Origin of the sequence: Actinokineospora sp. NBRC 105648 (genome assembly GCF_030269645.1) — a bacterium.
GTDB lineage: Bacteria > Actinomycetota > Actinomycetes > Mycobacteriales > Pseudonocardiaceae > Actinokineospora.
The window spans coordinates 56,312-112,378 of sequence record NZ_BSTR01000012.1 but is presented as its reverse complement, the minus strand read 5'-3'; the positions used below and the strand labels follow the sequence as shown (position 1 = coordinate 112,378).

The 56,067-nt window shown below is 71.4% G+C and carries 57 protein-coding genes (2 of these 57 only partly in view); 21 read left to right on the top strand and 36 right to left on the bottom strand.

The window, feature by feature from the left end:
- Together QSK30_RS13975 and QSK30_RS13970 are read left to right on the top strand one after the other, a co-directional pair.
- Positions 1–1,280, top strand: the 3' portion of a protein-coding gene (locus QSK30_RS13975) for an MFS transporter (protein ID WP_285502949.1). Its footprint begins 79 nt before the window's first position; the window shows 1,280 of its 1,359 coding nt (coding positions 80–1,359); its start codon lies off the left edge, out of view; its stop codon occupies positions 1,278–1,280.
- A 14-nt stretch (positions 1,281–1,294) separates the two neighbouring features.
- Positions 1,295–2,077 carry a helix-turn-helix domain-containing protein gene (locus QSK30_RS13970; RefSeq protein WP_285502921.1) on the top strand — a complete coding sequence of 261 codons (783 nt, stop codon included), beginning with the start codon at positions 1,295–1,297 and terminating at the stop codon, positions 2,075–2,077.
- Between the two features lie 1,576 nt (positions 2,078–3,653).
- On the opposite strand, the gene QSK30_RS13965 is transcribed toward QSK30_RS13970, so the two are convergent.
- Together QSK30_RS13965 and QSK30_RS13960 are read right to left on the bottom strand one after the other, a co-directional pair.
- On the bottom strand, positions 3,654–5,945 hold the full coding sequence (locus QSK30_RS13965) for an FG-GAP-like repeat-containing protein (RefSeq protein WP_285502919.1): 2,292 nt from the start codon (positions 5,943–5,945) through the stop codon (positions 3,654–3,656).
- Between the two features lie 214 nt (positions 5,946–6,159).
- A complete protein-coding gene (locus QSK30_RS13960) occupies positions 6,160–6,915 on the bottom strand; it encodes a lysophospholipid acyltransferase family protein (RefSeq protein WP_285502917.1) in 756 nt (251 codons plus the stop codon).
- A 228-nt stretch (positions 6,916–7,143) separates the two neighbouring features.
- Between QSK30_RS13960 and QSK30_RS13955 the strand changes: the two genes are divergently transcribed.
- The gene (locus QSK30_RS13955) at positions 7,144–7,914 is read left to right on the top strand and encodes an alpha/beta hydrolase (RefSeq protein WP_285502916.1); all 771 of its coding nucleotides are present in this window, start codon (positions 7,144–7,146) and stop codon (positions 7,912–7,914) included.
- Complete coding sequence (locus tag QSK30_RS13950) at positions 7,911–8,387, top strand: hypothetical protein (RefSeq protein ID WP_285502914.1); 477 nt, start codon at positions 7,911–7,913, stop codon at positions 8,385–8,387. Before QSK30_RS13955 ends, QSK30_RS13950 begins: the two co-directional genes overlap by 4 nt.
- A 91-nt stretch (positions 8,388–8,478) precedes the next feature.
- Here the strand turns inward: QSK30_RS13950 and QSK30_RS13945 are convergent, their stop codons facing one another.
- From QSK30_RS13945 to QSK30_RS13910, 8 genes are all read right to left on the bottom strand, one after another.
- Positions 8,479–9,852: an FG-GAP repeat domain-containing protein gene (locus QSK30_RS13945; protein ID WP_285502912.1), complete on the bottom strand. Its 1,374-nt coding sequence runs from the start codon at positions 9,850–9,852 to the stop codon at positions 8,479–8,481.
- A 28-nt stretch (positions 9,853–9,880) separates the two neighbouring features.
- The gene (locus tag QSK30_RS13940; RefSeq protein ID WP_285502911.1) at positions 9,881–11,227 is read right to left on the bottom strand and encodes a C40 family peptidase; all 1,347 of its coding nucleotides are present in this window, start codon (positions 11,225–11,227) and stop codon (positions 9,881–9,883) included.
- A gap of 122 nt (positions 11,228–11,349) precedes the next feature.
- Positions 11,350–12,288, bottom strand: coding sequence for an ROK family protein (locus QSK30_RS13935; RefSeq protein ID WP_285502910.1), 939 nt, complete (start codon positions 12,286–12,288; stop codon positions 11,350–11,352).
- Positions 12,285–12,638 (bottom strand): hypothetical protein, encoded by a 354-nt coding sequence (locus tag QSK30_RS13930; RefSeq protein WP_285502908.1) that lies wholly within the window; start codon positions 12,636–12,638, stop codon positions 12,285–12,287. The genes QSK30_RS13935 and QSK30_RS13930 overlap by 4 nt, the downstream gene beginning before the upstream one ends.
- Positions 12,639–13,781, bottom strand: a complete 1,143-nt coding sequence (locus QSK30_RS13925) for an ArsA family ATPase (RefSeq protein WP_285502907.1) — start codon at positions 13,779–13,781, stop codon at positions 12,639–12,641.
- Positions 13,782–13,788: 7 nt separating this feature from the next.
- Positions 13,789–14,226 carry an SRPBCC family protein gene (locus QSK30_RS13920; RefSeq protein ID WP_285502906.1) on the bottom strand — a complete coding sequence of 146 codons (438 nt, stop codon included), beginning with the start codon at positions 14,224–14,226 and terminating at the stop codon, positions 13,789–13,791.
- Positions 14,227–14,243: 17 nt separating this feature from the next.
- Positions 14,244–15,032: a metallophosphoesterase family protein gene (locus QSK30_RS13915; RefSeq protein ID WP_285502904.1), complete on the bottom strand. Its 789-nt coding sequence runs from the start codon at positions 15,030–15,032 to the stop codon at positions 14,244–14,246.
- A gap of 10 nt (positions 15,033–15,042) precedes the next feature.
- Complete coding sequence (locus QSK30_RS13910; RefSeq protein ID WP_285502903.1) at positions 15,043–15,423, bottom strand: polyketide cyclase / dehydrase and lipid transport; 381 nt, start codon at positions 15,421–15,423, stop codon at positions 15,043–15,045.
- A gap of 97 nt (positions 15,424–15,520) precedes the next feature.
- On the opposite strand from QSK30_RS13910, the gene QSK30_RS13905 reads away from it, so the two are divergent.
- Positions 15,521–17,287, top strand: a complete 1,767-nt coding sequence (locus tag QSK30_RS13905; protein ID WP_285502901.1) for an AMP-dependent synthetase/ligase — start codon at positions 15,521–15,523, stop codon at positions 17,285–17,287.
- On the opposite strand, the gene QSK30_RS13900 is transcribed toward QSK30_RS13905, so the two are convergent.
- The gene (locus QSK30_RS13900; RefSeq protein ID WP_285502899.1) at positions 17,284–18,471 is read right to left on the bottom strand and encodes an SEFIR domain-containing protein; all 1,188 of its coding nucleotides are present in this window, start codon (positions 18,469–18,471) and stop codon (positions 17,284–17,286) included. The genes QSK30_RS13905 and QSK30_RS13900 overlap by 4 nt on opposite strands.
- A gap of 210 nt (positions 18,472–18,681) precedes the next feature.
- Between QSK30_RS13900 and QSK30_RS13895 the strand changes: the two genes are divergently transcribed.
- Genes QSK30_RS13895 through QSK30_RS13880 form a run of 4 tightly spaced genes read left to right on the top strand, consistent with a single transcriptional unit; the run spans position 18,682 to position 20,760 of the window.
- Positions 18,682–19,095 (top strand): WXG100 family type VII secretion target, encoded by a 414-nt coding sequence (locus QSK30_RS13895; RefSeq protein ID WP_285502897.1) that lies wholly within the window; start codon positions 18,682–18,684, stop codon positions 19,093–19,095.
- A gap of 8 nt (positions 19,096–19,103) precedes the next feature.
- Positions 19,104–20,138, top strand: a complete 1,035-nt coding sequence (locus QSK30_RS13890; RefSeq protein ID WP_285503086.1) for a C40 family peptidase — start codon at positions 19,104–19,106, stop codon at positions 20,136–20,138.
- Positions 20,135–20,392, top strand: a complete 258-nt coding sequence (locus QSK30_RS13885; RefSeq protein ID WP_285502895.1) for a YbaB/EbfC family DNA-binding protein — start codon at positions 20,135–20,137, stop codon at positions 20,390–20,392. Before QSK30_RS13890 ends, QSK30_RS13885 begins: the two co-directional genes overlap by 4 nt.
- Positions 20,389–20,760 carry a hypothetical protein gene (locus tag QSK30_RS13880; RefSeq protein WP_285502894.1) on the top strand — a complete coding sequence of 124 codons (372 nt, stop codon included), beginning with the start codon at positions 20,389–20,391 and terminating at the stop codon, positions 20,758–20,760. The genes QSK30_RS13885 and QSK30_RS13880 overlap by 4 nt, the downstream gene beginning before the upstream one ends.
- Before the next feature lie 2 nt (positions 20,761–20,762).
- Here QSK30_RS13880 and QSK30_RS13875 read toward each other — a convergent pair whose 3' ends face one another.
- The 6 genes from QSK30_RS13875 to QSK30_RS13850 form a co-directional block, all read right to left on the bottom strand.
- Positions 20,763–21,914, bottom strand: a complete 1,152-nt coding sequence (locus tag QSK30_RS13875) for a glycosyltransferase family 4 protein (RefSeq protein WP_285502893.1) — start codon at positions 21,912–21,914, stop codon at positions 20,763–20,765.
- Positions 21,915–22,280: 366 nt separating this feature from the next.
- The gene (locus QSK30_RS13870; protein WP_285502892.1) at positions 22,281–23,630 is read right to left on the bottom strand and encodes a gluzincin family metallopeptidase; all 1,350 of its coding nucleotides are present in this window, start codon (positions 23,628–23,630) and stop codon (positions 22,281–22,283) included.
- A 144-nt stretch (positions 23,631–23,774) separates the two neighbouring features.
- Positions 23,775–24,788, bottom strand: a complete 1,014-nt coding sequence (locus QSK30_RS13865; RefSeq protein WP_285502890.1) for a C40 family peptidase — start codon at positions 24,786–24,788, stop codon at positions 23,775–23,777.
- 484 nt (positions 24,789–25,272) lie between these two features.
- The gene (locus QSK30_RS13860; RefSeq protein WP_285502888.1) at positions 25,273–25,458 is read right to left on the bottom strand and encodes a hypothetical protein; all 186 of its coding nucleotides are present in this window, start codon (positions 25,456–25,458) and stop codon (positions 25,273–25,275) included.
- Between the two features lie 102 nt (positions 25,459–25,560).
- Positions 25,561–27,357, bottom strand: a complete 1,797-nt coding sequence (locus tag QSK30_RS13855; RefSeq protein WP_285502887.1) for a D-alanyl-D-alanine carboxypeptidase family protein — start codon at positions 27,355–27,357, stop codon at positions 25,561–25,563.
- 10 nt (positions 27,358–27,367) lie between these two features.
- Positions 27,368–28,720 carry an NYN domain-containing protein gene (locus QSK30_RS13850; RefSeq protein WP_285502886.1) on the bottom strand — a complete coding sequence of 451 codons (1,353 nt, stop codon included), beginning with the start codon at positions 28,718–28,720 and terminating at the stop codon, positions 27,368–27,370.
- Positions 28,721–28,792: 72 nt separating this feature from the next.
- Between QSK30_RS13850 and QSK30_RS13845 the strand changes: the two genes are divergently transcribed.
- Positions 28,793–30,514, top strand: a complete 1,722-nt coding sequence (locus tag QSK30_RS13845) for a DEDD exonuclease domain-containing protein (RefSeq protein ID WP_285502884.1) — start codon at positions 28,793–28,795, stop codon at positions 30,512–30,514.
- A 428-nt stretch (positions 30,515–30,942) separates the two neighbouring features.
- Here QSK30_RS13845 and QSK30_RS13840 read toward each other — a convergent pair whose 3' ends face one another.
- Positions 30,943–31,377, bottom strand: coding sequence for a YbaB/EbfC family nucleoid-associated protein (locus QSK30_RS13840; protein ID WP_285502883.1), 435 nt, complete (start codon positions 31,375–31,377; stop codon positions 30,943–30,945).
- Positions 31,378–31,477: 100 nt separating this feature from the next.
- Here QSK30_RS13840 and QSK30_RS13835 point away from each other — a divergent pair, with 100 nt between their 5' ends.
- Complete coding sequence (locus QSK30_RS13835) at positions 31,478–31,756, top strand: Lrp/AsnC family transcriptional regulator (RefSeq protein WP_285502881.1); 279 nt, start codon at positions 31,478–31,480, stop codon at positions 31,754–31,756.
- Positions 31,757–31,775: 19 nt separating this feature from the next.
- On the opposite strand, the gene QSK30_RS13830 is transcribed toward QSK30_RS13835, so the two are convergent.
- From QSK30_RS13830 to ctaE, 5 genes are all read right to left on the bottom strand, one after another.
- Entirely contained in the window at positions 31,776–32,771 is a 996-nt protein-coding gene (locus QSK30_RS13830; protein WP_285502879.1) for a serine hydrolase, read from the bottom strand.
- A gap of 103 nt (positions 32,772–32,874) precedes the next feature.
- Positions 32,875–34,557: a cytochrome bc1 complex cytochrome b subunit gene (gene qcrB / locus QSK30_RS13825; RefSeq protein WP_285502877.1), complete on the bottom strand. Its 1,683-nt coding sequence runs from the start codon at positions 34,555–34,557 to the stop codon at positions 32,875–32,877.
- Positions 34,554–35,687: a cytochrome bc1 complex Rieske iron-sulfur subunit gene (gene qcrA / locus QSK30_RS13820; RefSeq protein ID WP_285502875.1), complete on the bottom strand. Its 1,134-nt coding sequence runs from the start codon at positions 35,685–35,687 to the stop codon at positions 34,554–34,556. The genes qcrB and qcrA overlap by 4 nt, the downstream gene beginning before the upstream one ends.
- Positions 35,684–36,484 carry a cytochrome bc1 complex diheme cytochrome c subunit gene (gene qcrC / locus QSK30_RS13815; RefSeq protein WP_285502873.1) on the bottom strand — a complete coding sequence of 267 codons (801 nt, stop codon included), beginning with the start codon at positions 36,482–36,484 and terminating at the stop codon, positions 35,684–35,686. Before qcrC ends, qcrA begins: the two co-directional genes overlap by 4 nt.
- Before the next feature lie 58 nt (positions 36,485–36,542).
- Positions 36,543–37,187: an aa3-type cytochrome oxidase subunit III gene (ctaE, locus tag QSK30_RS13810; RefSeq protein ID WP_285502871.1), complete on the bottom strand. Its 645-nt coding sequence runs from the start codon at positions 37,185–37,187 to the stop codon at positions 36,543–36,545.
- A gap of 83 nt (positions 37,188–37,270) precedes the next feature.
- On the opposite strand from ctaE, the gene QSK30_RS13805 reads away from it, so the two are divergent.
- From QSK30_RS13805 to trpD, 3 genes are read left to right on the top strand one after another with little or no spacing between them, the layout of a single operon-like run.
- Positions 37,271–37,717 carry a hypothetical protein gene (locus tag QSK30_RS13805; protein ID WP_285502869.1) on the top strand — a complete coding sequence of 149 codons (447 nt, stop codon included), beginning with the start codon at positions 37,271–37,273 and terminating at the stop codon, positions 37,715–37,717.
- 14 nt (positions 37,718–37,731) lie between these two features.
- Complete coding sequence (locus QSK30_RS13800; protein ID WP_285502867.1) at positions 37,732–38,142, top strand: response regulator; 411 nt, start codon at positions 37,732–37,734, stop codon at positions 38,140–38,142.
- 7 nt (positions 38,143–38,149) lie between these two features.
- Positions 38,150–39,184, top strand: coding sequence for an anthranilate phosphoribosyltransferase (gene trpD / locus QSK30_RS13795; protein WP_285502865.1), 1,035 nt, complete (start codon positions 38,150–38,152; stop codon positions 39,182–39,184).
- A gap of 98 nt (positions 39,185–39,282) precedes the next feature.
- Here trpD and QSK30_RS13790 read toward each other — a convergent pair whose 3' ends face one another.
- Together QSK30_RS13790 and ctaC are read right to left on the bottom strand one after the other, a co-directional pair.
- A complete protein-coding gene (locus tag QSK30_RS13790; RefSeq protein WP_285502863.1) occupies positions 39,283–39,684 on the bottom strand; it encodes a cytochrome c oxidase subunit 4 in 402 nt (133 codons plus the stop codon).
- Positions 39,685–39,731: 47 nt separating this feature from the next.
- Positions 39,732–40,694, bottom strand: coding sequence for an aa3-type cytochrome oxidase subunit II (gene ctaC / locus QSK30_RS13785; protein ID WP_285502860.1), 963 nt, complete (start codon positions 40,692–40,694; stop codon positions 39,732–39,734).
- Between the two features lie 262 nt (positions 40,695–40,956).
- Here ctaC and asnB point away from each other — a divergent pair, with 262 nt between their 5' ends.
- Positions 40,957–42,885 (top strand): asparagine synthase (glutamine-hydrolyzing), encoded by a 1,929-nt coding sequence (gene asnB, locus QSK30_RS13780; RefSeq protein WP_285502859.1) that lies wholly within the window; start codon positions 40,957–40,959, stop codon positions 42,883–42,885.
- Positions 42,886–43,205: 320 nt separating this feature from the next.
- Here the strand turns inward: asnB and QSK30_RS13775 are convergent, their stop codons facing one another.
- Positions 43,206–43,472, bottom strand: a complete 267-nt coding sequence (locus tag QSK30_RS13775; RefSeq protein ID WP_285502857.1) for a helix-turn-helix domain-containing protein — start codon at positions 43,470–43,472, stop codon at positions 43,206–43,208.
- A gap of 47 nt (positions 43,473–43,519) precedes the next feature.
- Here QSK30_RS13775 and map point away from each other — a divergent pair, with 47 nt between their 5' ends.
- The gene (gene map, locus QSK30_RS13770; RefSeq protein ID WP_285502855.1) at positions 43,520–44,302 is read left to right on the top strand and encodes a type I methionyl aminopeptidase; all 783 of its coding nucleotides are present in this window, start codon (positions 43,520–43,522) and stop codon (positions 44,300–44,302) included.
- A 13-nt stretch (positions 44,303–44,315) separates the two neighbouring features.
- On the opposite strand, the gene QSK30_RS13765 is transcribed toward map, so the two are convergent.
- Positions 44,316–45,248 (bottom strand): carbohydrate kinase family protein, encoded by a 933-nt coding sequence (locus tag QSK30_RS13765; RefSeq protein WP_285503084.1) that lies wholly within the window; start codon positions 45,246–45,248, stop codon positions 44,316–44,318.
- Positions 45,249–45,443: 195 nt separating this feature from the next.
- Between QSK30_RS13765 and QSK30_RS13760 the strand changes: the two genes are divergently transcribed.
- Positions 45,444–45,614 (top strand): hypothetical protein, encoded by a 171-nt coding sequence (locus QSK30_RS13760; RefSeq protein ID WP_285502853.1) that lies wholly within the window; start codon positions 45,444–45,446, stop codon positions 45,612–45,614.
- 138 nt (positions 45,615–45,752) lie between these two features.
- On the opposite strand, the gene QSK30_RS13755 is transcribed toward QSK30_RS13760, so the two are convergent.
- Positions 45,753–46,115 (bottom strand): HesB/IscA family protein, encoded by a 363-nt coding sequence (locus QSK30_RS13755; RefSeq protein ID WP_285502852.1) that lies wholly within the window; start codon positions 46,113–46,115, stop codon positions 45,753–45,755.
- A gap of 160 nt (positions 46,116–46,275) precedes the next feature.
- Entirely contained in the window at positions 46,276–47,295 is a 1,020-nt protein-coding gene (locus QSK30_RS13750; RefSeq protein WP_285502850.1) for a glycerate kinase family protein, read from the bottom strand.
- Positions 47,296–47,338: 43 nt separating this feature from the next.
- Between QSK30_RS13750 and QSK30_RS13745 the strand changes: the two genes are divergently transcribed.
- The 4 genes from QSK30_RS13745 to QSK30_RS13730 all read left to right on the top strand — a co-directional run bounded on the left by QSK30_RS13745 (position 47,339) and on the right by QSK30_RS13730 (position 49,713).
- Positions 47,339–47,989, top strand: coding sequence for a DUF3043 domain-containing protein (locus tag QSK30_RS13745; protein WP_285502849.1), 651 nt, complete (start codon positions 47,339–47,341; stop codon positions 47,987–47,989).
- A gap of 82 nt (positions 47,990–48,071) precedes the next feature.
- Positions 48,072–49,061, top strand: a complete 990-nt coding sequence (locus QSK30_RS13740) for an aldo/keto reductase family protein (RefSeq protein ID WP_285502848.1) — start codon at positions 48,072–48,074, stop codon at positions 49,059–49,061.
- On the top strand, positions 49,058–49,441 hold the full coding sequence (locus QSK30_RS13735) for a GNAT family N-acetyltransferase (protein WP_285502846.1): 384 nt from the start codon (positions 49,058–49,060) through the stop codon (positions 49,439–49,441). The genes QSK30_RS13740 and QSK30_RS13735 overlap by 4 nt, the downstream gene beginning before the upstream one ends.
- A 65-nt stretch (positions 49,442–49,506) precedes the next feature.
- Entirely contained in the window at positions 49,507–49,713 is a 207-nt protein-coding gene (locus tag QSK30_RS13730; protein WP_285502845.1) for an FmdB family zinc ribbon protein, read from the top strand.
- 20 nt (positions 49,714–49,733) lie between these two features.
- Here QSK30_RS13730 and QSK30_RS13725 read toward each other — a convergent pair whose 3' ends face one another.
- From QSK30_RS13725 to QSK30_RS13695, 7 genes are all read right to left on the bottom strand, one after another.
- Complete coding sequence (locus QSK30_RS13725) at positions 49,734–51,518, bottom strand: 3-hydroxyacyl-CoA dehydrogenase family protein (protein ID WP_285502843.1); 1,785 nt, start codon at positions 51,516–51,518, stop codon at positions 49,734–49,736.
- A 213-nt stretch (positions 51,519–51,731) separates the two neighbouring features.
- Entirely contained in the window at positions 51,732–52,391 is a 660-nt protein-coding gene (dhaM, locus tag QSK30_RS13720) for a dihydroxyacetone kinase phosphoryl donor subunit DhaM (RefSeq protein ID WP_285502842.1), read from the bottom strand.
- Entirely contained in the window at positions 52,388–53,002 is a 615-nt protein-coding gene (dhaL, locus tag QSK30_RS13715; protein WP_285502840.1) for a dihydroxyacetone kinase subunit DhaL, read from the bottom strand. Before dhaL ends, dhaM begins: the two co-directional genes overlap by 4 nt.
- Positions 53,002–54,003, bottom strand: coding sequence for a dihydroxyacetone kinase subunit DhaK (gene dhaK / locus QSK30_RS13710; protein WP_285502838.1), 1,002 nt, complete (start codon positions 54,001–54,003; stop codon positions 53,002–53,004). The genes dhaL and dhaK overlap by 1 nt, the downstream gene beginning before the upstream one ends.
- A 55-nt stretch (positions 54,004–54,058) precedes the next feature.
- Positions 54,059–55,069, bottom strand: coding sequence for a DUF3558 family protein (locus QSK30_RS13705; protein ID WP_285502836.1), 1,011 nt, complete (start codon positions 55,067–55,069; stop codon positions 54,059–54,061).
- 58 nt (positions 55,070–55,127) lie between these two features.
- Positions 55,128–55,373 carry a hypothetical protein gene (locus QSK30_RS13700; RefSeq protein WP_285502834.1) on the bottom strand — a complete coding sequence of 82 codons (246 nt, stop codon included), beginning with the start codon at positions 55,371–55,373 and terminating at the stop codon, positions 55,128–55,130.
- 10 nt (positions 55,374–55,383) lie between these two features.
- A protein-coding gene (locus QSK30_RS13695) for a sodium:solute symporter family protein (protein WP_285502832.1) crosses the window boundary here: on the bottom strand, positions 55,384–56,067 show its 3' end. It continues 1,008 nt past the right edge of the window; the window shows 684 of its 1,692 coding nt (coding positions 1,009–1,692); the start codon falls outside the window, past its right edge; the stop codon is at positions 55,384–55,386.

Here is a 56,067-nt window from a genome sequence, read left to right as displayed (position 1 = left end):
GGCACCTCACCCTCGTCGTCGGCATCGGCCTGTTCTTCGACTTCTTCGACAGCAACCTCTCCGGCACCATCGCCAAGGTCATGCAGACCAGCTTCGGGTTCGGCACCACCGAGCTCAAGCTGGTCCTGGCCTCGGCGTTCGTCGGCCAGTTCGTCGGCTCGATCGTGCTGGGCCGGTTCGCCGACCGGTACGGGCGCCGGGCCGCGTTCATGCTCAACCTGGGCATCTACTCGTTCTTCACCCTGCTCGGCGCCTTCTCCCCCACCGCCATCTGGCTGATCGCCACCCGGTTCCTCGCCGGTGTCGGGATCGGTGCGGAGAACGCGCTCTCCGACTCCTACCTCGCCGAGATGCTGCCCGCCAAGAAGCGCGGCCGCTACATCGCCTGGGCCTACACCGTCGGGTTCTGCGGTGTCCCCGCGGTCGGGTTCGCCGCGCTCTGGCTGGCGCCGCAGACCGTGTTCGGGATCGCGGGCTGGCGGGTCCTGTTCGTCCTGGGCGCGCTCGGTTCCGCTGTCGTGTGGGTGTTGCGGCGCAAGCTGATCGAGTCGCCGCGGTGGCTGGCCGTGCAGGGCCGCGACGCCGAGGCCGACGTGCTGGTCCGGAAGATGGAGGCCGAGGCCGGGATCCCGAGCGCGGTGTCCGCGCCGACGCCGCCGCAGGGCAAGCGACCGGGGATCGGCGCGCTGCTGAGCCGGGAGTACCGCAAGCGGACCCTGGTGCTCTGGACGTTCAGCATCCTGTCGGTGACCGCGTACTACGGCTTCGGCACGCTCGCGCCGCAGGTCATGGCGGCCAAGGGGTTCGGCGTCGTGGCCAGCCTCGGGTACGTGGCGATCTCCTTCCTCGGCTACCCGATCGGCTCGCTGCTCTCGGTGCCGCTGATGGACCGGTTCGAGCGCAAGACGCTGCTGGCCGGGTCGGCGGTGGCGATGGCGGGCTTCGGGCTGGGCTTCGGCTACGCCGCGTCGGTGCCGATGCTGGTGGCCTGCGGGATCGGGTACACGCTGGTGAGCAACGTCTTCGCCAACGCCTCGCACGTCTTCCTCGGCGAGCAGTACCCCACCCAGATCCGCACCACGGCCGCGGGCATGGCGTACTCGTTCTCCCGGCTCAGCGCCGCCGCCATCCCGTTCGTGCTGTTCCCGGTCCTGCAGGCGAGCGGGCCGGGCGCGCTGTTCGGGGTGATCACCGGGTGCATCGCGCTGATGGTCGTGGTGCTGCTGGGCCTGGGCGACCGGACGACCGGTGTCGAGGTGGAGCAGTACGTCCGATCCTGAGGTAGCCTCCGGTCATGGGGTCGGAGGCGGGTGTGGGGCCGCTGCTGCGGCAGTGGCGGGAACGGCGGCGGATGAGCCAGCTGGAGCTGGCGCTGGCCGCCGACAGCTCCACCCGGCACCTGAGCTTCGTGGAGAACGGGCGCAGCAAGCCGAGCCAGTCGATGGTGCTCAAGCTGGCCGAGCACCTCGACGTCCCGGTCCGCGACCGCAACGCCCTGCTGCTGGCCGCGGGCTACGCCCCGCTGTACTCCCAACTCCCGCTCTCCTCACCGGAGATGACCACTGTGCGCGTAGGCATCGAGCGCTTGCTCGATGCCTACGCGCCGTTCCCGGCCCTGGTCTTCGACGGCACCTACGAGGTGGTCGCGGCCAACTCCGCGGTACAGCGGATCTTCCTCGACGGGGTGTCCCCCGCGGTGACAGCCAACGGCATCAACCTCCTGCGCGTCGGACTCCATCCAGACGGCCTGGCAAGACGGGTCGTCGACTTCCCGGCCTGGCGGGAACACCTGCTGGAACGGGTGGAGCGCAGCCTCACCGCACGCCCGTCCCCCACCCTGCAAGCGGTGTACGACGAAGTGACCGCCTACCCGATCGTCGACGGCCTACCCGGCACCGGCCCAGGACCAACGGTCGCGGTCGCCCTGCCCTTCCAACTGGCGGTGGACGACCGGGTGCTCTCCTTCATCACCACGGTGGCGACGTTCAACAGCCCACTGGATATCACTGTCTCGGAACTGGCCATCGAGACCTTCCTCCCGGCCGACCAGTCCACTGTGGACTACCTACGCGACTGAGAACGCCGGGACCAGGTACCACCGATTGGCCGGTTCCTCAGTAGCATCAAGACTCACCACGGCGGGCTCGACTCCGTCGATCACCGCGAGCTCCAACTCCCAGGCAGTGATCCGGTAGCCGGTGTAGGTGGGCTGAAAACCCCACGCCTGCCCAGCACCCCCATCACACGGACCAACCGAGGGCACCGGCGCCGATGTGAGGCACCAGGTACCGACGCTGATCGTCCAACCACCATCAGCGGGAGCGGGCGAGATCCGCCACTCAAGCCCATCCCCGGCACAGTCCCGCAGACTCGGCAGCTCGGTATCAGCGGCAAGACAGGTCCCGGTCAACGCGGAAACGACCTGGTAGTACTGCGCACCCCCAGCCGAGGCCGGAGTCGCGATACCCGCGACACCGATGACGGTGCAGGCCACCAGGACGGCCAGACGCAGGGCGGTCGGAGGTGAAGCAGAACTTGCGGTAGAACGTTCAGGGCTACTCATGGCCCAAGTGTCTACCCACCACACCAACGAAACGCCGAACCGAGCGCCCGGAACCCCTCAACCGAGTGAAATCCATCCCCACCAGCCCGGGACAACGTCCCAAAGCGCAGGAACTCCAAGCACCACCGCTCCCTTGCCCCAGACACACCCACCTCTTGCCGCCCTTGACTCCCATCCATCTCTTGTTGCCACCCTTGGCACCCACCTCTCACCTTCCACCCTTTGCCGCCCCACCCCATCCTTCTTTGCTCTTTCAATCTCTTCAATCTCTAAATGCCGAGCCTGCTGGTACGCAACACCCGTTACGTTTGTGCTCGATTGGGTGGACTGCCTTCGTGTGGGGGGAGGCGACCGCTAAACTTGACCTGGTAGTGGGGATGCCCTTCTCCCCACGCTTTTTCCCCACGCGGTCGCCTAGGGGCCCCACGCGAAGGCAGTCCAGCCAATCGAGCCTCCGCTTTACTCGGGCAGCTCGTGGGGTGTGCCGCACGCCGACCTACGGTCGACCTGCATGGTGGCTCATCGCTGGGGTTGCCCGAGTAAAAGCATGGGCTCGATCTAGTGAACTCGCTTCGCGCGGGGCCCCTAGAGCACCGCGGTGGAGAGAAAAGGGCAGGTAAGGGCATCCCCACCCACGGCAAGTTTAGCGGCACTCTCCCCCCACACGAAGCAAGTCCACCAGATCGAGCATCCGTAACGGGACTTGCGTACCAGCGGGGTCGGCCTCACCGCTGCGGTTTAGTGGGGGACGGGATTCTCTTGGTGCTGGTGGGGTCGGCCTATCCGCTGCCGTTTGATGGGTGGGGGCGGGATTCACTTCGGTGCAGCAGGGTCGGCTTATCCGCTGCGGTAACAGCGGGGGCGGGATCTTGTTACTTGCCAGCGGGGTCGGCCTATCCGCTGCGGTTTGCTGGGGGCGGATTCACTTCGGTGCAGCAGGGTCGGCTTGTCCGCTGCGGTACCGGCGGAGTCGGGATTCTCTCGGCCGGGTGGGTGTCGCCCAGGCCGGTGGGTCACACCGTGGCCGGGGACGCGAGCGGCCCGTGCGCGAGGTGCGCACGGGCCGCTCGATCACTCCTTCAGGTGCCTACTAGCTCAGTCGAGCCAGGCGCCAGTCCCACACGCCGGGGCCGCTGCGCCACTCCACGTACGGGAGCGGGGTGTGCCAGCCCGAGAAGACGAACAGGCCGGTGTCGAGGTTGAAGTAGTTGTAGAAGGCCAGCACGTCACCGTGGCCGTCACCGTTGAAGTCGCCCGCGGTGATCTTGGTCTTGCTCCAGTCCCAGGAATTGAAGCCGCTGTCCCAGAGGCTGAACGGCACCGTGGCCGAGGAGCCGCGCCCGGTGGTGCCGGGTGCGATGAACAGGGCGGTGCGGGCCTGGTTGTAGTTGTAGAGCAGGGCGACGTCGGCCTTGCGGTCGCCGTCCATGTCGGTGATCGAGACCTTCGCCTGGTTCCAGTCGAAGTTGCCGAAGCCGCTGGCCCAGGTCTGGTACGCGCCGGTGGCCGCCGGGCCGGAGGCCGCGGTGCCGGGCACGACGAACAGGCCGGTGTTCGCGCCGCCGTAGTTGTAGAGGGCGGTCACGTCGACCTTGCCGTCGCCGGTGAAGTCGCCGACGGCGTACTTGGCCTTGCTCGACTCCCAGTTGCCCACCCCGGTCTGCCACGCCGGGTACGGCGTGGTCACGTTGCCGGGGCCGGTGGCCGCGGTGCCGGGGAAGACGTAGAGGCCGGTGTTGGCGTTGCCGTAGTAGTAGATCGCGACGACGTCGCCCTTGCCGTCGCCGTTGAAGTCGCCGGCGTGGAACTTCGTCTTGCCCACGGCCCAGTCGCCCGCGCCGCTGGCCCACACCCGGTACGGCGTGGTGGTCTCCCCCGCGGTGCCCGGGAACACGAAGATCGCGGCGGTGTTGTTGCCGTAGTCGTACTGCGCGAGCACGTCGGTCTTGCCGTCGCCGTTGAAGTCGGCCGCGGCGATCTGGTTGACCCTGGACCAGTTCCACGCGCCGAAACCGCTGTCCCACACCCGGTACGGGTAGGTCGCGCGGCCATCGATGGCGGTGCCGGGGAAGACCCAGAGCCCGGTGCGCGCGTTGCCGTGGTCGTACATGGCGAGCACGTCGGCGCGGCCGTCACCGTTGAAGTCGCCGGTGATGGTGCCGCTCTCGTCGGTGCCGCCCACCGGGGCGGGCACGTCGGTGAGCAGGGTCAGGCCGTAGCGGGAGAGGATCTCGTTGACCGGCTGGAAGAACGTGGTGCCGCCGACGGAGCAGTTGCCGCTGCCGCCGGAGGTGACGCCCTGCGCCTGGTCGCCGCTGATGAACGAGCCGCCGGAGTCGCCCGGCTCGGCGCACACGTCGGTGCGGGTGAGGCCGTAGACGAGCTCGGGGGTGCCGACGCCGTAGTTGACGGTCTCGTTCTTGGACAGGATCTTGCCGCACCAGTAACCGGTGGTCTGGCCGGAGCGGCAGACCGCGGCACCGACCGGCGCCTCCTGCGAGCCGCGCACGGAGACGTACGGGCCGGTGTAGGGGTTGACGTCGGGGCGCGGGGTCCAGTCGCTGGTGGTCCGGACGAAGGAGAAGTCGTCGGTCGGGAACGCGGACTGCTCGATGGTGCCCTGAGCCACGCCGTTCCAGCCGGTGGTCGGCGTGCTGGCCGGACCGCAGTGGCCCGCGCTGACGTAGCCGCCCTGCACGGCGAAGCCCACCGAGCAGCCGCCCGCCGGGGTGGAGTACGGCTCGCCGCCGCGCAGGTCGGTGGCGTACTTGCGCGGCTTGTCGGCCGAGCGCACGACCTTGACCAGGGCGGACTCGCCCGCCGCGGCCGCGAAGCGCTTGACCTCGGCGGCCTCGGGGTCGGCGGCCAGGACCACGACGCTGTTGGACGCGAAGTCCACCCGCCAGCCGGGCACCGAGGCCGGGACCAGCTTGGCCGCGGCGTCGAGCTTGGCCTTGGCCGCGTCGAGCCGCGCCGCGCTGTTGCGCACGACCTGCGGGCGCGCCCCCGCGGCCCGCACCTTGACCGCCGCGGCGTCGTCGGTGACCGCGACGACGAGCTGGCTGGCGTCGTCGTTCAGCCAGGAGCCCGCGTACGCGCCGCCCAGCTGCTCGCGCAGTGCGCGCTCGACCTTGGTCGCGTCGCCCTCGCGGGCCAACCGCAGGGTGACCTGCTGGTCGTTGAGCTTGAGGTCGCGCTTGATCGCCTCAAGGGCGCTCTTGGTCTGCTCGGCCTTGCTCTTGGTCGACGGCTTGGCGGGCGTGGGCGCCTGCGGGACGGCCTGCGGGGCCGCGGGCGCGGCGGGCGCGGCCTGGGCCGCGACACCGGTCAGCGGCAGCAGTGCTGCCGCGAGCAAAACCGGGACGGCTCTGCGAGATCTCACCTGTGAATACCTCTCCCCAGTGGATGTGGCCACCCAGCGCGGTACGCCGATCGGAGCAACGTCTCCCCAACCCGTTCGGCGACCCGGCGAGCGGCCGGCAACGTGAATGCCGTCGCAGAGTATTCGGGCCCACCGACAATCCCGTCAACGGCATTGGGTGACCCGCACGAGAGCGGGAAACGGCCACCTGGCAAAGGAAGTGGCCTGCGCCCGGTCAGCCCGCCTCGGTCTCCGGGACCCGGTCGAACTCGCGGGCGGCGCGCTGCTGCTGCGCGGGCACCACCACCGCGGGCTCGGCCTGCAGCTCCTTGGCCTTCGCGGCGTACATGTCGACGTACTCCTGGCCGGAGAGCTCCATCAGCGCGTACATGATCTCGTCGGTGATCGAGCGCTCGACGAACCGGTCGCCCGCGAGCCCCTCGTACCGGGAGAAGTCCAGCGGCTTGCCGACCTTGATCCGGATCGGGTACGGCCGCCACATCTTGGAGCCGATCGGGTTGGCCTTGTCGGTGCCGAACATCGCCACCGGGACCACCGGAACCCCCGCCTCCAGCGCGATCCTGGCGACCCCGGTCTTGCCCTTGTAGAGCCGCCCGTCCGGCGAGCGGGTGCCCTCGGGGTAGATCCCCATCAGGTTCCCCTCGCGCAGCAGCCGCACGCCGGTGTCCAGCGCGGCCTGGGCGGCCGAGCCGCTGGAGCGGTCGATCGGGATCTGGCCGACGCCGGTGAAGAACCACTTCTTGAGCCTGCCCTTGACCCCGGGCGCGGTGAAGTACTCCAGCTTCGCCGGGAAGGTGACCCGCCTGCGGACCTTGAGCGGCAGGAAGAACGAGTCGGACACCGCCAGGTGGTTGCTGGCCAGCAGCGCGCCGCCCTCGGCCGGGATGTTCTCCAGCCCCTCGATCCGGGGCCGGAAGAACACGTGCAGGATCGGACCGAGCAGGACCCTCTTCATCAACCAGTACAGCACTCGACCAGCACTCCCGTCTCCACCGCGTCGCCACCGAGCCTACGAACCGCCACCACCTGGCACAACGCCGCGCCCGGCGGCGTAACACCGCGGCCACCGGAGGAGATGCCGCAGACAGGTGTGGGTCCAACGACGAGACCGGTGGGATCGATCCGGGCGCGACCGGCCGGGTTCGTGCGACGATGGCCACAGCCCAGGCTCACCGGTGATGATCATAGGAGGGGCGGGGTGCCAGCGATCTCAGGCGCGCAAGCCTACGCGCACGACGGCTCCACCGGGGTCGGCGTGCTGCTCAGCCACGGCTTCACCGGCTCACCGGTCAGCCTCCGGCCGTGGGCCGACCGGCTGGTCGCCGAGGGGCACAGCGTGCGGTTGCCGCTGCTGCCCGGGCACGGGACGAGCTGGCAGGAGATGAACGCGACGACCTGGCCGCAGTGGTACGGCGAGGTCGAGCGGGCCTTCGACGAGCTGCGGGCCTCGTGCGAGGTGGTGTTCGCCTTCGGCCTGTCCATGGGCGGGGCACTGTGCCTGCGGCTGGCCCAGGAGCGCGGCGCGCAGGTGGCGGGCCTGGTCCTGGTCAACCCGTCGGTGATGACGCTGCGCAAGCAGGCCCGGCTGCTGCCGGTGCTCTCGAGGGTGGTCGCGTCGGTGGCGCCGATCAGCAACGACATCGCCAAGCCCGGGGTCAGCGAGCACGCCTACCAGCGGACCCCGCTGCGCGCGCTGGCGAGCCTGGCGAAGCTGTGGGCGACCGTGCGCCGGGACCTGCCCAGGGTGGACCAGCCGGTGCTGGTGCTGCACTCGGCGGTGGACCACGTCGTGGAACCGGAGAACTCCGCGCTGGTGCTGGGCGGGGTCTCCAGCACCGATGTCACCGAGGTCGTGCTGGAGAACAGCTACCACGTGGCCACCCTGGACCACGACGCGCCGGTGATCTTCGACCGGAGCGTCGAGTTCGTCCGGCGGGTGCGTGCCGAGCGGGCAGGAGATCGGGTGTGAAAGGCCGCCCAGGCGACGGTCCCGAGGACGTGGACGCCGCCTTCGCCGAGATCGTCGCCGACCTGGAGCGCGAGGGCGTCGGCCGCGACGTCCCGTCGGAGGCCGAGCTGCGCCGCGAGCTGCGGGAGCAGGAGCCCGACCAGCCCGTCGACCCGCCGCGGCCGCCCGCGCCCGCCTCGTCCTGGCGCGCGCACGACACCGAGTTCGACTGGACCGACGAGAACGCCGACGAGCACTACGAGCCGCCGGAGCCACCCCCGCTGCCCCGGCTGCGCCCGGCCACCATCGTGGCGATCGTGCTGCTGGTCGCCGGGGTGCTGCTGCTGGTGCTGCCCAGCCTGATCGGCCTGGACGCCCGGATCGCCACCCCGATCGCCCTGGTCGCGCTGGCCTCCGGCATCGGGCTCCTGCTGCTGCGGGCCCGCAAGCACCCGCACGACTACCCCGACGGCGACGACGGCGCCCAGGTCTAGGAGTCCGGTACGACCGCCCGAACAGCGCCACTGCCCGGGACGACGGGGAGGTCGTCCCGGGCAGTGGCGCTGTTCGGGCGCGCCGAGCGACTCAGGTGATGGCCTTGTAGCCGGTCCACTCGCCGGTGCCCGGCCACATGCCGCCGCCCCAGCCCACGTGTCCGGCACCGTCACCGGGGAACAGAATCAGGTTCGAACCCGGGTCGATCGCCGCGATGTCCGTGCGCCCGTCGTTGTTGTAGTCAGCGGCGGTGAGCTTCTTGTACCCGGTCCACTCACCGGCACCCGGCCACATGGCACCGCCCCAGCTCACGTGCCCGGCACCGTCACCGGGGAAGAAAGTCAGGTTCGAATACGGGTCCCACGCCGCGACGTCGGTACGTCCGTCGCCGTTGAAATCGCCTGCCGTGAGTTCCTTGTAGCCGGTCCACTCACCAGCACCGGGCCACATCGCACCGCCCCAGCTCACGTGCCCCGCACCATCACCGGGGAACAGAGTGAGGTTCGAATACGGGTCCCACGCCGCGATGTCCGTACGTCCGTCGCCGTTGAAATCGCCTGCCGTGAGCTCCTTGTAGCCGGTCCACTCACCAGCACCCGGCCACATCGCACCACCCCATGACACGTGCCCCGCACCATCACCGGGGAAGAAGGTCAGGTTGGAATACGGGTCCAGCGCCACGATGTCCGCGCGTCCGTCGCTGTTGAAATCACCCGCGGTGAGCTCCTTGTAGCCGGTCCACTCACCAGCACCCGGCCACATCGCACCGCCCCAGCTCACATGCCCCGCACCATCGCCCGGGAACAGAGTGAGGTTCGAGTACGGGTCCCACGCCACGATGTCCGCACGGCCGTCGCCGTTGAAGTCGTGGCCTCCGGTGCCCCGCCACACCGCGTCGACGACCAGCGACGCCGCACCGACGTTGACCCGGTAGTTGGAGCCGTCCGGGAAGGCCGAGCGCTGCACCCGCTGGCAGATGTCGGCGATGTCCCCGCTGCCCCAAGAACCGTTGGGGTAGAACGACTGCATCGAGTTGAGGAACGCGTTGGTGGCGTAGACCGGGTCGACCAACTGGGCCGGGGTACCCCAGCCCTGGCTCGGGCGCTGTTGGAACAGCCCCAGGCTGTCGTGGTCGAGGGCGACGTTGTAGTTGTTGAGGTGGGTCTCGGTGATCACCGTGGTGATCGCGATGTCGGCGGCCCGCTCGGTGAGACCGCGGGCCCGGACCTGGTTGACCACCGCCCTGGCGCAGGAGACGTGCGTGGCGGTGAGCCAGGTCAGCTGGCCGTGCAGCTGGTTGGCGATGGCGGTGTCGGCGCCGGTGACGCCCGGGCCGCAGGGGGCGACGCTCGCGGTGAGCGCCCGGGCGTCGGTCGTCTCGACTGTCGCCGAGGCGGTCGCGGCGCTGGTGAGCAGGGCGAGGGACACCAGGGCGGTGGCGCTCGCGCAGGCGGTCTTCTTCATGATCAGCCTCTCGGGTCGGGGTGCGCTGCTACGCGATCGCCTTGTAACCGGTCCACTCGCCGGTGCCCGGCCACATGCCGCCGCCCCAACCGACGTGTCCGGCACCGTCACCGGGGAACAAGATCAGGTTCGAACCCGGGTCGATCGCCGCGATGTCCGTACGGCCATCGCCGTTGTAGTCACCTGCGGTGAGGGTCTTGTACCCGGTCCACTCACCGGCACCCGGCCACATCGCACCGCCCCATGACACGTGCCCGGCACCATCACCCGGGAAGAGAGTCAGGTTCGAGTACGGGTCCCACGCCGCGATGTCCGTACGGCCATCCCCATTGAAATCACCTGCGGTGAGCTCCTTGTACCCCGCCCACTCGCCAGCACCCGGCCACATCGCACCGCCCCAGCTCACATGCCCCGCACCATCACCGGGGAACAAGGTGAGGTTCGAATACGGGTCCCACGCCGCGATGTCCGTACGGCCATCCCCATTGAAATCACCCGCCGTGAGCTCCTTGTAGCCGGTCCACTCACCAGCACCCGGCCACATTGCGCCACCCCAGCTCACATGCCCCGCACCGTCACCCGGGAAGAAAGTCAGGTTCGAATACGGGTCCAGCGCCACGATGTCGGTGCGTCCGTCGCTGTTGAAATCACCCGCGGTGAGTTCCTTGTAGCCGGTCCACTCACCGGCACCCGGCCACATCGCACCGCCCCATGACACGTGCCCCGCACCATCACCGGGGAACAGAGTGAGGTTCGAATACGGGTCCCACGCCACGATGTCCGCACGGCCATCGCCGTTGAAGTCGTGGGTGTTCGCCTGCGCGGACTCGACGACGTTCTTGTACCGGCGCGGGGTGAACGTGTTCGCGTAGGAGGCCGACCACGAGCGCTCGACGGCGGGCTGCCCGGTGGTGTACTCCTCGCGGACGACCGGCGAGGTCTTACCCGCGTCGGCCCACCGCACGAAGAGGGCGACGTGCTGGATCGAGGCGTCGCGGCGCAGGAGGATGTCACCGGGGCGCAGGTCTGCGCGGGCGATGACGTTGGAGTAGTTGGGCAGCGTGTCGGTGGTCGCGGACGTGCCCAGCCCCCAGGCCATGGACACGAAGCCGGAGCAGTCTTGGCGCCAACTCCCGTTGGAGTTCGTATAGCAGGAAGCCTGGTCGTACATGACGTGCGCGTCGATCCACTGCTGCGATCTGACCAACATCTGCTGGCGGTTCATCGACGAGACCCCGGTGGTCGCGCAGTCGAAGAGCACCCGGTCCATCCCGGCCGGGCCGGGAGTCCCCTGGTCAGGAGCGGCGGAGGCGATACCCGCGGTGGTGAGCAGGGAAATGGCGACAGCACCGGTGAGAGCTATCTTCCGAAACATCTACAACCCCTTTGGCAAGTGATTCGAACTGTTTCCCTCGAACAGTTCAAACACTTCCAACAACGCCTAGAGGTCCCCTATAGAAGATCTGCACCGCATTCTTATAGCGGCTTATAGAATTCCTATAGCCCCGCCGCGAGGGTGGCCGCGCCCACCAGACCAGCGTCGTCGCCGCGGTGGGCGGTGCGCAGGCGGGCCAGCGGGCGGTGGCCCGCGCCGGTGATCAGGGTCTGGTAGTGGTCGCGGGCGGCGTCGAGGAACAGCGGCGCGGACTCCGAGACACCGCCGCCGATGACGATCAGCTCCGGGTCGTAGACGTCCGCCGCCAGGGCCAGGCCCTCGGCGAGCCACTTGGCCAGGTCCGCCACCGCCAGCGCGGCCACCGGGTCGCCCTCGCGGGCGGCGGCGGCCACCAACCGACCGGTCACCTTCCCCGGGTCGCGCTCGGCCTCCCGGGCCAGCACGGTCGAGCGGCCCGGGTGCCTGCCGAGCAGACCGAGCGCGGTGGCGGCCAGCGCGGTGCCGCTGCAGTAGCGCTCCCAGCAGCCCGACTTCCCGCACGGGCACGGCCGCCCGCCGGGCACGAGCCGCAGGTGCCCCAGCTCCGGGGCGACGCCGAACGCGCCCCGGTAGACCTCGCCGTCCACCAGCAGCGCCGCGCCGATCCCGGTGCCCAGCGCCACCAGCAGCCCCACCCGGGCGCCGCGCAGCGCGCCGAAGCGGTGCTCGGCGATCCCGGCGGCGTTGGCGTCGTGCTCGAGGACCACCGGGAGCCCGAGGCGCTCGGCGATCCGGTCGGCCACCGGGGCGGCGCGCCAGGGCAGGTGCGGGGCGAACAACACGGTCCGCCGGTCGGCCGCGACGAACCCAGCCACGGCGAGCCCGATCGCGCCGACGGTGTGCCGGGCGCGCAGTTCGCCGACCACCGCGCAGATCACGTCCTCCAACTCGCCTTCCCCAGGCGGCGTGGACCCGCGCGCGGTGTCCAGGACCGTGCCGTGCCGGTCGACCACGCCCGCGCGGACGCTGGTGCCGCCGACGTCGACGCCGATGGCGATCACCGGCGCCGCACCGGGATGCGCTGCACCCGCCCCGAGGGCGGCGGCTCGGGCCGGAAGCCGGGCATGTGCGGCTCGCCGGGCTGCCAGCGGTCGGCGAGCACCGCGCGCAGCAGGGCGACGACGTCGGCGAGCCGGTCGATGCTGCTGGCGGCCAACTCATTCGGCTCGCCGCGCACCAGCGCGATCAGCGCGCACACCACGCACGAGCCGCACGGCGACGGCGTCGGGCCGTGCTCGTCGTGGCTGCTCGCCGCGACCCGGTCCAGCCACGGCGCGGCGCGCTCGGCCACGGCGGCCAGCAGCAGCACCAGCTCGTCGGCCAGTCTGCTGCCCGGTTCGCGCTCGCTCACTCAGTCCTCCCGCCCGGGCGCGAGTCGCAGGTGGAGCCCCGCGTCGTCGGCCTCGGCGTCGGTGACGGTATAGCGGCGCAGCACAAGCGGCAGCGCGATGAGCCTGCGCACGCCGTCGACGGTGACAACCAGGTCGTCACCGACCCGGGCCAAGTCGAGATCACTACCCGCGCCCAGCGGCAGCGCGATGGCGAGCAGGTAGTCCGCGCCGTCCGCGGTTACCGACAGCAGCGGCGCGCCGGGCGCGCGGGCGGCTAGCGGATCCGTGTCGCCGTAGAGCTCCTGGGCCACCGCGCGCAACGCGACCGCCCCGACGGGTTCGTGCGCGCGGTGCTCCACCCGGTGCACGGGCAAGGCGGTGGAGGAGTCCAGTTCGGACAGCACGGCGTCCTGTTCGGACCGCCGGGTGCGCAGCCAGGCCGCGGCGGGGCCTTGCCAGCGACGAGCCCGGGGCACCAGCCGGTTGGCGATCAGCGCGTCGACGTGGACACCGCGCAGCGCGAGGGCGGAGAGCGTCCGACGGGTCTCGGCGACCACGAGCCGCTCCGGGGTGAGCACCAGGCGCACCCCCGTGGTCCCGGCATCGGTGAGCAGTGCGCGCAGACCGGACAGGTGGTCGGCCAGCGTGCTGACCGCGGCGGCGGTGGCGCGCAGGTCGGGGATCAGCCGGGTGCCGCGCACGCGGTCGAGGTAGCCCGCGACGGCCTCGGGCAGGGCGAGCAGCCGCAGCGTCTCCGCGGTCGGACCGCAGTCGACGACGAGCGCGTCCCACGTCCCGGACTCGGCGAACCGGGCCACCTCGGTGAGGGCGAGCAGCTCGTCCACGCCGGGCAGCACGGTCAGCTCCTCGGCGTCGAGCGCGTCGAGCCCGGCCCCGGCGGCCAGCCCGCGCAGGTGCGTGCGCAGCGTGGGCCAGTACCGGTCGACCAGCCCGCGCGCGTCGACGTGCGCGGCGTGCAGCGCGGTGTCCACTTCGGACGGGTCAGCGCCCAGCCGGACGCCGAACGCGTCGGCCAGCGAGTGCGCCGGGTCGGTGGAGACCACCAGCACCCTGCGCCCGGCCGCGGCCACCCGCGCGGCCGTCGCCGCGGCGAGGGTGGTCTTGCCCACCCCGCCCTTGCCGGTGAAGAGCAGGACGCGCAACCCGGGGTCAGCCCTTCTCGACCCGGCGCTTGAGCTCCTTGAGCGCGGTGTCCATGATCATCTTCTCGGCCTTGCGCCGGAACAGCCCGATCATCGGCACCGCCAGCTGCACCGAGAGGGTGTAGGTGACCGTGGTGCGCGCGCCGTCCGGGGCCAGCGCGTAGCGGCCGTTCTGCGAGCGCTGCATGGTCCCCTTCACCAGCGACCAGTCGACGGTCAGGCCGTCGTCGGCCCACTGGTAGGCCAGTGTGTAGGAGTCCTTGAACGGGCCGCTCTCGATGGTGAACGCAACCTGCTCGGCCTTGCCGTCGGCGGCCCGGGAGACCACCTCGGCCTGCTTGAACGCCGTCGCCCACTCGGGGTACGCCGGGAAGTCCGCGATCACCGCCATGATCCGCTCGGCGGGCGCGTCGACGACGATGGACTGGGTGGACTCGTCGGCCATGGTCGGCAGGCTACCCGTCACCAGCGCAGCACGTATGGGCGGCGGGTGCGCTGGAAGTGGCCCACGTTGGCGCACTCGGTCACCCCCACCCGCAGCCGCGCCGCCAGCGGCTGGTGCACGTGCCCGAACACCGCCCACCGCGGCCGGTGCGCGCGGATCGCCGAGAGCAGCGCGCCCGACCCGATCTCCGCGCGGCGGGCCAGCACGTCGTAGGTGAGCTCGGGCACGTCCGGCGGGACGTGGCTGCACAGCACGTCCACCGGCCCGAGCGCGGCCACGCCGGCGTCGAAGTCCTCGGTGGTGCGCAGGTACGGCCGGAACACCCCGCCCGCGCGCGGCCGGGCGTCCGGGGGCAGCAGCGCGCCGCCGACGAAGCCGAACCGCAGGCCGCCGATCTCGGTGGTCTCGCCGTCGAGCACGCGCACGCCCGCACCGGCGAACTCCGGCCACAGCGCGGGCTGGTCGACGTTGCCCGGGGTCGCGTAGGTGGGCGCGGTCATCGCCGCGAAGAGCTCCTTGTACTGCGCGCGCACGGCTTCGGTGACCACGTCGGCGGCGTCCTCGAGCTCGGTCCACAGCTCGCGGGCGTACGCCGCCGCCGCGCCGTGCTTGCGCTCGCGGCGCAGGCCCGCGAACACCCCGACCCGCTCCGGGCCGAAGACCGCGCCCATGATCCCGCCCGCGTGGTCGTGGTAGTCCACGAAGTCGATGAGGTCGCCGAGGACCACCAGGGCGTCGGCCCCCTCACCCGCGCGGGCCAGCGCCTCGGCGTTGCCATGCACATCGGAGACGACGTGGACCCGCACCCGTTCCACACTACGCGGGGGCCGGTCCCACTCCCGGGGCTCTCCCGTCCTCCAAGACGGTCTTGAGCCCGAGCGCGACCGCCTTGGCGGCGAGCTGGCGGCGGGTGCGCTCCCGGGCGGCGGCCTTGGCGTCCGGCGCGCCCGGCAGGTCGGCGCGCAGGAAGTAGTGCACGACGGTGCCGTCGAGCACGGCCTCCAGCCAGACCTCCATCGTGCCCACCAGCGCGCCGCGCACGGTCCACCGCAGGCCCTCGGCGCCGCGGTCGGCGTAGACCTCGAGCACCAGGTCGGGCCAGAACCGGCGCCAGGCGGCCGGATCGCCGAACGCGGTGGCCACCACCGCGGGCGGCACCACGATGAACGTCTCGTCCACGACGTCGACTTGCGCCATGCCCGGAGCATGTCACGGTGGTCCGGGGCCGTGCGCGCGCCGGGTCGGCGCAGGGCTAGTTTCGGAGCCGGACGCCGGTGGCGAGCGGGAGGTCGGAGTGCGGGAGTTCAGCGTGACCACGGGCGCGCCGGTTGCCGAGCAGGAGAGCCTCACCGACATGGTGTGGGCCAACGCCGAGCGGTTCGCCGACGCGATCGCCTTCCGCAGGCGGGTCGAGGGCAGCTGGCTGGACGTGACCACCGCGGACTTCGCCGCGCACGTGCTGGCCGTGGCCAAGGGCCTGGTCGCCAGCGGCCTGGAACCCGGCGACCGGGTGGCGCTGCTCTCGCGCACCCGCTACGAGTGGACGCTGTTCGACTTCGCCGTCTGGGCGGCGGGCGGGGTGACGGTGCCGGTGTACGAGACGTCCTCGGCCGAGCAGGTCGCCTGGGTGCTGGCCGACTCCGGGGCCCGGGCCGTGGTGGTCGAGACCGACGCGCACCGGCACACCGTGGAGAGCGTCGTCGACCGGCTCGGCGAGGTGGTGAAGGTGTGGCAGCTCGACGGCCCCGCCGTCGACGAGCTCACCGCGCTGGGCGCGGGCGTGCCGGACGCCACCGCCCACGAGCGCAGGCTGGCGGTGCGGTCCGCGGACGTGGCCACCCTGGTGTACACCTCCGGCACGACCGGCCGCCCCAAGGGCGTGGTGCTGACCCACCGCAACCTGCTCGCCGAGGTCCGCGCCGACCTCGCCGCCTTCCCGGAACTGATGCGCGCGGGCAACTCCATGCTGGTGTTCCTGCCGCTGGCGCACGTGTTCGCCCGCGCGATCTCGCTGTGCTGCGTGTACACGCGCACAACGCTGGGACACCTGCCGGACGTCAAGACCTTGCAATCGGACCTGGCCACCTACCGCCCGACGTTCGTGGTGGCGGTCCCGCGGGTGTTCGAGAAGGTCTACAACTCCGCGAAGCAGCGCGCCCACGCCTCCGGCAACGGCGGGATCTTCGACGCCGCCGAAGAGGTGGCGGTCGCCTACAGCCAGTCCCCCGGTTCCCTTGTCCTGCGCGCCAAGCACGCGGTGGCGAGCAGGCTCGTCTACGCCAAGCTCCGCGCGGCCCTGGGCGGCCGGTGCGTGGCCGCGATCTCCGGCAGCGCCCCCCTCGGCGAACACCTGGCCCACTTCTTCCGCGGCGTCGGGATCCCGGTGTACGAGGGCTACGGGCTGACCGAGACCTCAGCGGCGATCTGCGTGAACACCCAGGCCCACTTCCGGGTGGGCACGGTCGGCCGCCCGGTCGCGGGCGCGTCGGTGCGCGTAGCCGACGACGGCGAGATCGAACTCCACGGCGACATGGTGTTCACCGGCTACTGGAAGAACCCTGACGCCACCGCGGACGCACTGGTGGACGGCTGGCTGCGCACGGGTGACCTGGGCGAGCTCGACGAGGACGGCTACCTGCGGATCACCGGCCGCAAGAAGGAGATCATCGTGACGGCGGGGGGCAAGAACGTGGCCCCGGCGGTACTGGAGGACGCGGTCCGCAGACACCCCCTGGTCAGCCAGTGCCTGGTCATCGGCGACCGCCAACCCTTCATCGCCGCCCTGATCACCCTGGACGAGGACTTCCTGCCTGCCTGGACGGCCCGCCACGGCAAAGCGGGCAGTGAGGTGTTCGAAGACCCGGACCTGCGCGCGGAGATCCAGACGGCGGTGGACGAGGCGAACGAACAGGTGTCCCGGGCAGAGGCGATCCGCGAGTTCGTGGTGCTGCCCAGGGACTTCACCGAGGCAGCGGGCGAACTGACACCGAGCCTGAAACTCCGCCGCGACGCCATCCTCAAGACCCACGCCGCCGAAGTCGCCTCGATCTACGCGAACTAGAACGGCCGCGTGCCCCGGAGTGCCATCACCAGGCGGGCCGCCAGCTCATCGGCGATCTCACCACCGTGCCGCACGACGTCGGCGTAGGCGACCGAGTCCTCAGCCGGGAGCCGGATCTCCGGTAGTTGCGTGTAGGACATTGACCCCGAGTTGCTGGCCAGATCCGCCATGGTGCCCTCACGCAGCCCGCTGATCGGCTCGATCGCGACGGAGAGCGCGACGGCCGCGGGCTCGGGGAGTGCGATCGAGGTAAGCAGCGCGAGCGCGTCAGCGATCCGACGCACCAGGTCGTCGTACACGAGCACGGTCCCAACGGTCGCCTTCGGGAAGCCGGTCCAGCACGACCGCTGCCCATCGCGGAACACGGCCAGTCCGGTGACCGGTCCACCACGCACATCATCGGTGGCGGCCCAGGACGCTTGTTCCGTCGAGCCCACAGTGAGCCCCTGGACGGCGGAGAAGAGCCCCTCCTGCCTACCCAACACCGCCAACTCGTCCCCAAAGCGGTTCAACCGCCGCATCTGCAGCCGCTCGTAGCCCCCGACCGGGACAAGGTGGACCTCAACCGTCGGCGCGACCGCCCTGTGCCGCTGCCGTAGCAGCACTGCGCGGGACACGACCTCCAGCGGAGACTTCAAAGGCCGCCACTGCACCAAGTCAGGCGACACGACAGGAGCGACGTAGGCAGCGGGCGGCTCCGGGGGCAGCACCGGACGCGTACCCAGGTCGGGTCGAACCCGGGCAGGCTGTCCGGTGAGCACCCGCAGGAGATCCTCCGCTCCGCGGTCGTCGATCGAGGTCACGCGGTAGTGGGTCGCGTCCCGTGGCTGCAGGAACAGCGGAATCTCCTCGACATCGTGTCCAGGCAGGAGAACGGGCAACAGCTTGCTCAGCCAAGTCTGCCGGTCGCCGTGGAGAAGATCACGCAGGACGGCGGTCTCGGCCTGCACACCGCGGTTGGCCAGGGTCGGGCCGACGCCGTCACCGACGCGCTGGTAGTCGGGGGAGGCGACAACCAGGACGAAGTCCGCCTTCGACATGCCTTCGACGGCCCAGGAGCCCCAGTCGATCCGAGCCACGTCCGCCCATTGGTCCAGATCCACGTCCATGCCGCGCTGGACGAGGAACTCCGCGAGCGCCCGCACTGTGCGCTTGTGTTCGGGTGTGTCGTGTGCGTACGACACGAACACCCTGGGCGTCCCAGTGCGAACGACCTCATCTTGAACCAACATCGGAACCTCCAGGAAGTGATCCAACTACGGTAGACCCAGCCACCGACAACGGTTACGCATTAGCTCTGGTGTGCAGCGTGTGTGACCGCCCGTGTAGCGGTAGTGGTCGCGCACCACCCGTCCGCGTGATCGTTTCCCCGTACCGGGTGAGTGGAGGCGGGGATGGACGAGCGGGAGCTGGTCGACTTGATCAGCGCACGGCTGGGGACGAAGCCGGACGAGGGCAGGTCTCAGTCCGGTGGACGGTCCGAAGGGAGAAACCCCTCCGACAGGTCCTTCGGTGTGGATGTCGAAGCGCTCACCGGGTACGCCCGGGAGGTCGAGGGGATGGCCGACGAGCTGCGCACGGTCGGACGCAACGGTGTCGCCTCCGTTACCGGCGAGGGGTTTGGGTGGGTGGGGCGGGATTCCGGGTTCGCCAAGGCGCTCAAGGGGTTCGCCGACTCCCTCACCCGCCAGATCGTCGGTACCGCCGACAACGCCGACCGGTTGGGGCGGGCAGTCGGGCGCACCGCCGACGCGTATCGGCGTGAGGATGCCGAGATCGCCGCCGACCTGGGCAAGGTGCGTCCATAGTGGACACGATGCGGATCGCCCGGTTGTTCGCCGAGCAGATGGTCGAGCACCGCAACCGGCTGGCGGGCAAGGCCGAGGACGCCCGGGCCGCCCAGCACGCCTTCGCCGACGCGCACAAGAAGGTCCTCGAACACCGCGACGCTCACGAGAAGGCCACCAAGGCGACCACCGCGGAGTGGTCCGGCCGCAGTGCCGACGGGTTCGCCAGGCGGGCCAAGAAGGTCGACTCGGCGTTGAGCACGACCGCCGCCGCCGCTGCCAAGGGGGCGACGATCGTCAAGGGCACCGCGGAAACCCTCGACGGCGGCCACACCGCAGTCGTGAAGCTCATCGACGAGTACACCACCGCCGCCGCGAAGGTCCTGGACGCGGGGATCGCCGTGGGGCAGCGGGCGGCGCTCCTGCGTGCCGTTGGCCAGGTGGTGGAGCTGGTTCGCGACTACACCAACGAGACCGCCAAGCAGGTCGCCACTGTCCACACGCGACTCGAAGACGCCGCGAAGGAACTGCGCGCGCTGGAGAAGTCCGTCGAGCACGACGGTTACGCCGACCCCCGACGGCAGCACGCCGGCACCAAGCCCGCCGAGTCGCACAAGCCAAGCAAGCCCGACATGCCGAAACCCGGCAAGCACAAGGAGATCACCCAGATCGCGGCCACCCAACTGGGCTACCGCGAGGGCGCGAACAACGCCAACAAGTACGGCCCGCAGGCCGCCTGGTGCTCGTCGTTCGCCACCTGGGTCTGGCGCCGCGGCGGCGTCAACATCCCGCTCTACCCGTTCACCGGCGACGTCTTCACCTGGGGCCGCGGCAAGGGCCTCGCCTACACCAGCCTCAAGGCCGCCCGCCCCGGCGACGTCCTGCTGTTTGGCACCGGCCCGCAGAACACCCGGACTAGCACCCACATCGGCATCGTCGAGAAGGTCGACGGCGGCACCGTCACCCTCATCGAGGGCAACTCCGGCCCGCACACCGACTCCGTCGTCCGCCGCACGCATCCCTTGTCCAGCAGCATCTTCTACGGTGGTGTGCACCCCTCATGACCACCACCGCAACCGCCCGCGACGCCGGTGTCGAGGTCGAGGTCTTCGCCGGTGGCGCCTTGTCCGCGCTGCGCGTCAGCGAGTCCGCCACCCGGTCGCCCGCGCTCGCCGAGACGATCCTGCGGCTGGTCCGCGAGGCCACCGCCGAGGCGAACTCACGCGCCCACCACCTGCTCGCGGGCGTCGACCCGACCGCCCTCGGTCTGGGAGCCGCCGCCGACGAGACCACCCCGCGCACGTGGAGGCAGGAATGACCGAACTGTCCATGGCGGACCTGCTGGCCGCCGCCGACGACCTGGACGCGCGCAGCCGCGGCATCGTCGACCGGCTGGGCGCGGTCACCGCGTCGGCGCGCGGCAGGCACGGGATCACCGTGACGGTGAACCTGGAGGGGATGCTGACCGGTCTCGACCTCGGTCGGGCCGCCCGGTCGATGTCCGGCCACGCGCTCGCCGCCGAGATCCAGGCCTTGGTCCACCGCGCGTCCGTCGCGGCGCTCTCGGACGGCGTGGACATCCTGGCACCGTTCGCCGCCGCGGAACTCCTGGCCGAGACCCAAGACAGCACAGCCGAGGACCCCGAGGACGACTTCGCCACCCAGACCTGGCGGCTCGCCGACTGAGGTCAGTTGTTGCTGAACCGGTAGACCGTCTCGCCGTCGAGCAGGTGCCGCAGCCGGGCCGCGCGGTCGGACCACTGCCAGGCGGACTGCATCCACCGCCGCCCCAGGGCACCCATCGCGGCGGCGGCGTCCCGGTCGGACAGCAACTCGACCAGGCGGTCGGTGATCACCGCGAGGTCCCGGCCGCCGACCACGTGCCCGGTCTCACCGTCGCGCACGGTCTCCGGTGCGCCACCGGAGTCGCCGACGAGCACCGGCAGCCCAGTGGCCGCGGCCTCCAGGAACACGATGCCCAACGCCTCCACGTCGAGGCCCTTGCCGTGCGTGCGGCAGGGCATGGCGAAGACGTCACCGGCCGCGTAGTGCGCGGGCAGTTCCTCCCAGGGCACCGCCCCGGTGAACACGACGTGCTCGGACACCCCTGCCTGCGCGGCCAGCGCCTCCAGCCGAGCCCGGTACGGGCCGCCGCCGACGAGCAGCAGCGCCGCCCCGGGCACCCGCTCGCGCACGGCGGGCAACGCGCGGATGAGCATGTCCTGCCCCTTGCGCGGCATCAACCGGGACACGCACACCACCACCGGCCGGTCGCCGAGCCGGTGCCGAGCCCGGATGTCCTCGCGCGCGGCGGGATCAGGGCGGTAGAGGTCGGTGTCCACGCCGGAGGGCAGCAGCTCGAGTGCGGCCCGCGGCCCGAACGCGGCGGCGAACCGGGTCCGGGTGTAGCGGCTGACGTAGGTCACCACGTCGGTGGTGCGCCCGATCCGGCGGACGGCCTGCCGGGCGCCGGGCAGCATCGACCACCCGACCTCGTGCCCGTGCGTGCTGGCGACCACCCGCCGCGCCCCGGCCTCGCGCAGCGTCGGGGCGAGCAGCGCCAGCGGGGCCGCTGCGCCGAACCACACCGAGTCGCAGCCCTCGGCCTTGAGGATCTCCCGGGCCCGCCGGGCGACACCGGGGACCGGCAGCATCAGCTTGCCCGGGTGGCGGACCACGGTGAACGGCTGCGCCGCGTCGAACTCCCGCGCGCCCGCCCAGTCCGGTGCGTAGACCACGATCTCCTGACCCGGCAGCCACCGGGCGAACGAGTGCAGGTAGGTCTGGATCCCCCCGGGCCGCGGCGGGAAGTCGTTGGTCACGAGGAGGGTCTTGCGCACCGGTCCAACCTAGCCCTGGTCAGCGCCGGGGTTCTCCCGGGTGGAACTCGCGTCCAGCCCGGCACCGCTCGCCCAGGTCAGGTCCGGGCGGATAGCAGCGGGACGGTCAGCGGTGGCATGGCGCTGTTCGGCACCGAGGCCGTCGACATCGGCCCGCAAGCGGCCAGCAGGCCCGCGGTGACCTCGGCGAGGAACTGCCAGACAAGCTGAAGAGCCGCGACCAGCTAGAGCGTCCCCTCCAACACCGTGCGTGGTCGACATCCGGACCGCACCGGCGCCACTAGTCCGACTTCGGGCTGGTCAGGCACGGCAAGAAACCCACCCCGCCAGGGTCCACGCCGGCAGCGCGACTCGGGCAACCGCGCGTCAGCGCAGCGCCCCGCGCAGGTAGGCCTGCCACTCGCGCAGCAGCCCACCGCGGTCCATGCCGATCGCCTGGCGGAGCAGGTCGTCGGTGTCGCTGGCCGAGATCGGCCCGGCACCCGCCAGCTCCCGGTAGAGCGCGACCAGCCGGGGCTCGCCGAACCGGTCGGCGACGAACCGGGCCAGCGACCAGGCCTGCTGGTAGGCCAGGTCGAGGCTGCGGTCGCGGGTGCGGAAATCGCGGTCCTCGGGCAGCGCGGTCGGCGGGCCGGACTCGCGCACCCGACGGGCCAGGTCGGGCGCGCCCTGGGCCAGCGCGATGCCGCTGTCGCGGTAGCCGACGTAGTCGGCGAAGCCCTCCAGCAGCCACATCGGCGAGCCGTCGACGGTGGCCGCGCGGGCCGCGACGTGGGTGATCTCGTGCCGCAGCACCACCCGCAGCGAGGACATCGACAGCGCCCGCGACCCGGTGGGGCTGAGCACCACCCGCTGGCCGGTGGCGGTGTGCTTGGCGGTGTCCACCCGGTCGGCGATGGCGACCGCGACCACCGACTCCACCGGGAAGTCCGGCCCGACCAGGGCGCGCATCTCGGTGGGGCTGTCCGGCAGGAACAGCGCCACCCGCTTGGGCCAGTCGTCGCCCCAGACCTGGCTGACCGCCTGCACCGAGGAGTCCAGCTCGCGGACCAGCCGGTCGACCATCGGCTGGCTGCCGCGGTGGGCCAGGACCAGCCCGTGCGCGGTGGGGGTGACCTGGCAGGGGCCGAAGTCCCACGGCCCGCGCCAGCTGCGCCTGCCCAGGTCGGTGAGCGCGCTGTCGGACCGCAGGTACCAGGCACCGGCGCGCTTGGCGAACAGGTAGCCCATCGGCCTGCTGGTCGGCACCTGATCGATCCCGCGCAGCGCGTAGCGCAGCTCCACCGCGGGCGCCCACAGCTCGGCGGCCGTCGGGTCGGTGGCGGGCGCGGGCAGCGTGGACAGGTCGAGGGTGTCGTCCGGGCGCACGCCGTAGGACCAGGAGTCGAGCGGGATGTCGCCCAGGTTCGCGAACAGCGCGCGCTGCTCGTCGAGGAACACCGGCTCCGCCTGCGGGTCCAGGGTCGCCACGAACGCGGCCTCGTCGCGGACCAGCAGGGCGTCGGCCCGGCGGCGCAGCAGCTCGGTGATGGCCGCGGCCCGCTCGGTGTCCTCCGGCTGGGTGGGCGGCGGCACCGCCCCCATCGGCTGCCCCTGCCCGAGCTGGGCGGGCGCCTCGACCGGGCGGCTGGGCAGCGAGGCGACGGTGACCCCGGACAGCGCGAGCACGGCCACCGCCGCGCTCAGCAGTGCCCGCACCCTCGCCCTCGTGGCCACCGGCAAATCTTAGGGGAGGCTGCCCGGATTCACGGGGGCGTTGTCCACAGCGCCGGGGAAACCGCCTGTTCGCGTGATCAGCACCGGAAAACGCGAGCGGGACCGGGGCCAACCGGCCCCGGTCCCGCTGGACGTGCTCGTCGACTAGCCGACGATGCGGCGCGCGCCGAAGAAGTCGCGGCCACCGCCGTCGAGCGAGTCGGTCTTCACCGGCACGCCCGAGGTGGAGGCGTGCACGATCCGGCCGTCGCCGATGTACATCGCGACGTGGTGGATCGAGCCCGCGCTGCTGCCGTAGAACAGCAGGTCACCGGGCAGCAGCTCGCTGCGCGAGACCGACTTGCCGTAGCCGAACTGGGCCCGGCTGGAGTGCGGCAGGCTCACGCCCGCCGCCGCGTAGGCGTACATGGTCAGACCGGAGCAGTCGAAGCTGCCCGGGCCGTCGGCACCCCACACGTAGGGCTTGCCGCGCTGGGCCAGCGCGACCTCCATGGCCCGGCCGGCCGAACCGGCGGGCGCGAGGTAGACGCCGTCGTCCGGGGTGCCCTTGAGCACCTCGGTGTCCTTCTTCGACAGCCGGGTCTTGGCCTCTTCGACGGTCTTGATCTGCGTCCGCAGGTCGTCGCGGGTCTTGGTGATGTCCGCGGTCAGCTTCTCGGCGGCGGCCTTGGCCTCGGCCGCGCGGCGCTGGCCGTCCTCGGCGAGCTTGCGCGAGTCCGCGGCGGTGGCCACGGCGCCGGTGTACTTCTCCAGCGCCTCCTGGTTGTCGGCGGCGAGGACGTTGAGCGCGGTGGCGCGCTCGAGGAAGTCGTCGGCCGAGGAACCGGTCAGCAGCGCGGAGATCTTGTTGAACCGGACACCCTGGAACGAGGCGTTGGCCAGCAGGTCGACCTGGCCGCGGAACTGCTCCTCGAGCGCCTGGGCCTGCTTCTCGTTGGCCGCGGCGACGGTGACGTCGTTGGTGGCCTTGTCGTACTCGGCCTTCTTCGCGTCGAGGTCGGTCTGGGCCTTGAGCAGGTCCTCGTTGACCTTCTCCGCCTGCTTGCTCAGCTCCTGGTACTTCTGCAGGGCCTCGGACGCGGTGGTGGGGGGCGTCGCCGGGGGCTGGGCGAACGCGGGGGTGGGCGAGAACGCCACCACCGCGATGACGGCCGCCACGCTCAGGGCACCGCGCTTTGCACGTTTGAGTCGATGCGACGACACGGTCGCGCGTACTCCTTCGTCCGTCTTACCGCCGACGGCCGTCCTGGTGTCCAGCGCACTCGGACACCAGTGCGGTGCCCGGGCCCCGGTCCGGCGCGTGCGGGTGAACCGCTACGTGCCCGATCAAGGACGGCCCCACCGTGGGGGATTCCGGTTCGACCCTGGGGAGCGGGGCCGGTTCGGCGGCGATCTCGCGTAGCCACCCTCGGGGCGGGCGGCTGCGGGCCGCGAGATCTCGGACAGGTTACGAAAAGTGAGCCCCGCCGTCCACCGGCACCGGCGAAAAAGGCTTGCCGGACGCTGGAAAACACCAACGGAGCAGTCGCGACTCCCGTCTGTGATGACGACAACAGCACTGTTCACCCGGGTGGTGAACCGTTTAGCGACCGAAGCGACCACTCGTCGCCCGAATGGTTTCACCCGGGCGTGTCACCCCCGATCAGGCGGTCTTCTCGATCGGGAGCAGCCGCAACCGGGGCACCAGACCCGCCCCGGCGAGCACGTCGATGGCCCGCTGCTCGGAGGCGTCGAACTCCACGGTGGGCGGCGCGCCCAGCAGAACGGTGATCACGCACTCCTTGCACGCGTCGCCGCGGACCTCACAGCTGTCGCAGTCGATGATCATTGCCCGGCTCCTTTCCGTGCGGCCGATCTCGTGATCCACACATTAGGAGAGGGCACCGACAATTTCGCTCAGGTGTTCGACCACCGGTCGCGCACCCGCTGGTCAGGCCCCGGTGAATTCCCAGTGCCAGGGTTCCTCACGCCCGCGCCCCGGTCGCGCCCACGGCGGATTCGACCACCCGAACAGCGCAGCGTTGGAGATCATCCACGCGTATTCGGCGGAACCGAATGACTGAACGCCACCACAAAGGTCGACCGCGAGCCCCCAACCGTGGTTGCTCGTCCCCGGAACGGCCGCCAACGCCGGTTTCACGGCGTAGAGGCGGACTTGCGCGGCGAATGTCCGGTACGAGTCGGTCAGGCAGATCGGCGCGCCGAACACGGCCGCGTACGCCGCGGACATCGCGCGGAACGCCTCGGCCGCGTCGCAGCGCAGCACGTGCGAACCCTGGCCGAGCGGGCACAGGGCCGTCAGCGGGATCAGACCGTTGGGGTAGCCGCCCCACGCCCCGGCGGCCTCGCCGGCGCCGCGGGCGGGCAGCTGGACGCCACCGCAGCGCCACGGCAGGCCCCCGTCGGCGGCCGCGGGCACCGGCTGGGCGGGCCGCTGGGCCAGCGCGGGCCTGCCGAAGCCCAGCACCGTCTCGCCCGCGGGCAGGTCGGCCACCACAACCCCGGCGAGCCGGGCGTCGGCCGCGAGCATGGTCCGCTCGTCGAGCACGATGCCCACGCCCTGCACGCCGAGCCGGGCCGGGCCGAGGAACACGACGTCGCCCGGCCGGGCGTCGGAGACCGGCGTGAGCACCGCCATCTGCTCACCGGCCGCCGCGGGCAGGCCGATCCCCCCGACGGCGTAGGCGGCGCGCACCAGGCCATCACAGGAGTACGCCGTGGGCCCCTCACCGCCCTTACCGGGCACGAACGGCTTGCCCAACGCGGCCACGGCCGCGTCGACCGCCTTGACCGTCTCAGCGGGCAGCACGAGCAACCGCTCCCCGGCGACGTCGACCTGCGCGACCCCGGCCTGCGGCACCCCGGTCTTGCCCAGGAGCGGGAGCAGCCAGGCGGGGAACCGCGCGGGGTCCCGCAGCGCGGCGGCACTCGGCGGGGTGATCTTGGCGGCGGCCAGCTTGTCGGTGTAAGCCTTCCAGTTCGCCGCGGTCTTCCCGTTGCGCTCCTGCTGGGCCTTCTGCTGCGCGACGACCGCGGTGTTGGTGTCGTCGACCTTGCCGCGCAGCTCGGAGGACACCGCGGCCGCCCGGTTCGACGCGTCGCCGGTGCGCCGGTCCAGATCGGCCTTCCGCTCGGCGGCCGAGCGCTCGGCGCCCACCGCCGTGTCCTCGGCCTCGATCGCGGCCCGCTGCCTGCTGACCGCCGCGCTGAGCCGGTCGTCCTGGTCGGCGCGCAACCGCGCCACCAGCTCGCTGCCCGCCAGGAAGTCCTCCGCGCTGCCCGCGGTGAACAGGACCTGAAGGTCGCTCGGGCGGGCCAGCGCGGAGTAGATGGCCGAGGAGTAGGCGTCGACCTCGCCCTGCTGGGCGGCCACCACCCGGTCTGCGGCCGCCCGGTCGGTCTTGGCCCGCGTCGCCGTGCCGGTCGCCGAGCGCAGGTCGTCCTCGGCGGCGCGGACCCGGTCGGACAGGTCGGCGAGCTCCCGCTGCACGTCGGTGGCGGTGCGCTGCAGCTCGGCGACCTTCGGGTCGGCGAACGCCTCGCCCGGCCGGGTGTCCGGCACCGGCGCGCCCGGTCCCACCCCGGCCTCGATCTGCGGCGGGTCACCCTGGGTCGGGGCGGGCTGGGTCGGCTGGGCGGCGGCGGGGAGCCCGGTCAGCACGGCCGCCAGGGCCAGTGCCGCCGCTGTGATCTTCCGCTGACCTCGGATCTTCCGCTGACCTCGCACGACCACCCCGTCAGACGCGACCCAACCTGGCCAGCAGGACCGCCGAGGGCACCGGGTGGGCACCGCGCCTGCGGACCGCGTCGGCGACCGCGCGGTCGGAGGTGACCACCACGACCGGCCGCCCCTCGGGTTCCGCGGTGACCAGGGCCTTGATCACGTCATCGGCCAGCACCCCGGGGTCGCTGAAGAGCACCCGCACCCCGCGCGGGGCGGCGATCGGCACGGCCACCACCCCCGCGCCGTCGAACACCAGCGTGACCTCGGCCGAGGTGCGCGCGGCGAGCGAGGCGAGCTGACGGATGAGCCGGTCGCGCTGGTCGGCCAGCGGCAGGTCGGGGTAGCCGGTCTTGGTGACGTTGTAGCCGTCGACGACCAGGTGCACGGCGGGCAGCGCCAGCAGCCGGTCGAGCGCGGCCGGGTCCTCCACCCGCCCCACGACGCCCTGGGCCGCGGTCGCGCCGCGCACCAGGTCCGCCGGGCGCGGTCCGCCGCCGCCCAGCGCCAGCTCGCGGCGCAGGCCGGTGACGGCGCCGTCGAGGGTGTCCACCAGCAGGGCGAGCCGGACCTCGTCGGCCTGGCGGGCCTCCCGCGCGGACTGGCGCGCGATCTCGGCGTCGGCCTCGGCGCGCGCGGCCCGGTTCCGCTCGGTCTCGGCCCGGTCGCGTTCCCGGTCGCGCTGCTCGACTAGGGCGGCCAGCTCGGCGCCCACCCTGGCCTGCGCCTGCTCGGCCGCCGCCTGGGCCGCGGCGGCGGCGTCCTTGGCCTCGCGCAGCCGGGCGCCCTGCTCGCGCAGCCGCTTGCGCAGCCGCTCCAGCTCGGCCTCGCCCTCGGCGCGGACCCGGTCGGCCGCGCCGGTGGACTCGGCCAGCAGCTCGCGGAGCCGCTCCAGCTCGGCGTCGGCCTTGCGCAGCCTGGCCACGGCCACGTCGCGCTCGGCGCGCAGCGAGCTGTCCGAGGCCCGCCTGGTCACCAGCTCCAGGTAGTGCACCGCCGACTCCTCGCCCAGCAGCACCGCCGCCGCGGCGACCGACACCGGGTCGTCGCCGCCGAGGTCGAGCGCGGCGGGCTTGTGCTCGCGGCACCACTCCACGACGGCGGTGCGGAACCCCACCACGTCGCGCAGACCGGCGATGATGGCCGCCCCGCCGAGCCGGGCCCGCTTGGCGGGCGCGAAGCGCGCGACGTTGCGCAACTGCTGCGGCACGTCGACCTTGGGCAGCGCGCCGACCGCCGCCGCGCCGAGCTCGGCGAGCCGGGCGCGGACCGGCTCGGGCAGCCCGGACCACTCCACGACCGGACCTGAACCGTCCGATGTGGACGGCTCGGGACCATCCGGCTCGGAGGGCAGGGACGACAGCGCCATCCCATAAGGCTAGCCGCGCCCCCCGGAACCGCAGCGGGGAACTGTCGGTGGGGTGATCTAGCTTCGGCGCCGATGAGCACCCCAGCCCAAACCCGCAGGCAGCTCGCCTTCGACGAGCTGGGCACCCCGCTGCGCGACACCACGTTCGTGGTGTTCGACCTGGAGACCACCGGCGGCAGCCCGGACGACGACGCGATCACCGAGTTCGGCGCGGTGAAGGTCCGCGGCGGCGAGGTGGTCGGCGAGTTCGCCACCCTGGTCGACCCGGGCCGGGGCATCCCGCCGGAGATCGTCGCGCTCACCGGGATCACCGACACGATGGTCTACACCGCGCCCCGGTTGGCCGAGGTGCTGCCCGCGTTCCTGGAGTTCGCCGCGGGCTCGGTCCTGGTCGCGCACAACGCGGGCTTCGACGTCGGGTTCATCAAGGCGGCGTGCGGGCGGCTGGGCTACCCGTGGCGCAAGCCCGCGGTGGTGTGCACCGTGCGGCTGGGCAGGCGGGTGCTCAGCCGCGAGGAGGCGCCCAGCTGCAGGCTGTCGGCGCTGGCCGAGCTGTTCCAGGCCACCACCAAGCCGGTCCACCGCGCCCTGGCCGACGCGCGCGCCACCGTGGACGTGCTGCACGGCCTGCTGGAGCGGGTCGGGTCGTTGGGCGTGCAGTCGCTGGAGGAGCTGCTCGACTACATCCCCGAGGTCACCGCGGCCCAGCGGCGCAAGCGCACCCTGGCCGAGGACGTGCCCAACGAGCCGGGGGTGTACCTCTTCCGCGGCCCCTCCGATGAGGTGCTCTACGTCGGCACCGCCTCCGACCTGCGCAGGCGGGTCCGCCAGTACTTCACCGCGAGCGAGACCCGGCGCAGGCTGCGCGAGATGGTGGCGCTGGCGGTCCGGGTCGACACGATCACCTGCGCGCACCCGCTGGAGGCCGAGGTCCGCGAACTGCGGCTGCTCTCGGCGCACAAACCGGCCTACAACCGCCGCTCGAAGAACCCCCGCAACGCCTGGTGGGTCGTGCTCACCGATGAGCCGTTCCCCCGGCTCTCCCTGGTCCGCCGCCCACGGGAGAGCGCGCTGGGCCCGTTCCGCAGCCGCGGGCACGCCGAGGAGGCGATGCTGGCGCTGCAGGAGGCCACCGGGATCCGGCCGTGCACGCTGCGCATCCCGGCCCAGGCCACCGGCGACACCCGCCCGTGCGCCCTGGCCGAACTCGACCGCTGCGGCGCCCCGTGCGCGGGCAGGCAGACGGTCGAGGAGTACCGGCCCGCCGTGCGCGCGGTCGACTCGCTGGTCGCGGGCCGCGCGCTCGACCCGCTGGGCACCCTGGAGCGCAGGCTGGCGGAGCTGGCGGCCGCCGAGCGCTTCGAACAGGCGGGCGCCGACCGCGACCGGATGCGCACCCTGATCCGCGGCCTGGACCGCGGCCAACGCCTCGCCGCCCTGGCCGCGGTGGCCGAACTGGTCGCCGCCCGCCCCGACTCCCTGGGCGGCTGGGAGTTCGCGGTGGTCCGCCACGGCCGCCTCGCCTCAGCGGGCGTGGCCCGTCGGGGGGTTCCGCCGATGCCGGTGGTGGAGAGCCTGGTGGCCGCGGCGGAGACGGTGATCGCCGGGGAGGGGCCGCTGCTGGGGTCGCCTGCGGAGGAGGTGTCGGTGGTCCTGCGCTGGTTGGACAAGCCGGGGACGCGGATGGTGCGGTGCAGCACGCCGTGGGCTGAGCCGGCGTATTCGGCGGCTCGGTGGCGGCCTTGGTTGGATCGCGCTGATCATGCGCGGGTTAGTGCGTTGCCTCGGGACTGAGGGGGCTTGCTTTGGGGGTTGGCTGCGCCCCGGGGCTTGTATGAGGGTGCTGCCTCGGGGCTTGTTTGGGGTTGCCGCGTCGGGGTTTGCTCGGGTGGTGTGCTGGATTGGGTGGAGTGGCTTTGCCCGGGGCCCCTAGGGGCGATCGTCGTGGGAAAAGCGGGTGGGGAAGGGCATCCCACGACCACAGCAAGTTTACGATCGCCCCTCCCCCCAGACAAAGCCACTCCACCCAATCCAGCAGGTGAGCTGTGAGGATGCGGGCGCGTTGTCGGCGGGTTTTCGATCGGCGCGTCTCTTGCGATCCGGCACGTGGGGCGTGCGAGTGCGGATGCGTGGGGAGACCAGAGATCTTGGAGCGTTGATCACCTTGGGCGGTGGGCTGAGCGAGGGCTCGGGCAGGGCGCCTTGGGTTCTGGTCTGTCCGGCTACCAGCTGCGGTTGTCGTCGCGGTAGACGGCGTTGCTCTCCGAGTAGTCGTCCTCGTCGACAGCGCGCGGTCGGGTGGGTTCCGGCGTGCTCGGTGCCTCTTCCGCCGGCACCGGGATCCGCTGCACCACGCCGCTGTCGCCACCGAGTGGTACGAACGCTGTCGCCACGGACTGGGCTGCGGTTTGGCGGGCCTGGCGGGTCAGGGCCAGGATCTCCGCCGCCAGCTCGTCCGCGGACTTGGTCATGGCGGCGTCGGTCAGCCGGAGGTCGGTCAGTGCGCCGCTGGGGGCTACCGACACCGTCACGGCGCCGTCTTCGGACTGCTCGGTGGTGGCCGAGGAGTCGACGGCCTGTTTGAAGTCGGTGGCCTTGCGCTGCAGGTCGGCGACCTTGGTCTCGAAGTCGGCCAGCCACTCGTCAGGTGTCTGCACCCCGGTGTCCTCTCGCTCTGGTCGCGGCGGCACGAGCCTAGCGGCGGGGCTGCTCTAGGCTGGGCCGGACGAGGCAACTCGACCGGAAGGACCCGCTGGGATGGTCACCGCGATCGTGCTGATCAGCGCCGCGACGGACAGGATTCCCGAGACCGCGCAAGCGATCGCCGACATCGAGGGGGTCGCCGAGGTGTACTCCTGCGCCGGGGACGTCGACCTGGTCGCGGTGGTGCGGGTGGAGGGGCACGAGGAGCTGGCCACGCTGGTGCCGGGGCGGATCAGCAAGGTGGCGGGCGTGCTCGACACCGACACCCACATCGCGTTCCGCTCGTACTCGCGCCGCGACACCGATGCCGCGTTCGACCTGGGTGAGGACTAGCGGACTAGCGGACCAGCGGTCAGAACCGGCCGGCGAAGATCAGCCGGGCCACCTCGGTGTCGGTCTGCTTGCCCTCGTCGTAGCCGCCCTTGCCGCGCAGGTTGTTCATGATCGAGAGCGTGTAGCGCTCGCCCGGGCCGAGGAAGCCGACGGAGTTCATCACCCAGCCGCCGTCCTCTTCGGACCAGCCGTCCTTGTTGCCCGGTCGGGCCGACGGGCCCGCGCCCCAGACGCCCCACTGCTGGTTCGGGGCGACGGCGCGCAGGTGGTCGAGGATGTAGGAGCGGTCCGCGGCGGGCAGCTCGTCCAGCACGTAGTTGATCAGTCGGTCCAGGTCGTCCGCGGTGCACTTCTGGAAGCCCCAGTACGGGTAGACCTTGCTGTACCCGCGCTGCGGCTGCAGCGAGGTGAGCCCGTAGCGGGGGAAGGCCTGGTTGAACGCCGTGTGGTCGGCACCGCCGTAGCGGGCCCACAGCGCGGTGGCCGCGTCGTCGTCGGAGCTGTGCAGCATGGCGTCGAGCTGGGTGCGGTCGGCGGCGGTGAGCGAGACCTTGCCCGCGTGGTCGCGCAGCAGCAGGTCGACCACCATGGCCAGCTTGATCGTCGAGGCGGTCCAGGTGAGGTCGCCCGCGTGCCCGTTGCGCCAGACCGCCCCGGTCTGCCGGTCGCGCACGACGATGCCGACCGTGCCCGGCCTGCGGGCCACGTAGGCCTCGGCGGCGGCGAACCGGTGCTGGAAGTCGCAGTCGAAGCCCGAGCGCGGGTACGGCTGGCCCGCGCACTCCGGCCGGGTCGGCGAGGTGGTGGTCACAGGGGCCGCCTGGGTGCCGGGCGCCGGGGCGTCGGAGGCCGCCGGGGCCGTGGTCGTGGTGGTCGGAACAGGCACGCTGGTCGCGACGGCGCTGGGCGGGGCCGGGGCGGCGGCCGACGGCTCGGCCGAGCCGCACCCGGCGGCGAGCAGCAGCCCCGCCGCCACCGCGTACGCGCGCGCTCGGCGCAGGCCCGGCTGGATCACCGCGGCAGGCTATCGCGAAATCCCGTCACGGGGCAGTGAGCTGCGCCAACGCGAAGGGGCGGCACCCCACTCGATCGGGTGCCGCCCCCACGCTGGTGACCTGCTAGATCTTGTTCGTCGAGTCGTCGGTCGCGACGTGCTGACCGGTCTCGTTCGGCCCCGCCTCCAGCTCGGCGGGCGAGGCGTGCCCGACGTGCTGGGCGGCGCGCGCCCTGGCCAGGGCCGCGGTCTCCTCCGGCGGGTCCGGCGTCAGCCACGAGCCCTGCACCGGCGCACCGGCCGAGCCGAGCTTGTTCATCTTCTTCGGCACCGGCGCGCCCTGGTACTCCAGCGCGATCGGGTGGCCGTGGTCGTCCACCGGGCCCAGCGGCTGGTGGACCTCGATGAACTCACCGTGCGGCAGCCGCTTGATGATGCCGGTCTCCACGCCGTGCTCGAGCACCTCGCGGTCGGAGCGCTGCAGGCCGATGCAGAGCCGGTAGGTGATGAAGTACGCCAGCGGCGGCAGCACCAGCAGGCCGATCCGGCCCATCCAGGTGGTCGCGTTCAGCGAGATGTCGAACTTGTCGGCGAGCACGTCGTTGGCCGCCGAGAGCAGCGAGACCATGAAGTAGGTGATCGCCATGATGCCCAGGCTGGTGCGGACCGGGACGTCGCGCGGTCGCTGCAGCAGGTTGTGGTGGGCGTAGTCCTTGGTGAACTTGCGCTCGATCCACGGGTAGGCCGCCGCGATGCCGCCGAGCAGCGGCAGGCCCAGCATGAACGGGAAGAAGGCCGCCGGGATCGTGTAGTTCCCGAGGTAGACCTCCCAGGCGGGCCAGAGCCGGATCAGCCCGTCGGTCCAGCCCATGTACCAGTCGGGCACCGTGCCCGCGGAGATGTGCGAGGCGTTGAACGGCCCGAAGTTCCAGATCGGGTTGATCTGGAAGAGCCCGCCCATCGCGGCGGTGACGCCGACCACGACGGCCATGAACGCGCCGCCCTTGACCGCGAACACCGGCATGATCCGCACGCCGACGACGTTGGTCTCCTTGCGCCGCACGCCCGGGAACTGGGTGTGCTTCTGGTACCAGACCAGCGCGAGGTGGATGCCGATCAGCGCCAGCAGGATGCCCGGGATGAGCACGATGTGCGCGGTGTAGAGCCGCGGCACGATGTCCTCGCCGGGGAACTCGCTGCCGAAGAGCAGCCAGTGCACCCAGGTGCCCAGCACCGGGATCGACAGGATCAGACCGGACATGATCCGCAGGCCCGCGCCGGAGAGCAGGTCGTCGGGCAGCGAATAGCCGGCGAAGCCCTCGGTGGCGCCGAGCAGGAACAGCAGCACGCCGATGACCCAGTTGACCTCACGCGGGCGCCGGAACGCGCCGGTGAAGAACACCCGGAACATGTGCGTGACGATCGCGGCCATGAACAGCAGCGCCGCCCAGTGGTGCATCTGCCGGGCGAACAGGCCGCCGCGCACGTCGAAGCTGATGATCAGCGTGGACTCGTAGGCCCGGGACATCTCCAGGCCGCGCAGGTTGTTGAACGACCCCTGGTAGACGACCTCCTGCATGGAGGGGTCGAAGAACAGCGCCAGGTAGGTGCCCGTGAGCAGCAGCACGATGAAGCTGTAGAGCGCGATCTCACCGAGCAGGAACGACCAGTGCGTCGGGAAGACCTTGTTGAGCTGGCGGCGCATGCCACCGGCCAGGTGGTACCGGTCGTCCGCCCACTTAGCCGCGCCGCCCGCAGCGCGGGAGGCGAGGTTGTCGGGCTTCGTGGGAGATGTGATGGCGCTCATGACTTACGCTCCCAAAATGCCGGCCCCACCGGCTCGGTGAAATCGCTCCTTGCATAAAGGTAACCAGTTTCCTCGTCAACCGCGATGGGAAGCTGGGCCAGCTTGCGCGTCGCCGGGCCGAAGATGGGCTTGCAGTACTCCAGCGCGTTGAACTGCGACTGGTGGCACGGGCACAGGATCCGGTTGGTCCGCTGCTCGTAGAGCGAGGTCGGGCAGCCGAGGTGGCTGCAGATCTTCGTGTACGCGTAGTAGTCGCCGTAGTTGAAGTCCTCTTGGCCCTGGTGCTTGATGACCTTGCGGCCGTCCTCCGGGCGCAGCCGGATCAGCATGACCGGGTTGTCCGAGCGCTTGAGCGCCTTGGACAGTGCCTCGTGGTCCTTGCGCTCGGACTCGCGGAACGGGAAGACCGTCTCCATGCCACCGGCGTCCAAGTCGGACGGCTTGACCAGCGCGACCTCCTCGGGGTCGCCGGTCGCGCGGCGCAGGTAGACCCGCTCGCCGTTGTCGGACTTCCAGCCGGTGTGCCACAGCGAGTTCTCGGAGTCGGTCTGCGCCCACGGGTCGCGCACCAGGCCGCCGAGGGCGAACACGCCCACGCCCAGGCCCATCGCGCCGGCGCCCAGGCCCGCGGTGCGCTTGATCAGCGACCGGCGGGCGATGGTGCTGCGGTTGCCCGCGTCGGACAGCTCGGCGACGATCGTGGCCTTGTCCAGTTCGGACGAGCCGCCGTCGTGCCGGTCCTGCACCGCGACCTCGTGCGGGATGAACTTCTTGGTGTAGAGCAGCGCGCCCACGCCGACCGCCAGCACGGACAGGCCGAGCGTGGCGCCGATCAGCGGGGTGTAGAGCGAGTACAGGGTGTACCCGTCGGTGCCCGGCGCGGTGTAGGCCGACGGCCAGAACAGGAAGATCCCGACGAACGCCAGGCCCGCGGCGGCGGCGATCAGGAACCACAGCGCCACCAGGCGCTCGGCGCGCTTCTCCGCGCGGGTGCCCTTGACCGGCCACGGGTCCGGGTACTCGATGAACTCGACACCGTCGAGCTTGGCGCCCAGCCGGACGAGGTCCTCGCGGGACATCGCGGCGAGCTCCTCCTCGCTCGGCAGCTCCGGGGGGTTGGTGGAACTCATGCTTTCGCCCCAATCCAGAGGGTGATGCCGACCAGCGCGGCGATCCCCACGATGAATGCGATCAGGCCCTCGGACTGCGGCCCGAGTCCGCCGATCGGGTTGCCGCCGGGGTTGTTGTTGCCGTCGGTCACCGACTTGACGTAGGCGACGATGTCCTTCTTCTCCTCCGGCGTGAGCTGCCGGTCGGAGAACTTCGGCATGTTCTGCGGGCCGGTGAGCATCGCGGCGTAGATCTCGGTCTCGGTGACGCCGTCGAGCGCGGGGGCGTACTTGCCCGAGGACAGCGCTCCGCCGCGGCCGGTGAAGTTGTGGCAGGAGGCGCAGTTGAGCCGGAACAGCTCGCCGCCGCGCGCCGGGTTGTCGCCGACCAGCTGGCTGCCGGACTCCTTGGGCAGCGTGGTGCCGCCGCCGTGGGCCTGGACGAACGCGCTGACCTGGTCGATCTCCTCCGGGCTCAGCTTCGGGGGCTTGCGCTCGGCCTGGGCTTCCTGGCGCACCGCGGGCATCCGCCCGGTGGCGGTCTGGAAGTAGACCGAGGCCTCGCCGATGCCGATCAGGCTGGGACCGCGGTCGGTGACGCCCTCGAGGTTGGCGCCGTGGCAGCTGATGCAGGTCTTGTTGTAGACCAGCTCGCCCTGGCGGACCTGGGCCGAGTCGCCCTGGGCCTGGGCCACCGGCGCCTGCGGGGCGAAGGCGGAGTACAGGACGCCGACCGACATCAGCGCGAACCCGAGGGCCAGCAGTCCGGCCACCCGCCTGCGCAGCTTGCTGCCGCGGCTCCGTAGTTTCTTGATCATTGAACGGCAACCCTTGCTGTCGGTTCGGGCTCAGCGAAGCTGTGGTGGTGGGCCTGCCTCATGGCACGAGGTAGATGACGGCGAAGAGGCCGATCCAGACGACGTCGACGAAGTGCCAGTAGTACGAGACCACGATCGCCGAGGTGGCCTGCGCCGGGGTGAACTTGCTCAGCCGGGTGCGGATGAGCAGGTACCCGAAGGCGATCAGACCGCCGATGACGTGCAGGCCGTGGAAGCCGGTGGTGAGGTAGAAGACCGTCCCGAACGCCCCGGACGGGATGGTCACGCCCTCGCTGACCAGGTTGTGGTACTCGATGGCCTGGCCGCCGACGAAGATCGCGCCCAGCACCAGCGTCGCCAGGTACCAGCGGCGCAGGCCGAACACGTCGCCCTTCTCGGCGGCGAACACGCCGAGCTGGCAGGTGAACGACGAGGCCACCAGGATGATGGTGAACGGCAGCGCGTACGGCACGTTCAGGTGAATGGCCTCGCCGCCGATCTCCAGCGGCGGCGGCCAGGACAGCGCCTCGCCGTTGGGGCCGACGTTCTGCGCCTTGACGGTGAAGAACATGGCGAAGAGCCCGGCGAAGAACATCAGCTCGCTGGAGAGCCACACGATGGTGCCGACGCTGACCATGTTCGGCCGGTTCAGCGAGTGCACACGCTGGCCAATGGAGGGCGCTGCTGCAGTCACGCGTCGCATTATGTCTTGCGAGTACCGGGCCTGCCCGGTCGGGTCGTGAGTAGACCGCGTCACACCTTCGATACGTCCGGAAAGGCGGCTACATGGGGTTTCTCGCCCGGGTTCGGGCCCTGTTCACCGGGTCGCGAACCCCCGAGTTGACCACCGACGACCCGGGTCTGGCGGTCGTCGCGGCGTCCTTCGACGACGCCGAGGCGCCCTCGGCCGCGCTGGCCCGCGCGACGGCGCTGCGGGCCGGTGACCAGGCGGTGCTGCGGCACCACTTGCGCCTGCCCGCCGACCGGGTCGACGAGGCGGCCCGGTTGATCGCTCAAGACGGCTACGTACTGCGGGAGAACGGTCCGCCGGAAGGTGATCTCAGCCCGGTCGCGGCGCTTCGCGTGCAACTGGTGGACGCCCTGCACTGCGCGCAGGAGCGGTCCAGGATGGCGAGCCTGGCCCAGCGGCTCGGCGGCACCGCCCTCGGCTGGGACGTCTTGCAGACCAGCGGACGTGAGACCGATAACATCGACGCACCCGACCTGGCCTAGCGAAGGACGCTTGCATGAGCACCACACCGCTGAAGATCCTCGTGTTCAGCCACCGGCCCGAGGTGCGGGAGACCATCGTCACAGCCGTCGGGCGCCGCCCGGCCGCCGACGTCGGTCGGGTCGCCTACCTGGAGGTGGGCACGGTGTCCGAGGTGCTGATGGCGATGGACGCCGGTGACATCGATCTCGCCATCCTCGACGGCGAGGCGCAGCCGACCGGGGGCATCGGCCTGTCCCGCCAGCTCAAGAACGAGATCACCGACTGCCCGCCGATCGTCATCGCGGTGCGCCGCAAGGACGACCGCTGGCTGGCCACCTGGTCGCAGGCCGACGCGGTGCTGGTGCACCCGCTCGACCCGCTGACCGCGGCCGAGACCGTCGCCGACGTGCTGCGCGCGAAGCGGCTGCCGCTGGTGCGGGGCTGAGCCTGGCATGGCGCAGCCATCCTGGAAGGCCCTGCTCAACCAGCTCATCGAGCGCGTCGACCTGACCGCGGACGAGACCGCGTGGGCGATGGACCAGATCATGTCCGGCGCCGCGACCCCGGCGCAGATCGCGGGCTTCGCGGTCGCCCTGCGGGCCAAGGGCGAGACCGCGGCCGAGGTCGCGGGCATGGCCAGGGGCATGCTCGCGCACGCCCGGCTGGTGCCCATCGACGGGCACGCCGTCGACGTGGTCGGCACCGGCGGCGACCAGGCCCACACGGTCAACATCTCCACGATGGCGGCGCTGGTCACCGCGGCCGCGGGGGTGCCGGTGGTCAAGCACGGCAACCGGGCCGCCTCCTCGCAGTGCGGCACCGCCGACGTGCTGGAGCGGCTCGGCGTCAAGATCGAGCTCACCCCGGACGGGGTGGCCACCACGGTGCGCGAGGTGGGCATCGGGTTCTGCTTCGCGCCCGCGTTCCACCCGGCGTTCCGCTACACCGGCCCGCCCCGGCGCGAGCTGGGCGTGCCCACCGCGTTCAACGTGCTCGGCCCGCTGACCAACCCGGCCCAGCCCAAGGCGGGGCTGGTGGGCTGCGCGAACGCGCGGATGGCGCCGATCGTGGCCGAGGTCTTCGCCGAACGCGGCGCGAGCGTGCTGGTGGTGCGCGGCGACGACAACCTCGACGAGATCACCACCACGACTACCACGACGGCCTGGGTGGTCACCGGCGGCACCGTGCGGGTCGACCAGGTCGACCCGGCCCGCCTGGGGGTGTCCCCTGCCCAGCCCGCCGACCTCACCGGCGGCGACGCGGACTTCAACGCCCAGGTCGTGCGCGACCTGGTGGCGGGCAAGGCGGGCCCGGTGCGCGACGCGGTCGTGCTCAACGCCGCGGGCGCCATCGCGGCCTACCGCGGCCTCACCGGGGACCTGCACGGCGACCTGGCGGCCGGGCTGGACCAGGCGGGCGCCGCCATCGACTCCGGCACCGCCTCGGCGGTGCTGGACCGCTGGATCGCCCGCACCCAGGAACTCTGAGTCCACGACAGACGAAGGCCCCCTCCGCGTCGCGGAGGGGGCCTTGTCGTCTCGCGGCGTCGTCTCGCGGCTCAGGTCGCGTTCACCGAGCCGGTCGACTAGTCCGTGCTGTTGGGCCGGGTGTGGTACTCGAAGACCAGGCCGCCCACGGTGATCAGCACCAGCACGATGGCGATGACCAGCAGCCAGATCTGCCAGAACGCCATCGCGAAGCCCGCCGTGGCGGCCGAGGCGGCCAGCGCCACCGGCCAGTAGCTGCCCGGGCTGAAGAAGCCCAGCTCGCCCGCGCCGTCGCTGACCTCAGCGTCCGGGTTGTCCTCCGGGCGCTGCTCCAGCCGCCGGGCGACGAAGTGGAAGTACGACCCGACGATCAGCGAGAGCCCGCCGGTCAGGATCAGGCCGACGGTGCCCACCGGCTCCTTGGCCCACAGCCCGTAGACGATGGCCGAGAGAAAGAAGAAGCCGGTCGTGATATCGAAGAGCCTGGCTTCGACCTTCATGCTGTCCTCACATTCACCAGAAGGCTCTCAAGTCCGCTGTGGACGTCTCAGTTGGACGCCGTGCGCAGGGTGCGGTCGGTGTTGAACGGCTTAGTGGTCACCGAGGTGGGCGTGCACAGCTCGCCGCAGTTCATCTGGGTGAGCGCCTCGGCCGCGGTGTAGCCCTTGCCGGTCTTCGGGTTCACCTTTGCCCGCAGCCCCATGTACTGGTCGAACAGCTCCGGCGTCAGCGCGCGGACCTCGAAGTTCATCACCGCGTGGTAGGTGCCGCACAGCTCGGCGCAGCGGCCGACGAAGGACCCGGTGCGGTCGATGGTGTTCTCGAACGTCGAGTCCTGGTTGTTGCGCTCCGGCTTCGGGAAGACGTCCCGCTTGAACAGGAACTCCGGCACGAAGAACGAGTGGATGACGTCGCGCGAGTGCAGCTTGTAGTGGATCTTGCGGTTGGTCGGCAGCACCAGCAGCGGGACCTCGGCCGAACTGCCCACGGTGGCGACGTTCTGGGCGCCCTCCGGGGACATCGGGATCTCCAGCGCGCCCTTGGTGTTCTTGTAGGACTTGTACTCGAACTGCCAGTTCCACTGGAAGGCCAGCACGTCCACGGTGACGTCCGGGTCGTCGGACTCGGCCTGCACGTAGTTCTGCGTGGTGGCGGTGAAGTAGAACAGCACGACCACGATCACGACCGGGATGCCGGTGTAGATCCACTCCAGGAAGTGGTTGTACTGGAACTGCTTGGGTAGGGTGTCCCCGCGCTTGCGGTGGGCCAGCACCGGCCACAGGATGAGCGCCCAGGTGATCACACCGATGACCAGCGCGGCGACCACGGACCAGGTCCAGAACTCGCGCATCCGGTCGGCCTGCGGGGTCACGCCCTCCGGCCAGCCGAACCGCAGGACCTCGTCGGTCGAGCAGCCGCTGGCGCCGAGGGCGACCAGCACGACCAGGCCTGCGACCTTGGTCAGCCGGGACCCCGGCGTGCGGTTCCCGGAGGCCTTGGGTGTGCCCACTGCGCGACTCCTCCTCGAAGCGGTATCTCCACGCGCTATCCGGCTCCCGCGCGCCGCCCTTGGGCAGCGGCTATGGGTGCCGGTTAGAGCAATGCGGAGCCTAGCCGAGCGACCTGGACCACACCCCCTGAGGGGTGAGCGGATGTCGGTCACATCCCGGGTGAAACCAACAGGCCCGCGAGGGCGGACAACCCGGACCGGCATACTTGCGTCTTCCCCGCTAGAGAACACCCCGGCTCGACACGAGAGGTGCGCGAGAAGCGTGTGCGGTCTGCTTGGCCTGGTCTGCCCTTCCGAGATGGACGCCGCGGCGGCGCGGTCGGCCGTCGGCGCGGCGATGCGCTGTCAGCGCCACCGCGGCCCCGACGAGAGCGGGACCTGGACCGGCGGTGAGGTCGTCTTCGGCTTCAACCGGCTGTCCATGATCGATATCGAGCACTCCCACCAGCCGCTGCCGTGGGGCCCGCCCGAGGCACCGCAGCGCTACACGCTGCTGTTCAACGGCGAGATCTACAACTACCTGGAGCTGCGCGCCGAGCTCAGCGAGCGGTTCGGGGCGCGGTTCGCCACCGACGGCGACTCCGAGACCATCGTGGCCGCCTACCACTACTGGGGCGAGGCCGCGGTCACCCGGCTGCGCGGCATGTTCGCGTTCCTCATCTGGGACTCGCAGAAGCAGACCCTCTTCGGCGCGCGCGACCCGTTCGGCATCAAGCCGCTGTTCTACGCGGCGGGCCCGGGCGGCGTGGCGTTCTCCAGCGAGAAGAAGTCGATCCTGGAGCTGGCTCCGCTGCTGGGCGTCAAGCTCGAGCTGGACCGCAAGTCGCTGCAGCACTACCTGACGCTGCAGTACGTGCCGGAGCCCGCCACCATGCACTCGACGGTGCACCGGATCGAGTCCGGCACCTCGTTCACGCTGGTCCCCGGCGAGGAGCCGGTCACCAAGCGCTACTGGTCGCCGCGGTTCTCCCCCACCCCGGTGCGCGGCCCGGCCGACGCCGAGGCGCTCTACGCCCGGATCGCCGAGGTCATGAGCGACTCGGTCCGGGTGCACATGCGCGCCGACGTCACGGTCGGCTCGTTCCTCTCCGGCGGCATCGACTCCACCGCGATCGCCGCGCTGGCCCGCGAGCACAACCCGGACCTGGTGACCTTCACCACCGGCTTCGAGCGGCAGGGCTACTCCGAGGTCGACGTGGCCGCCGAGTCGGCGGCGGCGATCGGGGTCAAGCACGTGGTCCGCACGGTCTCCGCGCGCGAGATGATGGACGCGCTGCCGCTGATCGTCTGGTACCTCGACGACCCGGTGGCCGACCCGGCGCTGGTGCCGCTGTGGTTCATCGCCCGCGAGGCCCGCAAGCACGTCAAGGTGGTGCTCTCCGGCGAGGGCGCCGACGAGCTGTTCGGCGGCTACACGATCTACCGCGAGCCGCTGTCGCTGGCGCCGTTCGAGCGGGTGCCGGGGTCGCTGCGGCGCATCCTGGGCAAGGTCTCCACCAAGATCCCCGAGGGCACCCGCGGCAAGGACCTGCTGCGCCGCGGCTCGCTGAGCCTGGAGGAGCGCTACTACGGCAACGCGCGCATCTTCCGGGACGACCAGCTGCGCCCGGTGCTGCGCACGTTCGACCCGTCGGTCGGGCACCGCGACATCACCGCGGGCCACTACCGCGACTCGGCGGCCTGGGACCCGGTCACCCGGATGCAGCACGTCGACCTGTTCACCTGGCTGCGCGGCGACATCCTGGTCAAGGCCGACAAGGTCACCATGGCCAACTCGCTGGAGCTGCGGGTGCCGTTCCTGGACCCCGAGGTGTTCCGGGTGGCGGCCGGGGTGCCGCTGGAGCAGAAGATCACCAAGGAGACCACCAAGTACGCGCTGCGGCAGGCCCTGCGCCGGATCGTGCCCGCGCACGTGCTGAACCGGCGCAAGCTCGGGTTCCCGGTGCCCATCCGGCTGTGGCTGCGGGAGGAGATGTACGAGTGGGCCCGGGACATCGTGCTGCAGTCGCAGACCGACGCCCTGGTCGACAAGAACGCCGTGATGCGGCTGCTGGAGGAGCACAAGGCAGGCACGCTGGACCACAGTCGGCGGATCTGGGCGCTGCTGGTGTTCATGCTGTGGCACGGGATCTTCATCGAGCGGCGGATCACGCCTGTGGTGCCTGAGCCGCATTATCCCGTCAAGCTCTGAGTTTTGGTCGCTTGGGGTCCCGCTCCTTGGGTCCTGCTTCCCCTACGCACAATTGTCACTACGGACTGGCTCGGGTTGTCAAGGCGGGAAAGATGCCTTGACAACCCGAGCCAGTCCGTGTTTTGGGCTGCGTATGGGATGCAGGGCGGGGAGTGGTCGCCGGAGCTCGGGTGAGCTGTCCGGGTGACAGTTGCGTGGTGGGGCGGGGAGTGGTGCTTGTGCCTGGGTGGGCTGCCCGGGTGGCGGTTGTGGGGATGGGGCGGGAGGGTCGCCCGAAACCTGGCCGGCTGGCGGTTGGGCGCAGGGCAGGAAAACAACGGCTAAGCGGTGAGTTTGCCTGTTTCCACAGGCGTGGTGCGCGCTAGCAATTCGTCCAGGGGGAGGCCTACCGCGCCTGCGATCGCTGCGACGGTGAAGAAGGCGGGGGTGGGGACTCGGCCGCGTTCGATCTTGCGCAGGGTCTCGACCGAGATGCCGGCGGCGGCGGCTACCTCGACCATGCTGCGGTCGGCGCGGGCGGTGCGCAGGAGGGTGCCGAGGAGTTCGCCTCGGTCGCGCTCGTCCTGGCTCAAGGGTGGGCGGACCATGGACCCGATAGTAGTACCGGTATGAAAATACCGGTATAGTTATCAGCATGATCGAGCTGAAGACTCCCGGTGAACTGGCGGCGATGCGGGCTGCCGGGCAGGTGGTGGCCACTGCTCTCGCGACGATGCGGGAGGCGGCTGGGGTGGGTGTGTCGCTGTTGGCCCTCGATGCCGTCGCGCAGGATGTGCTGGTCGAGCACCGGGCCAAGTCGTCGTTCTTGGACTATCTGCCCTCGTTCGCGCCGACTCCGTTCCCGGCGGTGATCTGTGCGTCGGTCAACGAGGTGATCGTGCACGGGATTCCGGACCGCACGCGGTTGCGGGATGGGGATTTGGTCAGCCTGGACTTCGCGGCGATCGTCGACGGGTGGCACGCGGACTCCGCGATCTCGTTCACCGTCGGTGCCCCGAGGGCCGCCGACACGGCGTTGATCGAGACCACCGACCTGGCCCTGCGCACGGCGATCTCCCTCGCCGTCCCGGGTGGGCGGCTGGGGGACCTCAGCAACGCGATCACGCAGGTCGCGCGGGGTGCGGGGTATGGGATGCAGGGCGATTTCGGTGGCCACGGGATCGGCCGGGCCATGCACGAGGCGCCGTTCGTGCCCAATTCGGGGCGGCCGGGGCGGGGGCTGCGGTTGCGCACGGGCATGGTGCTGGCGATCGAGCCGATGCTGCACCACGGGGGTGACGACTACGCCGTGGGCGAGGACGGGTGGGCGCTGCACACGACGGACCGCCGTCGGGCCGCGCACGCCGAGCACAGCGTGGCGATCACCGACGACGGCCCGGTGGTGCTGACGGAGCTCCAGGGCGCGTCGACGCTCTAGAGCCGGGCCCGCTCTAGGGCAGGATGGCGGCGATCTCGGCGGCGGCGTCCGGGCCGAAGGCGCCCGCGATCCGGGTGACCGCCTCGGCCTTGTCGAAGGACCACTCCTGCGGGCCGACGGTCTCCAGCACCAGCACCGCGATCATCGAGCCCAGCTGCGCCGACCGCTCCAGGCTCAGGCCCTGGGTCAGCGCGGCCAGGAAACCGGCGCGGAAGCCGTCGCCGACGCCGGTCGGGTCGGCCTTGCTGGTCTCCGGGACGGCACCGACGTGCAGGACCGCGCCGTCCTTGTCGACGATCTCGACGCCCTTGGCGCCCAGCGTGGTGATCCGCAGGCCGACCCGCTCCATCACCTCGGCCTCGGTCCAGCCGGTCTTCTTGCGCAGCAGCTCCCACTCGTAGTCGTTGCTGAACAGGTAGTCCGCGCCGGTGATGAAGTCGCGGATCTGCTCGCCGGGCATCCGGGCCATCTGCTGCGAGGGGTCGACGGCGAACTTGTAACCGCGCTGGCGGCACTCCTGCGCGTGCCGGAGCATGCCGTCGGGGTCGTCCGGGCTGATCAGCACCAGGTCCAGGCCGCCGACCTTGGCCGCGACCGGGGCCAGCTCGATCAGCCGGGCCTCGGACATCGCGCCCGCGTAGAAGGAGGCGATCTGGCACAGGTCGTCGTCGGTGGTGCAGACGAACCGGGCGGTGTGGGCGACCTCGGAGACGTGCACGCCGGAGCAGTCGACGCCGTGGCGCTCCAGCCAGGAGCGGTAGTCGGCGAAGTCGTCGCCCACCGCGCCGAAGAGCACCGGCGAGCAGCCCAGCACGCCGAGGCCGAAGGCGATGTTGGCACCGATGCCGCCGCGGCGGACGATCAGGTCGTCGACCAGGAAGCTCAGCGAGACGCGATGCAACTGCTCGGCGACGAGCTGCTCGGCGAACTTGCCGGGGAAGTGCATCAGGTGATCGGTGGCGATGCTTCCGGTGACAGCGACGGGCACGCGGCTCTCCTAGGTCGTTGGCGCCGGGCGACGCCGCTCTCGGGGCTGGGCACGAAGACTCCGGCCACCCGTCTGGGTGGCCTCAGATCACCGTTCAACACTACCGTTTGGTACCACTGGGAACTGCCGCCATCCGCGCTTACCGTGCCGGGGATGAGCGCACTGGAACCGGACACCCTCGACGAGCTGATCGCCGACTGCGCGGGCATCCCCGCCGCGCTGACCGAGCGGCGCGCGGACCTGCCCGCCCCCCGGGTCGCGGCCGAGTGGGTCGTCGACGACACCTGCCACGCGCAGGTCGCCGACCTCGACGACTACGTGTGAGCCGGTCCGGCTGATACCGCTCCGCCCGAGTCCGGTTCCTACTGCCTGCGCACAGCCTGGGGCTGACCCCTCGAGCACTGGTCGAGCACGGCGAAAGGGCCGCGACCGGTGCGGTCGCGGCCCTTTCGCCGGATCAGCTCAGTGGAACGAGTCGCCGCAGGCGCAGCTGCCGCCCGCGTTCGGGTTGTCGATGGTGAAGCCCTGCTTCTCGATGGTGTCGACGAAGTCGATGGTGGCGCCCTGCACGTAGGGGGCGCTCATCCGGTCCACGGCGACCTTGAGGCCGCCGAAGTCGCGGAACAGGTCGCCGTCGAGGCTGCGCTCGTCGAAGAACAGCTGGTAGCGCAGGCCGGCACAGCCACCGGGCTGCACGGCGATGCGCAGGTGCATGTCGTCGCGGCCCTCCTGCTCGAGCAGGGCCTTGGCCTTGACAGCGGCAGCCTCGGACAGCTCCACACCGTGGGTCGCCACTTCGGCGCCGGTCTCCTGAGCGGTCGTCATCGTTCTCCCTAGGAAGGTCCTACTCGGGCTCGCACCCGGCACAACAGTTCGGGTCCGGACTTTGTTCCGTACCCAGCCATGGTGACACAGTCCGATGCCCTCGGGGTGCGGGTGAGACAGACCACTCCGCCGATCTGCCCCCGCGGGCACCGCCGGTCGCTCACCGCCACTGCCGGGCGACGTGCTGGGCCAGCGCGGCCAGCGTCCCGGCCGGGTCGGCCAGCGCGGCGGCCACCGAGCCGGCGTGCTCGGCGACCGAGTGCGCCTCCTCGACGCCCGCCGCGGCCGCCTGCCTGCGTCCGACGTCCACCTGGCCCGCGAGCACCAGGCACGGGATGCCCCGGCGGGCGGCCGCGTCGGCGACCGAGGTCACCAGCTTCCCGCGCAGCGACTGCCAGTCGAAGCTGCCCTCGCCGGTGATGGCCAGGCCCGCGCCGTCGAGGGCCTGGTCGAGCCCGGTCGCGTCGCGCACGATCCGGGCGCCGGAGGCCATCTCGGCGCCGAGGGCGAGCAGCGCGAACCCGAGGCCGCCCGCGGCGCCCGCGCCCGGTTCGTCGCGGGGGTCGAGCCGGTGGTCCTGAGCGACCTCGTCGGCGTGGCGGGTCAGGGCGGCTTCGAGGCGTTGGACCGCGGCCGGGTCGGCGCCCTTCTGGGGGCCGAATGTGGCAGCGGCGCCGTGCGGCCCGAGCAACGGGTTCTCCACGTCGGCGGCGGCGATCAGGCGGGGCAACTGGCCGTGGATGGCCGTCAGCGCGCCGCGGCCACCGTCGGTGGTGGCCGAGCCGCCCAGGCCCACGACGATGGTGTGGGCGGTGCGAGCGGCCATGATCAGCTCGCCGACACCGGTGCTGGTGGCGGTCTCGCAGGTGCTGGCGCGAAGGGCCGCGGGGACCAGGTGCAGGCCGATGGCCTCGGCGGACTCCAGGTAGGCGGTGCCGTCGTGGAGCAGCCAACGTGCGTCGACGGGCTCGCCGAGCGGGCCGGTGACGCTGGTGTGCTGAACGGTCCCGCCGAGCGCGGCGTGCAGGACGTCGACGAACCCGGGACCACCGTCGGCGAGCGGGCACCGGCGCGGCTCGTGCCCCGGCGCGCCCCGCACCCAGCCGCGCGCGATCGCGTCGGCGGCCTCGGCGGCGGTCAGGGTGCCGCCGAAACAGTCGGGGGCGATGACGACTCGCACGGCCGCAGCGTAGCGACCAGCGGGCTTGTCCTACCCTGGTGCGGTGAGGTTCCTCCGCCGCAGCGCAGCCGACAGCACCGACACCGACCAGGTGGAGGAGGCTGCCGTGATTGTGGGCGAGGCCGGATCCCGCGGCCACACCCCCGGCAAGGGCAGGCCGACCCCCAAACGGCGCGAGGCCGAGGGCCGCAAGCGCGGCCCCGTGCCGCCGCCGCCGAAGACCACCCGCGAGGCCATGCGCCGGGCGCGGGGCAACAAGGAAGACCGCAAGGCACTCGCCGCGCAGCGCAAGGAGCAGCGCGTCGAGCAGCGCAAGCGGATGAACGAGGGCGACGACCGCTACCTGATGCCGCGCGACCGCGGCCCGGTGAAGGCGTACGTGCGCGACCTGGTCGACGCCAAGCGCAACCTGCTGGGCCTGTTCATGCCGCTGGCGGTGCTGGTGTTCGTCTCGCTGCTGTCGAGCTCGCTGGTGGTGCAGCAGTACGCGACCCTGGCCTGCCTGCTGATGCTGATCGCGATGATCATCGAGGCGACCCTGAACGGCCGCCGCATCGCCCGGCTGGTGCGCCAGAAGTTCCCGAAGGAGGCCGTCCGCGGCTTCTCGGTGGGCTGGTACGCCTTCGTGCGCGCGACCCAGCTGCGCAAGCTGCGCGTCCCCAAGCCCCGGGTCTCCCCCGGCGACAAGGTCTGAGCGGCCCGGCACCCGCGGGTTCACCGTCTCGACCGGTGGATTGCGGTGGCTAATCCTTAGCCACGCGAAGTAGATTGCGGGCATGGAGTTTCGTCGCCTGGGCCGCAGCGGCCTCAACGTCTCTGAGATCTCGTACGGCAACTGGCTCACCCACGGCTCGCAGGTCGAGGAGGACGCCGCGCACGCTTGCGTGCGGGCGGCGCTCGACGCGGGCATCACCACCTTCGACACCGCCGACGTCTACGCCAACACCAAGGCGGAGTCGGTCCTGGGGCGCGCCCTCAAGGGGCAGCGGCGGGAGGGCCTGGAGATCTTCACCAAGGTCTTCTGGCCGACCGGCCCCGGCGGTCCCAACGACAAGGGCCTCGGCCGCAAGCACATCATCGAGTCCGCCAACGCCTCGCTCCAGCGGCTGGGCACCGACTACGTCGACCTCTACCAGGCGCACCGGTTCGACCGGACGGTACCGCTGGAGGAGACCTTCCTCGCCTTCGCCGACCTGGTCCGCCAGGGCAAGGTGCTCTACGTCGGGGTCTCGGAGTGGACCGGCGAGCAGATCACCCGCGGTGCCGCGCTGGCCAGGGAGCTGGGCGTGCCGCTGATCTCCAACCAGCCGCAGTACTCGATGCTCTGGCGGATCATCGAGGAGCAGGTCGTCCCGGCCTCGGAGCGCGAGGGCATCTCGCAGATCGTCTGGTCGCCGATCGCGCAGGGCGTGCTGACCGGCAAGTACCAGCCCGGCGCCGAGCCGCCCGCGGGCTCCCGCGCGACTGACGAGGCGGGCGGCAAGAACATGATCTCGCGCTGGCTGCGCGACGACGTGCTCACCGCCGTGCAGGGGCTCAAGCCGCTCGCCGACGAGGCGGGCCTCTCGCTCGCGCAGCTGGCGGTGGCCTGGGTGCTGCAGAACCCGAACGTGGCCTCGGCGATCATCGGCGCCTCCCGCCCGGAGCAGGTCACCGAGAACGTCGCGGCGGCGGGCAAGAAGCTCGACGGCGACCTGCTGAAGAAGATCGACGAGGTGCTCGAGGGCGTCGTGGAGACCGACCCCCGGCTGACCGTCACCCCGTGATCGAGTACCGAACCGGCCCCGCGGGTGTCGCCTCCGGCGACCTCGCGGGGTTCTTCGTCGGCTGGCCGACCCCGCCCCCGGACCGGCTGGCGGTCCTGCGCGGCGCGGCGCACGTCGTGCTGGCCCACGAGGGCCCCGACCTGGTCGGTTTCGCCACCGCGCTGTCCGACGGGGTGCTGATGGCCTCGGTGTCGCTGGTCGAGGTGCTCCCCGCGCACCAGGGCCGCGGCATCGGCGCCGGGCTGGTCACCCGCCTGCTCGACGAGATCGGCCCGCTCTACGGGATCGACGTGTGCTGCGACGCCGACACGGTCGGCTTCTACCAGCGGCTCGGCTTCCAGTCCGTGGCCGGCCTGGTCCTGCGGCGGCGCGCGCGCTGAGACCGGCACCCGCTCGCCCGGAGACGACCGGGGCGGCGTGCACAGCGGCGTGCACAATGGGGGGCGTGCCTACCTACGAGTTCCGGTGCCGCGAGTGCGGGTCGACCTTCGACGTCCAACGCGCCATGAGTGCCTCCAGCGAACCGGCCACCTGCCCGGACGGCCACGGTGACACCGTCAAGCTGCTGTCGATGGCCGGGCTCGCCGGGCGGGCCGGGGCGCCCGCGCCCAGCGGTGGCGGCGGGTGCTGCGGCGGCGGGTGCTGCGGTTAGGCGCTGTCCGGTCAGTCCGGCTAGGTCCGGCTGTAGTCGCGGAAGCCCTTGCCGGTCTTGCGCCCGAGCCGCCCGGCGGTGACCAGGTGCTCCAGCAGCGGCGCGGGTGCGTAGCCGGACTCGTGGAACTCGTTGAACAGGGTGCGCTCGATGGCCAGGGACACGTCCAAGCCGACCACGTCGAGCAGTTCGAACGGGCCCATCGGCAGGCCGCAGCCGACCTTCATCGCGGTGTCGATGTCGTCGGCCTCGGCGTAGTGCGCCTCCAGCATCTTCACCGCGTCGTTGAGGTACGGGAACAGCAGCGCGTTGACGATGAAGCCCGCCCGGTCGCCGCAGTGCACCGGGTGCTTGCCGACCTTGGTGCAGATGGCGTGCGCGGTGGCCACCACGTCCGCGCCGGTCGCGATGGTCTCGACGACCTCCACCAGCTTCATCACCGGCGCCGGGTTGAAGAAGTGCAGCCCCACCACGTCGGCGGGCCGCGAGGTGGCCACCGCGCACTCGATGACCGGTAGCGACGAGGTCGTGGTCGCCAGGATCGCGCCGGGCTTGGCCACCTCGTCGAGGGCGCCGAACACGGCCTGCTTGATGGCCAGCTCCTCGGCGACCGCCTCGATCACCAGGTCGCAGTCGGCGAGCTCGTCGAACTCCACCGCGGGCGTGATCCGCGCCAGCACCGCGTCCCGGTCCTGTTCGGACAGTCGACCCTTGGCGACCTGGCGGTCGAGCGACTTGCGCACCTTGGCCACGGCGGCGTCGGCCTTGTCCGCGGCGCGCGCCCGCAGCACCACGTCGAAACCCTTGCGCGCGAACACCTCCACGATGCCGGTGGCCATGGTGCCGGTGCCGACCACGCCCACCCTCCGCACCTCGCGCACGGCGGCCTCGCCCTCGACCGCGGCGGCCGGGGTCTGCGCGTCGGCGACCACGGTCGGCGAGTCGGGGCCGTCGTAGGTGTAGAAGCCGCGGCCGGACTTGCGGCCGAGCAGGCCCGCGGTGATCATCTGCTTGAGCACCGGCGCCGGGGCGTGCAGCCGGTTGCGCGACTGCGCGTACATGGTCTCGAGGATCTCGTAGGCGGTGTCGAGCCCGATCAGGTCGAGCAGCGCGAGCGGGCCCATCGGGTAGCCGCAGCCGTACCGCATGGCGGCGTCGAGGTCCTCGCGGGTGGCGTACCTCGACTCGTACATCGACACCGCGTGGTTGAGGTAGCCGAAGAGCAGCGCGTTGGCGATGAACCCGGCGCGGTCGCCGATGACGACCGGTTCCTTGCCCAGCTTCTCGGCGAGCGCGACCACGTCGGCGACGACGTCGGGCTCGGTGACCACGGTGCGCACCACCTCGGCGAGCCGCTGCACCGGGGCCGGGTTGAAGAAGTGCAGGCCGACGACCTTGCCCGGGCGTCCGGTGTGGACGCTGATCTCGGTGACCGAGAGCGAGGAGGTGTTCGAGGCCAGCACCGCCTCCGGCTTGACGATCCTGTCCAGCTCGCCGAAGAGCCGGGCCTTGAGCTCGAGCGACTCCGGGATCGCCTCCACCACCAGGTCCGCCTCGGCCAGGTCGGCCAGGTCGGTGCTGTAGCTGATCAGCCCGAGCAGCTCGGCGCGCGCGGGCCCGTCCAGCTTGCCCTTGGCCAGCGCCCGACCGGTCGACTGCTCGATGTGCCCGCGACCGCGCTCGACGCCCGCCGCGTCGACCTCCACCGCGACGACCCGCACGCCGGTACGCGCCAGTACCTCGGCGATACCCGCGCCCATGGTCCCGAGGCCGACAACGCCAACGGTGGAGAACTCACGCGCCACAGCTACCTCCGCGGTCCGAACGCAGATTGCTACCTGCCGGTAACATCGTCTGCTGATACTGCCACGGCCCCGTGCGATCGCCGGGTGAACTGCGCCACTGGACCGGTCAGGCCCGCCACGCCCCACCCGGTCGGGCGAACGGCGAACGGCGAGCCGCGCTTCACGACTCCCCCGCGCACAGGCGCCCTCGACATCAGGCCCCGGGCGAGGGGCTTAGTCGTCGAAGCCGCGGTCCACCAGGGCGCGCACGCGGCTCAGCGCCTCGTCGGCGTCCGGGCCGGTCGCGCTGACCCGGATCCGGTCGCCGCCGGTGGCGCCCAGGCCCATCAGGCCCAGCGGGCTGCGGGCGTCGGTCGAGCGGCCGCCGAAGGCGACGTCGACCTGGGCGTCCAAGCCCGCCAGGGTGCGGGCGAGCAGGCCTGCCGGCCGGGCGTGCAGGCCGACATCGTTGGTGAGCAGCAGTTCCACCCCACCCTGACCATCTACTTCGGACTCGGGTACGGCCAGGGCAGCGGCGGCGGCGCTGAGCACGGCGTCGAGGTCGGCGCCGCTCTGGGCTTCCGCCGCGGCGGCCACGGCGCCCTCGACCAGGGGCGCGTCGACCACGACGGCCGCGTTCGGGTCGCCCAGCATCTCGACCGCCAGGTCGGCGACCATCTTGGCGCTGCCGAGGTCGTAGAGCAGCACTACCCCGGCGCCGGACTGGGCCGTGGCGAGCGCGTCGGACACGGCGTCGAAGTCGGTGCCTGGTCCGCCGTCGAGGCCGCCGGCCGCGACGATCGTGACGTCCGGGGCCATCTGGGCCGCCAACTCCACGACCCCCTCGGCCAGCCGCGCGCTGTGCGAGACGATCACGATGCCGACACGGCTCATGACGCCGCCTCCGCGAAAGCGCGCAGCATAAGAGAAGTCGAGCGCGCGCCTGGGTCAAGATGCCCCGCACTGCGCTCACCGAGATAGGAAGCCCTGCCTTTGCGCGCAGTCAACGGGATCGTCGACTCCGCACCCGCCTCGGCTGCTGCGGCTGCCGCGGTCAAGACTTCGGCGACAGTGCTACCGCGCGCAGCTTCCACTGCCGGAGTGAGCGCGTCCACCATGGTCTTGTCACCGACCTCCGCCTTGCCGCGCGCGACTACGCCGTCCAGGGCCGCTTGGAGTGCAACGGAAACAAGATCGGGCGTCAGCTCAGACGCGGCACCTACCGCGGTAGCCGCGCGCAGAAAGGCCGTGCCGTACAACGGGCCCGCCGCGCCGCCCACCTTGCTGATCAACGTCGTGGCGACCAGCTTGAGCACGGCGCCCGGTGTGTCTGGAGTGGACTGGTCGAGCGCGGCCAGCACAAAACCGAACCCGCGCTTGAGGTTCTCGCCGTGGTCGGCGTCGCCGATGGCCTGGTCGAGCCGGACCAGCTCGTCCCGGTGCGCGGTGACCAGCTCGGCCGCCGCGCGCACCGCCCGGGCCACCCCCGCCGCGTCGCAGCCCATCAACGGCCCCACCGCAGGGCGGCGGTCTGCACCGGCGCGTCCCACAGGCGGGTCAGCTCGTCGTCCAGGCGCAGCAGCGTCAGGCTCATGCCCTGCATCTCCAGGCTGGTGATGTAGGGCCCGACCAGCCTGCGCGTCACGGTGATCCCGCGTTCGGCCAGCACCCGTTCGGCGATGCCGTGCGCGAGGTAGAGCTCCAGCAGCGGCGTGCCACCCATCGAGTTGGTGAACAGCAGCACCTCGTCGCCCGCGGCGAAGGGCAGGTCGGACAGGATCGGCTCCAGCAGCGCGGCCACGACCCCCTCGGCGCCCGGCAGCGGCTCGCGGCGGCGGCCCGGCTCGCCGTGGATGCCGATGCCGACCTCCATCTCGTCCTCGCCCAGGGTGAAGCTCGGCTCGCCGACGTGCGGCACGGTCGGCGCGGTCAGCGCGATGCCCATCGACCGCGCGCCCGCGACCACCGCTCGGGCGAGCCGCGCGCAGGTGTCCAGATCCGCACCCGCCTCGGCCGCCGCGCCGACGATTTTCTCCACCAGCACCGTGGCGCCGACGCCGCGGCGGCCCGCGGTGTAGAGCGAGTCCTGCACGGCCACGTCGTCGTCGATGACCACCGAGCGGACCTCGACCCCGTCCGCGGCGGCCAGCTCGGCGGCGGTCTCGAAGTTCAGCACGTCGCCGGTGTAGTTCTTGACCAGCAGCAGCACGCCGGCGCCACCGTCCACCTGGGAGACCGCGGCCTGCACCTGGTCGGGGGTCGGGGAGGTGAACACCGCGCCGGGACAGGCCGCGTCGAGCATGCCGGGGCCGACGAAGCCGCCGTGCAGCGGTTCGTGGCCGGACCCGCCGCCGGAGACGATGGCGACCTTGCCCGCGCGGGGCGCGTCGGCCCGGGCGACGACGGCCGGGTCCTCGGTCACCCGCAGCAGGTCGGGGTGGGCGGCGGCGAGACCGCGCAGGGCCTCGACGACCACGTCCGCGGGATCGTTGATGATCTTCTTCATCCGGGCCTCCTGGTGCGAGCCGTGCCCCGTTCCTACACCCGGTCAGCCGGAGAAGCTACTTCTTGGGGAGCCGGGGGATGAGCGCCTTGGCCACCGTCGCGGTCTTGCCGCACGCGTCCTCGCCCGCCTGCGCGGTGTAGCGGCTGAAGTCCAGGCTGACCACCTCGGCCTGCTCCTTGTCCTCCGGGAAGGCCACGTGCGCCCACTCCAGGCGGCAGCGGGTGCCGGAGGTCGACTCGGACTTCTGCTGGGCGGTCACGCCGTCGCCGAGGTTGACCGGGGTGGTCTTGGCCGCCTCGGCCAGGTCGTCGGGCTTGGGCCCGATCTTGAAGGTGAGCGTGAAGGACACGCCGTCACCGTTCCAGTTGCACACGTGCAGGCCGGAGGGGCGCTTGCGGGCGCTGTCGCCGACCGCCGAGGCGACCACGGTGTCGGAGAGCAGGGTGCACGGTTCGAGGTCGACCAGTGTGCCCTTGTTCAGCTCCAGCAGCGGGGCGTCGTCGCGGACGCGGTTGACCACAGCCTCCAGCAGCCCCCGCCCCGGGGTGCACAGGTCACCGGCCTCGGACCGACCGGTCTGCACGGTGATGCCGCGCTCGGGGTCGCTCTCGGTGATCGCGGTGACGAAGCAGGCGGTCTTGTCCTCGAGTTCGGACTCGGTCGCGGGCAGACCGCCGATGGTCTTGGTGGGGGACTTGGACCCGACGGTGAGGTCGCCGAGGGTGAGCGTGTAGTTGAGCTCCTTGCCGTCCTTGTCCTTCATGTAGTTCGAGCACATCGAGTAGTCGCGCAGCCTGCTGTTCGCGGGGTCGCCGAACGCCTTGAGGGTGTCCTCGTCCATCAGCCCGCAGGGGTTGACCTTGCGCAGGTTCTCGGACTTGAACGCGTCGCCCGTGGGCGCGGGCTTGCCGCTCGTGGACGGCCCGCCGCCACCGCCGGTCAGCCCGGCCTCGGCGGGCACGGTGGTGCGCCGCGACGTCGACTTGGACAGGTCGACGTCCGCCCCGCAGCCCGCGAGCAGGCCCGCGGCGAGACAGGCCGCCATCACTCTTGTTGAACCCCGCACGGGCCAAACGGTAACCACCCGCCCGGGGCCGCGTGTGGCGAACCCACCGATGCGCAGGTCAGGAGGGTTCTTCGGGCACCGCGAGCGGCCGCAGCCGCACCCAGGTGGCGAACGCGACACCCACCACGAGCATGCCGATCCCCATCCAGAGGTTGATGTTCACCCCGCCCGCCTTGTCGAGGTCCTCTTGGGACGTGGTGGCGATGCCCATCACCGTCAGCACCACGCCGTAGATCGCGAACAGCAGGCCGAGGATGCCACGCAGGTCGAAGAGCCCGGCGCTCTTCTTCTTCGGCTCGGTCATCGTTCCTCCCTCACCAGAAGATGATGTTGAGTGCCAGCGTCAGCACCAGCACGCCGGAGGCGAGGACGACGGGCTTGCGGTACCAGCCCGCGTTCTCGCCGGTGTCGTCGTGGCGCAGCTGGTCGCGCGGGGTGAGCGACCAGACCAGGCCGACCAGCTCCTCGTCGGGCTTGGGCCGGGTGACCATCGAGACCGCGACGCTGACCGCGATGTCGACCACGAAGGCGGCGCTGGCGGCCACGAAGCTGGCGCCCTGCCCGGCCAGGTGCAGCACGCCCTGGCGGTTGAGCACGTCGATGGTGATCGCCGAGGCGGTGCCCGCGATCAGGCCGAGCCCACCGGCGAGCGGGGTCATCCGCTTCCAGAACATGCCGAGGATGAAGGTGGCGAACAGCGGCGCGTTGAAGAAGCCGAACAGCGTCTGCAGGTAGTCCATGATGTTGTTGAAGCTGCTGGCGATGAACGCGGTGCCGATCGCGGCGACGCACCCGACGATGGTGATGAGCCTGCCGACCCGCAGGTAGTACTCGTCCGGCTTGTCCTTGCGGATGTAGGCCTGCCACAGGTCGTAGGTGAAGACGGTGTTGAAGGAGCTGACGTTGGCGGCCATGCCCGCCATGAACGCGGCCAGCAGACCGGTGATCGCGATGCCGAGCATGCCGTTGGGCAGCAGGTCGCGGATGAGCAGCAGGAT

Bases quoted from the DNA above. Each gene is read 5' to 3' on its own strand.
- QSK30_RS13970 (WP_285502921.1), top strand. From the start codon at position 1,295: ATGGGGTCGGAGGCGGGTGTGGGGCCGCTGCTGCGGCAGTGGCGGGAA.
- QSK30_RS13945 (WP_285502912.1), bottom strand. From the start codon at position 9,852: ATGAAGAAGACCGCCTGCGCGAGCGCCACCGCCCTGGTGTCCCTCGCC.
- QSK30_RS13940 (WP_285502911.1), bottom strand. From the start codon at position 11,227: ATGTTTCGGAAGATAGCTCTCACCGGTGCTGTCGCCATTTCCCTGCTC.
- QSK30_RS13920 (WP_285502906.1), bottom strand. From the start codon at position 14,226: ATGGCCGACGAGTCCACCCAGTCCATCGTCGTCGACGCGCCCGCCGAG.
- QSK30_RS13910 (WP_285502903.1), bottom strand. From the start codon at position 15,423: ATGGCGCAAGTCGACGTCGTGGACGAGACGTTCATCGTGGTGCCGCCC.
- QSK30_RS13895 (WP_285502897.1), top strand. From the start codon at position 18,682: ATGGACGAGCGGGAGCTGGTCGACTTGATCAGCGCACGGCTGGGGACG.
- QSK30_RS13890 (WP_285503086.1), top strand. From the start codon at position 19,104: ATGCGGATCGCCCGGTTGTTCGCCGAGCAGATGGTCGAGCACCGCAAC.
- QSK30_RS13885 (WP_285502895.1), top strand. From the start codon at position 20,135: ATGACCACCACCGCAACCGCCCGCGACGCCGGTGTCGAGGTCGAGGTC.
- QSK30_RS13880 (WP_285502894.1), top strand. From the start codon at position 20,389: ATGACCGAACTGTCCATGGCGGACCTGCTGGCCGCCGCCGACGACCTG.
- QSK30_RS13860 (WP_285502888.1), bottom strand. From the start codon at position 25,458: ATGATCATCGACTGCGACAGCTGTGAGGTCCGCGGCGACGCGTGCAAG.
- QSK30_RS13850 (WP_285502886.1), bottom strand. From the start codon at position 28,720: ATGGCGCTGTCGTCCCTGCCCTCCGAGCCGGATGGTCCCGAGCCGTCC.
- QSK30_RS13845 (WP_285502884.1), top strand. From the start codon at position 28,793: ATGAGCACCCCAGCCCAAACCCGCAGGCAGCTCGCCTTCGACGAGCTG.
- QSK30_RS13835 (WP_285502881.1), top strand. From the start codon at position 31,478: ATGGTCACCGCGATCGTGCTGATCAGCGCCGCGACGGACAGGATTCCC.
- qcrB (WP_285502877.1), bottom strand. From the start codon at position 34,557: ATGAGCGCCATCACATCTCCCACGAAGCCCGACAACCTCGCCTCCCGC.
- qcrA (WP_285502875.1), bottom strand. From the start codon at position 35,687: ATGAGTTCCACCAACCCCCCGGAGCTGCCGAGCGAGGAGGAGCTCGCC.
- qcrC (WP_285502873.1), bottom strand. From the start codon at position 36,484: ATGATCAAGAAACTACGGAGCCGCGGCAGCAAGCTGCGCAGGCGGGTG.
- ctaE (WP_285502871.1), bottom strand. From the start codon at position 37,187: ATGCGACGCGTGACTGCAGCAGCGCCCTCCATTGGCCAGCGTGTGCAC.
- QSK30_RS13805 (WP_285502869.1), top strand. From the start codon at position 37,271: ATGGGGTTTCTCGCCCGGGTTCGGGCCCTGTTCACCGGGTCGCGAACC.
- QSK30_RS13800 (WP_285502867.1), top strand. From the start codon at position 37,732: ATGAGCACCACACCGCTGAAGATCCTCGTGTTCAGCCACCGGCCCGAG.
- trpD (WP_285502865.1), top strand. From the start codon at position 38,150: ATGGCGCAGCCATCCTGGAAGGCCCTGCTCAACCAGCTCATCGAGCGC.
- QSK30_RS13790 (WP_285502863.1), bottom strand. From the start codon at position 39,684: ATGAAGGTCGAAGCCAGGCTCTTCGATATCACGACCGGCTTCTTCTTT.
- QSK30_RS13775 (WP_285502857.1), bottom strand. From the start codon at position 43,472: ATGGTCCGCCCACCCTTGAGCCAGGACGAGCGCGACCGAGGCGAACTC.
- map (WP_285502855.1), top strand. From the start codon at position 43,520: ATGATCGAGCTGAAGACTCCCGGTGAACTGGCGGCGATGCGGGCTGCC.
- QSK30_RS13765 (WP_285503084.1), bottom strand. From the start codon at position 45,248: ATGCACTTCCCCGGCAAGTTCGCCGAGCAGCTCGTCGCCGAGCAGTTG.
- QSK30_RS13760 (WP_285502853.1), top strand. From the start codon at position 45,444: ATGAGCGCACTGGAACCGGACACCCTCGACGAGCTGATCGCCGACTGC.
- QSK30_RS13755 (WP_285502852.1), bottom strand. From the start codon at position 46,115: ATGACGACCGCTCAGGAGACCGGCGCCGAAGTGGCGACCCACGGTGTG.
- QSK30_RS13740 (WP_285502848.1), top strand. From the start codon at position 48,072: ATGGAGTTTCGTCGCCTGGGCCGCAGCGGCCTCAACGTCTCTGAGATC.
- dhaM (WP_285502842.1), bottom strand. From the start codon at position 52,391: ATGAGCCGTGTCGGCATCGTGATCGTCTCGCACAGCGCGCGGCTGGCC.
- dhaL (WP_285502840.1), bottom strand. From the start codon at position 53,002: ATGGGCTGCGACGCGGCGGGGGTGGCCCGGGCGGTGCGCGCGGCGGCC.
- dhaK (WP_285502838.1), bottom strand. From the start codon at position 54,003: ATGAAGAAGATCATCAACGATCCCGCGGACGTGGTCGTCGAGGCCCTG.
- QSK30_RS13700 (WP_285502834.1), bottom strand. From the start codon at position 55,373: ATGACCGAGCCGAAGAAGAAGAGCGCCGGGCTCTTCGACCTGCGTGGC.